A 56,740-nucleotide genomic window follows, 5' to 3' on the forward strand; every position below is an offset into this window, starting at 1 on the left:
CGCTGCCGGCCGGTGAGCTCCAGCAACACGGCCAGGACCACGCCGCAGACCAGGGAGCTGTCGGCGAGGTTGAACACCGGCCAGACCCGGCCGTACGGGTCGAAGAGGCTGACCATGTCGACCACGTGCCCGACGAAGTGGCCGGGGGCCCGGAAGATCCGGTCGGTGAGATTGCCCAGCGCCCCGCCGAGCACCAGGCCGAGCGAGACCGCCCAGGGCAGCGACCGCAGCCGCAGCGCCATGAACAGGATCCAGCCGACCACCCCGATGGTGATCAACGGAAAGATCCAGGTGTGGTCGGCGCCGATGCTCCACGCCGCCCCGCTGTTGCGGGTCAGGTTGAGGTAGACGGCGCCGCCGAGCAGGCGTACCGGCTCCCGGTCCTCCAGGTTCACCAGGGCCAGATGCTTGGTGGCCAGGTCGGCCGCCAGCGAGGCCAGCGCGATGCCGAGAAGGATCGTGACGGCCTTGCGCCGGGGCGTGCGGCCGCCCGGCTCAGCGGGGCCGGCTCCGGCGGGCGGTGCTGCGCTCATCTGCTCCCCATCGACACTCGCGGCGGTGCCCGGGCACCGCCTCCTCAGGCCGCCGGGGAGTGGGCGTCAGCGCCGCTCCTCCAGCTGCTTGCAGGTCACGCAGAGGGTCGCCGACGGGAAGGCGGCGAGCCGCTCCACCGGGATCGGGTTGCCGCACCGCTCGCACCAGCCGTAGCCACCCTCGTCGAGCCGCTCCAGCGCGCGCTCGACCTGCGTGATCCGTTCCAGGATGCTGTTGGCGAGAGAGATCTCCTGCTCCCGCTCGAACGTCTTGGTGCCGGTGTCGGCCTGGTCGTCCCCGGCCGAGTCGGTCAGCCGGTCGCGCTGCAGCTCGGTGATCTCACTCAGCGTCTGATCGTACTCGGCGCGCAACTCGTCGCGCCGCGCCGCCAGGGCCGCCCGGATCTTCTCGGTCTCCGCCGCGCTGCGGGTGGCCTTGGCCACCGGCTTGCGGCCGGCGGTCCTGGTCTCGGCTGGCTTCGCCATCGTCGCTCCCTCGGCCGCGGAACCGCGGTGGTCCGCGGCGCCTGGACAGGGGTCGCCGGCATCGGCGCCCCCAGGTACAAAACGGGCGCGCGGCGACGGGGCCGCGCACTCCGGAGGTTGGCAAGAATACGGAACGTACAGGCGTCCGACAACGTGCCGCACCGTCGCTCCGCTTTTCAGCCCCGAGTCATGCCGTATCGGGACAAAAGGAACGCTAGCAGATCAACCATCGCGATCCTCGCCGTACTCGCCAAACCAGCGGGCCAGCCGGCCCCGCCGGCTGACCGCCCGCAGCCGGCGCTCCGTCTCGTCGCGCACCCCGTGGGTGGCCACGATCAACAGGCTGTCGCCGGTCTTGAGCCGGAAGTCCAGGCCCGGCACGATGCCCACCCCGTCGCGCAGCACCAGGGTCACCGCCGCGCCCAGCGGCAGTCGCAGCTCGTCGATGTGCACCCCGGCCAACCGGGACCCCGGCGGCACCTCCAGCTGGAGCAGGTCGGCGCGCATCCGCTCCAGCGGCGCGGTCTCCACCCGGATCTCGGCCGCCTCGGCCGGCGCGGTCACCCGCAACCGGCGGGCGACCGGAGCGAGCGTCCCGGCCTGCAGCAGCGTGAAGATCACCACCAACACGAAGACGGCGTCGAAGAGCCGGTCGGCGCCCGGCACCCGCGCGGACAGCGGGATGGTGGCGAGCACGATCGGCACCGCGCCGCGCAGCCCGGCCCAGGAGAGGAACGCCTGCTCGCGCAGGCCGAACCGGAACGGCAGCGCGGACACCGCCACCGACAGCGGCCGGGCGAGCAGCACCAGCGCCAGCCCGGCGACCACCGCCGGCAGCACCGCCGCGTCCAGCCGGCTCGGCGTGGCCAGCAGGCCGAGCAGCACGAAGAGCCCGATCTGGGCCAGCCAGGCCAGCCCGTCGGCGAAGCCGAGGATCGCCTGCCGGTGCGGCAGCCGGGCGTTGCCGAGCAGCACCCCGGCGACGTACACGGCGAGGAAGCCGGAGGCGTGCAGCACCGCGCCGGCCGCGTACGCGAGCACGGTCAGCCCGACCGCCGCGATCGGATAGAGCCCCGCCGAGGGCAGCGCGGCCCGGCGCAGCGCCCACCGTCCGCCGAACCCGGCGGCGAAGCCGACCAGCGCGCCGAGGGCCAGCTCGTAGCCGACCAGGCCGACCTCGTACCACCACGGGTGGGCGGCGGCGGCCTCCCGGGAGAGGAGCACCACCAGCAGCACCACCGGGGCGTCGTTCATCCCGGACTCGGCCTCCAGGGTGGCCACCAGCCGGGGCGGCAGCCGCAGCCGGCGCAGGGTGGCGAAGACCGCCGCGGCGTCGGTGGAGGAGAGCACCGCGCCGTAGAGCAGGGCGAGCCGCCAGTCCAGCCCGAGCAGCAGGTGTACGGCGAGCCCCACGACCAGGATGCTCACCACCACGCCCACCGTGGAGAGCGCGGCGGCCAGCCCGAGCACCGGGCGCAGCGTGCTCCACCGGGCGGAGAGACCGCCCTCGGCGATGATCACGATCAGCGCGCAGAACCCGAGGGTGCGGGTCAGCTCGGCGTCGTCGAACCGGATGCCCAGCCCGGCCTCGCCGATGGCCACGCCGAGCGCCAGGTAGACCAGCAGGCTCGGCACCCCGAGCCGGGTGGACAGCCGCACCGCCCCGACCGCGACCAGCAGAACGCCCGCCCCCAGCAGGAGCGCGAGGTCCAGCCCGGGGGTCACGGTCGCCTGGCCCGGGCTTGGTTCACCCGGCGGACCCGTCGCGCAGCCGGCCGAGCCGCTCGGTCAGCCCCGGGTCGGGGCGCTCGATCAGGAAGAGCTTGTCCCGGCTGGCCGCCCCGGCGCGCAGCGAGACCACCGCCGGCCGGACGCCGAGCGCCTCGGCCAGAGCCCGGCGGGCCGCCTCGGTGGCCCGGCCGTCGACCGCCGGCGCGTTCACCGCGATCACCAGCGCGGGCCCGTGCGGCCCGTCGAAGCGGCCGCCGACCCGGGCCCGGGCGGAGCCGGGCTTCACCCGCACGGCGACGGTGAGCGCGTCGTCCATGGTCACCCGGCGCCGGGGTCAGATCCGGTGCGCGTCGGCGAGCAGGGCGGTGGCCGGCGCGCAGTGGGCGCACGGGGAGAAGCCCAGCTCGACGGCCTCGGCGACGGGCAGCGGCTCGTGGACCCGGCCGACCAGGTGTGCGCAGCCGGCCAGGTGGTAGCGGGGACGGCCGTCGACCACCCGCACCTCGGTGGCCAGTGCGCCGAGCCGGGCGACCTGCTCCGGGGTGACGTGCTGGGTGGCCGGCTCGTCGTCGTACGCCTCGACGCCCGGCGTCGCCGTCGGCGGGTCGGCGTCGGCCACCGGCGGCTCGGGTGGTTGCCGCCACCCGGTGCCGCCGGCGTCGACCGTCGGAGGAACGTGCTGGACGGGGATGTCCGGGTCCGCCGGCGGCGGCCCGTACGCGGACTCGGCCGGGGTGGCCGGGCGGGTGCCCGTCCGCACCCGCTGCGCGGACCCGTCCCGGTGCGCCGTCGCCCGGTCGGCGGCCGCCTGGCGGGCGCCGGCGACCAGTGCGACGGCGGCCAGCAGACTGGCCGCGATGGAGATGATCAGGAGCAGACTGGAGCCGCCGGCCAGACCGAGCACCAGCAGCACCACCGCGACGAGGATGAGCAGGAGACTGGCGACTATCACGGCTCACCCCCGCCGCGTCCGTACCGATGAGGCGAGGTCGGCGACCGCCACCGTGGCGACGGCCGCCGACCGGTGATCAGCGACCGGCTTCCAGCGCGCCGGAGCGACCGCCGCCGTAGGAGCCGGCGAGCCCCGCGGTGGCCAGGCCGTTGCCGCCGGCCGCCCGGGTGCCCTCGCCACGGGTCATCTCGGCCTCCAGGCCCTGGCCGCGACCGTCGAGGTCACGCAGCTGGCTCTCCAGGTAGGCCTTCAGGCGGGTGCGGTACTCCCGCTCGAACTGCTTGAGCTCCTCGATGTGCTTCTGCAGCGCGGTGCGCTTGGCGTCGAGGCCACCCATGGCCTCCTGGTGCCGCTGCCGGGCGTCGCGCTCGAGCGCGTCGGCCTTGGCGCGCGCCTCGCGGGTGACCTCCTCGGCCTTGGACCGGGCCTCGGAGAGCAGCTGGTCGGCCTCGCGACGGGCGTCGGAGACGTGGTCGTCGGCCGTCCGCTGGGCCATCATCAGCACCCGCAGCGCCTGCTGCTCGCCGTCGCCGCCGCCGCCGACCGCCGGGCCGCCGGCCGCGCGGACCTGCTCCAGCTCCGCCTGCATCGCGCGCGCGGCCTGCTCGGCCGCCGCCTTGTCGCGCTGCACCCGGTCGAGCTGGGCCTTGACGTCGTTGAGCTCCGCCGCGAGTCGGGCGTCGCCGCCGGGGCCGGCCGGAACGCCGCCGCCACGACCGCCGCGCTCCACCTGGGCGCGCAGCTCGTTGTTCTCCTCGATGAGACGGGCGAGTTCGCGCTCGACCTCGTCCAGGAAGGCGTCGACCTCCTCCTCGTCATAGCCCCGCTTGCCAATCGGCGGCTTCTTGAAGGCGACGTTGTGCACGTCGGCCGGGGTCAGCGGCATCGAAACTCCTCGGGTCAGTTGCGGCCGCGATAGCGCGTCGGTCATCAGGCGGTCCTGATGATCGCCGGCTCTAACACAAACCTCATCAGCACGAACAGGATAACCAGGAGCACAAGGGAGGCCAGGTCGATGCTCACGGTACCAATTCGCAGCGGAGGGATCACACGCCTCAACGCGCTGAGAGGGGGATCAGTGACGCTCCACACGGATTCCAGTCCCGCCGATGCCCCGCGCCCCGGTTGCCACCGGCGGCCGTACTGGAGGACAGCGCTCAGGACAAACCGGGACAGAAGAAGGAGCAGGAAGACATAGAGGATCAGGTACAGGACCTGCAACAGGATCGACAACACGACAGGCGACGTCCCTCGGTCGGCCGGGGTCAACTCAGACTGAAAAAGCCACCCTCAGCGATCTTGGCCTTGTCCTCCGCGGTGACCTGGACGTTGGCCGGTGAGAGCAGGAACACCCGGTTGGTCACGCGCTCGATCGTACCGCGCAGGCCGAAGGCCAACCCGGCGGCGAAGTCCACCAGACGGCGGGCATCGGCCTCGTCCATCTCGGTGAGGTTGATGATCACGGGAACGCCGTCGCGGAAGTGCTCGCCGATGGTGCGCGCCTCGCGGTAGGTGGTCGGGTGCAGCGTGGTGATCTGGTAACGCTGCTCCTCCTCGGCCACCACCGCCCGCTCGCGGGGCTGCGCCTGCGGGGCCAGGGCGAGATTGTCCCGGGTGTGGTAGGTCAGCGCGCCGGAGGTCTCGCCGGCCGTCGACCGGGTGATGGACCGGACGCTGGACCGCTCCGCCCGCTCCGACTCCAGGCGCTCGGACTCGCCGCCGCGCCCGGTGGACCGCTCCGCGAGCCGGCCACGGTCACCCAGCCGGGGCCGGGGCGCCGGCGGCTCCTCGGCGTCGTCCTCCTCGTCGTCGGCGAACTCCTCGGCATACCGGCTCTGCCGGTAGCGCGAGTCGCGGTAGCCACCCTTGTCGTAGCCACCGTCGTCGTAGGCCCGCTCGTCGTCCTCTTCGACCAGACCGAGCCAGACCCCCGCCTTGCGCAGTGCACCCATCCCGCGCCCTTCCGTCCGCCGTGCGGCACACGCCCCCGTGCCGTGTCGCCTTGTCGCGAGTGGACCATTCCTGCCCACTGGACCGGAACGGCAATCCCCTGGCACGCGATTCGCGTCGCGCGCCACAACCCCCGGCAAAGGGACGCCGTTTCCGAAACAACACAGATGTAATTTCTTCTTCCGCGGTCAGGCTACCGCAGCGTGGGGCGCATTCCGAGCAACGCGCTACCCACACGGACATGTGTCGCGCCATATCCGATCGCGACTTCCAGGTCGCCACTCATTCCGGCCGACAGGGCGGTGGCTCCCGGATGGACGGCCCGGAACGCGGCGGCCACCTCGGCCAGCCGGCCGAACGCCCGTTCCGGTTCCCAGCCCAGCGGCGCCACCGCCATCAGCCCGGCCAGCCGCAGCGCGTCCCCGCCGGCCACCGCCTCGGCCACCGGGTCGAGCCCGGCGTCCGGATCGGCCGAACCCGGCAGGGCGCCACCCCGCGCCGCGTCGCCGTCGATGCTGACCTGGACGAGCACGTCCAGCGGCCGGTCCCGGCCGGCCGCCGACGCCGCGTCCAGCGCCCGGGCCAGCCGGACGCTGTCCACCGACTGCACCACGTCGGCGTAGCGGACCACCGAGCGCGCCTTGTTGCGCTGCAACCGGCCGATGAAGTGCCAGCTCGGGGTCACTCCGGCGGCGGCCACCTCGGCGGCCTTGGCGGCCGCCTCCTGGTCGCGGTTCTCCCCCACGTCGGTGACGCCGAGCCCGGCCAGCGCCACCACGTCCCCGGCCGGGTAGGTCTTGGTCACCGCGATCATGGTGACCTCGGCCCGGTCCCGGCCCGCGGCGGCGCAGGCGTCCGCGATCCGGGACCGTACCCGGGCCAGGCCGGCCGCGAGTTCGGCACGCCGGTCGGGGCGTACCGAGGTTGGACTGTCGCTCATGCCGGCACTCCGCTGCGCTGCGTGCCGCCACGAGGCATCCCCGCACTGAGCCTGACGATTCGCTCGCTGCGCTCGCTCATGCCGGCACTCCGCTGCGCTGCGTGCCGCCACGAGGCATCCCCGCACTGAGCCTGACGATTCGCTCGATGGGCTCGGTCATCGGCGCGGCTCAGGATCCGTTCTTGAGGAAATCGGGGACGTCGACGTCGTCGAAGAGCACCCGACGCGGCGACTGCGGCGGCGCCGGCATGGTGGTCGGCGGCGCGACCGGCGCGCTCTGCTGCGCCGGCTGGTTCTGGTTGGTCTTGCGGGCCGGCTCGGCCGCCTTGTAGGCCGGCGCGCCCCCGTCGAAGCCGGCCGCGATGACGGTGACCCGCACCTCGTCGCCGAGCGCGTCGTCGATGACCGCGCCGAAGATGATGTTGGCGTCCGGGTGGGCCGCGTCGGTGACCAGCTGGGCGGCGTCGTTGATCTCGAACAGCCCCAGGTCGGAACCGCCCGCGATGGAGAGCAGCACGCCGCGCGCGCCGTCCATGCTCTGCTCCAGCAGCGGGCTGGAGATGGCCGCCTCGGCCGCCTCGACCGCGCGGTTCTCGCCCCGGGCGCTGCCGATGCCCATCAGCGCGCTGCCCGCTCCGCTCATCACGCTCTTGACGTCGGCGAAGTCCAGGTTGATCAGACCCGGGGTGGTGATCAGGTCGGTGATGCCCTGGACACCGGAGAGGAGCACCTGGTCGGCGGTGCGGAAGGCGTCCATCATGCTGATGTTGCGGTCGCCGAGCGCCAGCAGCCGGTCGTTCGGGATGACGATCAGCGTGTCGCACTGGTTGCGCAGCTCGTCGATCCCGGACTCGGCCTGCACCTGGCGGCGCTTGCCCTCGAAGGAGAACGGCCGGGTCACCACGCCGATGGTCAGCGCGCCGAGCTTGCGGGCGATGTTCGCCACCACGGGCGCCCCGCCGGTGCCGGTGCCGCCGCCCTCGCCGCAGGTGACGAAGACCATGTCGGCGCCCTTGAGCACCTCCTCGATCTCGTCCCGGTGGTCCTCGGCGGCGTTCTTGCCGACGTCCGGGTTGGCGCCGGCGCCCAGGCCACGGGTCAGCTCGCGGCCGACGTCGAGCTTGACGTCGGCGTCGCTCATCAGCAGTGCCTGCGCGTCGGTGTTGATCGCGATGAACTCGACGCCCTTGAGCCCAACCTCGATCATCCGGTTGACGGCGTTGACGCCGCCGCCCCCGATGCCGACGACCTTGATGACCGCCAGGTAGTTGTGCGGAGGTGTCATCTCCGGTCCTTTCCCTTCGAGATTGGCTTCGCCCCGACCCGGTACGGCGTGGCCAGACCAACGGTCGACGACAGCTGTCACCAGCGAGGATCAGGGGTGAACCCTCACCCTCTACTAGAGGCTTACAGTTATGTCAACCACTGATCCTCTTCGGGGCAACGTAAGCGCCCCCACGCGATGAGCCAAGGACCTGCCCGGCGTGTCGCCCCCCGGAGCGGAACGGGTCACGTCGGGCGGACCGGGCCCGGCCGTCGCGCTGACCGGCGGCTCACCGGAAGGTCACCACGTCCGGGGCGCTGACGTCGATGGTGTCGGCTCTGCGACCCAGCAGCGCGGTGGCCACCCGGGCCTTGTCCGTGCCCCGGGTGGCGTCCCCCCAGACCACCGTCCGGTCGTCGCGCAGTCGCAGGCTGATCCGGGCCAGACTCTCCACGGTCACGTCGACCAGCTCGGCGCGCAGCTGCGGGGTGAGCGCGGCGACCACGTCCAGCGCGGCCCGGGTGCCCGGATCCGCCGGCCCGGGATCGGCGACCCGGACCAGGGGCAGCTCCGCCGGGCGCCGCGGCAGCGTCCGGAACACCACGCCGGCCGCGTCGACCACCACGAACTCCTCGCCCCGCGGCACCACCGCCACGCCGGTGCGTTCGGTCACCCGGACCACCAGCGCGTCCGGCCAGTCCCGGGACACGGTCACCCGCTCCACCGGCGGCAGCGCGCCGATCCGCCGCTGCACGCCGGCCAGGTCCACGGTGGCCAGCGGGACGTCGTCGGGCACCCCCGCCGCGTCCCGGACCTGCACCGGGGTCACCAGGTCGGCGCCCTCGACGCGGACCTCGCGCACCCCGAACAGCCCGGTGCCGAGCAGGGTCCAGGCGACCAGCCCGGCCAGCGCGAGCACTCCGGCGGCCACCGCCCAGGGCAGCGCCGCGCGCATCCGCCGTTGCCGGGCCCGGGCCATGAACCGGCGGGTCGACGCGGGCACCGCGTCGCTGCCGGCCCGGACCAGCTGCCAGCGGCGGACCGGGCCGCGCCGGCCCGCACCGCCGTCCGCGCCGCTGGTCCGCCCCCGGGCCGGGCCGGGGCTCATCCGCCGGCGGGCGCCGTGCCGTCCGGGACGACGCCACCGATCGCCGGGCTGTCCACGGCCGGGCCGGTACGCCGGGCCGACAGCGCGTCCAGCAGCTGGTCGCCCATCAGCGAGATCGGCGGGGCGCCCATGGTCACCACCACGTCACCCGGCCGGGCCCGCCGGGCCACCTCCGCCGGCGCCGCCTCCCAGGAGTCGACGAAGACCTTCCGCTCGGCCGGCAGCGGCACCGCCTCGATCAGCGCCGCCGACCCCTCCCCCGGCTGGCGCAGCTCGCCGGGGCCGAAGACCTCCAGCAGCACCAGCTCGTCGGCGATGGCCAGCGCCTCGGCGATCTCCGCCTGCAGGTCGCGGGTGCGGTAGAGCCGGTACGGCTGGAACACCACGATCAGCCGGCCGTCCCCGGCCACCTCGCGCAGCGTCTGCAACGCCAGGGTCATCGAGGTGGGGTGGTAGGCGTACTCGTCGTAGACCAGCACGTCGTCCGCGAGGCCCTTGCGCTCGAAGCGCCGCCGCACGCCGGGGAAGACCGCCAGCGCGGCCTCCGCCGCCTCCAGCGGCAGCTCCAGCAGGTACGCGGCCAGCACCGCCGAGGCGCTGTTGAGCCCCATGTGCCGGCCCGGCACCGGCAGCCGGAACTCGCCCAGCGACCGCCCATCGATGCCGGCCAGGTAGCGCACGCCGCGGGCCGACGAGGTCATGTCGGTCAGCCGCAGGTCGGCGTCGGCCGCCTCGCCGTAGGTGTGCACCCGGCGCCCCTCGGCGCGCAGTGTCTCGGCCAGCCGCCGCCCGCCCGGGTCGTCGGCGCAGGTGATGATGAACCCGTCCGGGTCGGTGAGCCGGGCGAACTCGGCGAAGGTGGCCTCCAGGTTGGCCAGGTCGCCGTAGGTGTTCAGGTGGTCGGCCTCGACGTTGGTGATGATCGAGACGTACGGGCGGTAGATCAGGAACGACCGGTCGCTCTCGTCCGCCTCGACCACGAAGTACTCGCCGGTGCCGTGGTGGGCGCCGGAGCCGACCTCGGAGATCTCGCCGCCGATCACGAAGGACGGATCCTGCCCGGCCTGCTGGAGCACCATGGTGACCATCGAGGTGGTGGTGGTCTTGCCGTGGGTGCCGGCCACCGCCACCGTGCGGCGACCGGTCATCGCCGCGGCGAGCGCCTCGGAGCGGTGCAGCACCCGCAGCCCGCGCCGGCGCGCCTCGACCAGTTCCAGGTGGTCCTGCGGGATGGCCGACGAGTAGACCACGGTGTCCACGCCGTCGAGGTTGTTCGCCTCGTGGCTCATGTGGATGGTGCCGCCGAGCGCGCGCAGGCCGGCCAGCGACGGCCACTCCCGCAGCTCGCTGCCGGAGACCGGGATGCCGCGGGTGAGGAAGAGCCGGGCCAGCCCGCTCATGCCGACGCCGCCCACCCCGATCAGGTGGATGGTGCCCAGGTCCTCCGCGGTGAGCGTGCCGGCCGGGGTGAACTGCGCGGTGTTCATGACAGCTGCCTTCCAGTCGCGGCGCACCCGGTCACCGGGTCGCGGTCGTTCGCGACCGCGGGGCTCGCAAGCTCACTCCTCGCGCTCACCGGGACACCGCCTCGTAGACGAAGTCGAGCAGCGCCTCGTCGCCGTCCCGCCGCCCGTAGCCGGCCGCGGCGGCGCCCATCGCGGCGAGCCGGTGCGGATCGCGGATCAACGGGATCACCGTGCGCTCCAGCCAGTCCGGGGTCAGCTCGGCGTCGTCGACGAGCAGCCCGCCGCCGGCCTCCACCACGGGCAGCGCGTTGCGCTTCTGCTCCTGGTTGCTGTGCGGGTAGGGCACGTAGATGGCGGGCAGGCCGATCGCGGCCACCTCGGCGCAGGTCATCGCCCCGCCCCGGCCCAGCATCAGGTCGGCCGCGGCGTAGCCGAGCTCCATCTCGGACAGGTAGGGCAGGGTGACGTACGGCACCGGCAGGTCGGTGGGGATCGGCACCGGCTCGTTGCGGGCGCCCATCACGTGCAGCACCTGCACCCCGTGCCGGGCCAGTTCCTTGGCTGCGCCGGAGACCGCGAGGTTGATCGACCGGGCGCCCTGCGAGCCGCCGGCGACGAAGAGCACCGGCAGGTCGGGGCGGAGCCCGAAGTGCGCGCGGGCGGCGTCGCGCACCGCGGCCCGGTCCAGCCCGGCGATGCGCTGGCGCAGCGGCACGCCGACCACCCGCGCCTCGCGCAGCGACTCGGCCTGCGCCGGCTGGTGCGGGAAGCCGACCGCGACGTGCTTGGTGAACTTCATCCCGAGCCGGTTGGCCACGCCCGGCGGGACGTTCACCTCGTGGATCACGATCGGTAGCTCGCGGCGCCAGGCGGCCAGGTAGGCCGGCACCGAGACGTACCCGCCGAAGCCCACCACCACGTCGGCGCGCACCTCGTCGATCACCTTGCCCGCGGCGCGGGCCGCGGTCCACATCCGGCCCGGCGTCTTCACCAGGTTCATGTTGACCGACCGGGGCAGCTGGTAGGCGGGAATCTGGCGCAGGTCGTAGCCCTGCGGCGGGATCAGTTCGTTCTCCAGGCCCTTGGGTGTGCCGAGACAGGTGATCCGGACGCCGGGGTCGTGCCGGCGCAGGCAGTCGGCGAAGGCGAGCAGCGGGTAGATGTGACCCCCGGTGCCACCTCCCGCGAGCACCACCGAACGCAGCGGACCCATCACCGTCTCCTCTCGTCCGCCGACCGGCCGCGGCCCCGGGTGGACCGGACACCGCGCGGTTCGGCCTGGTCGTCCTGCCGCCGCTCCCGCGCCCGGGGCACGGACCCTCGGGCGGCCGCCGGCGTCGCCGTCCGGCGGCGCCGCGCGGGAAGCGGTGGCAACGGGGCCCACACTAGTCGGACCCATCGGGCCGGCGGACGGGCATGCAGTGCTCTGGCCGCATCGGGCTCGGCGCGGGCGAAGGAGGCCAGCATCCCGACCGCGGCGAGCGTGACGACCAGGGCGCTGCCGCCGTCGGAGATGAACGGCAGCGGCAGGCCGGTGATCGGCAGCAACCCGACCACCCCGCCCACGTTGATCACCGCCTGGCTGACCAGCCAGGTGGTCACCGCGGTGGCGGCCAGCCGGCGGAACGGGTCGTCGACCCGGCGGGCGATCCGCAGCCCGGTGTACGCCAGCACGGCGAAAAGGGTGAGCACCACCGCGCACCCGACCACGCCGAGTTCCTCGGCGATGATCGCGAAGATGAAGTCGTTGTGCGCCTCGGGGAGCCAGTCCCACTTGAGGCTGCTCTTGCCGAGCCCGACGCCGAACCAGCCGCCGTGCTCGATGGCCAGCCGCCCCTGGAAGATCTGGTAACAGCCCTCGAGCTTGCAGTCCTCCGGGGCGGGCGGGTTGAAGAAGGACATCAGCCGGGCGAACCGGTAGTTCTCCTCGCCCTGCTCACCGGAGCCGGCGCCGAGCGAGGCGACCGCGATCAGCAGGCCGACGCCGATCAGCCCGAACACCGACAGCGCGCCGAAGACCCGCAACCGCACCCCGGCCGCCCAGAGCAGGCCGACCACCAGCGCCAGCAGGCAGAGCATGGTGCCCAGGTCGTTGTAGCCGACCAGCACGAAGAGCAGCCCGACCACCGGGAAGAGCGGGGTGGCCAGCTCGCGCCACCAGCCCAGCGCGGCGCCCTTGCGGGCGATCACGTGCGCGCCCCAGAGCACCAGGGCGAACTTGGCCAGCTCGGAGGGCTGCACCTGGATGCCGCCGATGAACAGCCAGAGCAGCCGGGCCTCGATCGGACCGATCCGGGCGGAGTCCTGGCCGGTCAGCCGGGCGTAGGCGAGCAGCAGGTTGAGCACCAGCAGCAGCCCGACGGCGGTGACGAGCAGCGGCCGGCCCAGCGACCGGTAGGTCGTCGCCGGCAACCGCTGGCAGGCCCAGAACGCGCCGATGCCGATCACCGCGAAGATCGCCTGCTTGGTGAGCGAGGCCGAGGCGTTGCCGTTCTCGGCGTAGTCGCGCACGCTGGTGGCCGAGAAGACCATGGTCAGGCCGATCAGCAGCAGCAGCCCGGCGCTGGAGAGCAACAGGTAGTAGGAGGCCAGCGGGCGGTCCAGCAGGCCGCGCAGCGCGGCCAGCCCGCCCGCGGCGTCGAGGCCGCGCAGCGCCGCCGCACCGCCCGGTTCGTCCGGCCGGCGCGGCGTCCCGGCCGCCTCGGCGGTACGCGTCCCGCCCGGCGACGTGCGTGCCCCCGCCCGGGTCGTGCCCTCGATTCCTCGCGCCTCCCCCACCCCGACATCATCGCGGTTTCCGGGGCCGGCCACCCGCGCAACCGCCCCCTCGGCGTGTCGAACCCGCTCCCTTCCCGGGTCAGGTGACGGCGGCGAGGAATTCGCTGTAGAAGAGGCCGAGGGCGATGGCCACGCCGATGCCGGCGATGATCCAGAACCGCACCACGATGTTGACCTCGCTCCAGCCGGCGAGTTCGAAGTGGTGCTGCAGCGGGGACATCCGGAACACCCGCTTGCCGGTGGTCCGGAAGGAGATGATCTGGATCACCACCGACATCGTGATGATCACGAAGAGGCCGCCGATGATCGGCAGCAGCAGGATCGTCCGGGTGGACATCGCCATCCCGGCGATCAGCCCGCCGAGGCCCAGCGCGCCGGTGTCACCCATGAAGATCCGCGCCGGCGAGGTGTTCCACCACAGGAAGCCCACACAGGCACCGGCCGCGGCGCCGGCGATCAGCGCGATCTCCAGCGGGTCGCGGACGGTGTAGCAGTAGTCCTGGGTGTAGTTCGGGTCGGCGCACCAGTGCCGGTACTGCCAGAACGCGATCAGCGCGTACGCCGCGAGGACCATCACCGAGGCGCCGGTGGCCAGCCCGTCGAGGCCGTCGGTGAGGTTCACCCCGTTGGTCGCGGCCATCACCACGAAGATGAAGATGACCACCGCGCCGATCTTGGTGACGTCCAGCGCCGGGATGTCCCGGATGAAGCTCAGCGTGGTGCTGCCGACGGTCTCGGTGTTGGTCACCGCGCCCGAGGCGTCGGTCATGGTGCTCGGGAAGTAGAGCGCGACCACCCCGAAGACCGCGCCGACCAGGATCTGGCCGAGCAGCTTGCCGCGCTTGTTCAACCCGCCGCTGTGCCGCTTGCGCACCTTGAGGAAGTCGTCGATGAACCCGACCGCGCCGGAGAAGACCATCAGCCCCAGCAGCACCAGGGCGGTGATGGTCGGCTCGACCTGGGCGATCTGCTGGTCCGGCAGGGTGGTCAGGGCGAGGTGGCCGGCGACGTACGCGATGACCGTGGCGAGGATGAACACCACGCCGCCCATCGTCGGCGTGCCCTTCTTGCCCTGGTGCATCGCCGGGCCCTCGGCCCGGATCGGCTGGCCGGCCTTGAGCCGGGTGAAGACCTTGATCGCGATCGGGGTGCAGAAGAGCGAGATCAGGAAGGCGACCCCGACGGCGACGATCACCGCCCTCATGCGGCGGTCTCCCCGGTCGCCTCCGCGGCCTCCGCGCGCAGCGCGTCGGCCACCTCCCAGGTGCGGTACCGGGAGCCCTTCACCAGGACGACGTCGCCCGGTCGTAGCTCGCTCCGCAGCACCTCGACGGCCGCCGCCTGATCGGTGAGCAGCACCGACTCTCCTCCCCAGTCACCTACCGATGTCGCGCCCTCGTGGATCGGCGCCGCCGGCTCGCCCACCACGAGCAGCCGGTCCACGCCCAGTTCGGCCGCGAGCCGGCCCACCTCGGCGTGCCCGTCGTGCTCGAACGGGCCCAGCTCGGCCATGTAGCCGAGCACCGCGAGGGTACGCCGGTCCCGTCCGATGCCGGCCAGCGCACGCAGCGCGACCGCCATCGAGGCCGGATTGGCGTTGTACGAGTCGTCGATCACGGTCACCCCGTCGGGACGCTCGAAGACGTCCATCCGCCGGGTGGAGACCAGCCCCAGCTCGCCCAGGGCGATCGCCAGCTCGGTCAGCGGCATGCCCAGCTCCCGGGCCACCGCGGCCGCGGCGAGGGTGTTCGAGACCTGGTGCCGCCCGGTGAGCCCGAGCCGCACCGGGGCGTCCCCCTCCGGGGTCACCAGGGTGTACGCCGGCCGGCCGCGCTCGTCCAGCGTCACGTCGACGGCGCGCACGTCCGCGTCCGCCGCCTCGCCGTAGCGGACCACCCGGGCGACGGTGCGCGCCGACATCGCGTCCACCAACGGGTCGTCGGCGTTGAGCACCGCCAGCCCGTCCGCCGGCAGCGCCTCGACCAGTTCGCCCTTGGCCAGCGCGATGGTCTCCCGGGAGCCGAACTCGCCGATGTGCGCCACCCCGACGTTGAGCACCACGGAGATCCGCGGCGGCACCACGTCGCACAGGTAGCGCACGTGCCCCACCCCGCGGGCGCCCTTCTCCATCACCAGGTAGCGGGTGTCCGGTCCGGCCTGCAACGCCGTGTACGGGTGCCCCAGCTCGTTGTTGAACGAGCCGGGCGGCGCGACCGTCGGCCCGAGCCGCGCGGCGAGCTGGGCGATCAGGTCCTTGGTGGTGGTCTTGCCGGACGAGCCGGTGAGCCCGATCACGGTCAGCCCGGGCAGCCGGTCCACCACCGCGCGGGCCAGCCGGCCCATCGCGGTGAGCGCGTCGCCGACCAGCACCATCGGCACCCCCGGCACCTCCCGGGTGCCGAGCACCGCGACCGCCCCGGCCCCGAGCGCCGCCGCGGCGTAGTCGTGCCCGTCCACCTTCTCGCCGGGGAAGGCGACGAAGAGCGCACCCGGGGACACCTTGCGCGAGTCGAACTCGACCGGGCCGGTGACCCGCACGGCCGGGTCGGCGGCCACCAGCCGGCCGTCCACCGCCGAGGCGACCTCGGCCAGGCTCAGCGCGATCACCGGTGACCCGCCAGGTCCCCGAACCGGGCACGCAGCGCGTCGGCCAGCTCGGTGCGGTCGTCGAACGGGAGCACCTCGCCGCCGACCTCCTGCCCGCGTTCGTGGCCCTTGCCGAGCAGCGCGACCACGTCGCCGGGCTCGGCCAGCCGGACCGCCTCGTCGATGGCCGCCCGGCGGTCGGCCACCTCCTCGATGCGGGCCGCCGTGCCGGCCCGCCGGGCACCGGCGAGCACCTCGGCGCGGATCGCCGCCGGATCCTCGGTACGCGGGTTGTCGTCGGTCACCAGCACCACGTCGGCTCCCTCCGCCGCGGCGGCGCCCATCACCGGCCGCTTGCCCCGGTCCCGGTCACCGCCGGCGCCGATCACGCAGATCAACCGGCCGGCGCTGAGCTCCCGCAGGGCGGCCAGCGCGGCCACGATCGCGTCCGCCTTGTGCGCGTAGTCGACCACGCCGCGCACCGGGCCGTCGGCCACCAGCTCCAGCCGCCCGGGCACCCCGCCGCAGGCGGCCACCCCGGCGGCGGCGGTGGCCGGGTCCACCCCGGCGGCGACCAGCGCGGCGATGGCCAGCAGCGCGTTGGCGACGTTGTGCCGGCCGGGCAGCGCCACGCCGGTGGGCAGCACCAGACCGTCCGGTCCGTGCGCGGTGAAGTGCTGCGCGTACCCCTCACCGCCGACGCCGTCGGCCCACCAGGTCGCGGCGGGGTCGCCGGCCGCCGAGTAGCTCACCGTGGCCGGCTTGAACAGCGGCCGCAGCGCCGGGTCGTCGTGGTTGAGCACCTCCACCGCGCACCGGCCGTCGAAGAGCTGCGCCTTGGCGGCGAAGTAGTCCGCCGTGTCGGCGTGGAAGTCCAGGTGGTCGGAGCCGAAGTTGGTGTAGCCACCGACGGTGAACCGGACCCCACCGACCCGGCCCATGGCGAGCGCGTGGCTGGACACCTCCATGACCACGGCGGTGACCCCGCGCTCGCGCGCCGCGCCGAGCATGGCGTGCAGGTCGGTGGCCTCCGGCGTGGTGCGCACGCTGTCGATCCGCAGGTCGCCGAGGCGGGTCTCCACGGTGCCGATCAGCCCGGTGGTGTGGCCGGCCGCGCGCAGCCCGGACTCGACCAGGTAGGCGGTGGAGGTCTTGCCGGCGGTGCCGGTCACCCCGATCACGGTCAGCGCCGCGGTGGGGTCGCCGTAGACGGCGGAGGCCAGGGCGCCGAGCACGGCGCGCGGGTCGGGCACCACCAGCGCCGGCAGGCCGGCCTCGGCCGCCGCCGGCGCGCCCGCCGGATCGGTCAGCACGGCCACCGCGCCGGCGGCCGCGGCGCCGGCGGTGAACTCCGCGCCGTGCCGGCGGGCGCCGGGCAGCGCCGCGTACAGGTCGCCGGGGCGGACCTCCTGGCTGGCGTGGGTCACACCGGTCACCACCGGGTCGGCGGCGCCCGCCGGGGCCTGGACGGCGAGCCGGGCGGCGAGGTCGCCGAGCCGGACGCCGGGCACGGTACGGGGACGAGGATTGCCGGGCACGGCGTCAGACCCTACCCGGTCGTCCGGTTCCGGCCGCACAGCCGCCCCGGTGGTTCGTCCGCACTCACCGATGATGTCCCGCCATGCCTGGTCAGCGCGGATAGACCACGAACTTGGGCGCCTTGCCGGGGGCCGACGGGGGCACCCGGTTCTGGTGCAGGGTGAACTGCATCATCTCGCGGAACGCCGGGGCGGCGATGTCCCCGCCCCCGCCGCCCGGGGTGTGCGCGAAGACCGCGATCACGTACCGGGGCTGCTCGGCCGGGGCCATCCCGATGAACGAGGCCACCTCGCCGGGCTGCTTCTGCCCGTCGACCAGCCGCCAGCCGGTGCCGGTCTTGCCGGCGACCCGGTAGCCGGGGATCGCCGCCGCCGTGCCGGTGGCGCCCTCGACCGTGGTCACCGCCTCCAGGACGGTGCGCAGCGCGGCCGCGTTCTCCGGGCTGAGCACCGACCGGGTGACCGGCGCCTTGCCCGGCGTGCGCTTGCCGTCCGGCCCGATCACCCCCTTGACCAGGTGCGGCTGGACGTAGGTGCCGTCGTTGGCGATCGTCGCGTACGCGGCGGCCATCTGCAGCGGGGTGGCGTCCACGCTGTGCCCGATCGGCACCGACCCGTACGACGACAGGCTCCACTCGTCGGCGGGCAGCAGCCGGCCGGTGGCCTCGCCGGGCATGCCCACCCCGGTGGCCTGGCCGAGCCCGAACCGGCGCTGGTAGTCGATGAGCCGGTCCCGGCCGAGCTTGTCGGCGATCTCGATGGTGCCGACGTTGGACGAGTACGCCATCATCCCGGCCAGGCTCATCCGCCGGCCGTTGGCCGGGTGGGTGTCGGAGAACCAGGTGTCGCCCTTGCGGATGCTGTTCGGGATCGGCAGCGTGGTGTCCGGGGCGATCACCCCCTCCTGCAGCGCCGCGCCGAAGGTGATCGCCTTGTGCACCGAGCCCGGGTCCACCACGAAGCTGGTGGCCGCGTCCTCCCGGTCGGCCGGATCGCTCGGCACCGGCTTGGCCGCGTTGTAGGTCGGGTGGCTGGCCTGGGCGAGCACCTCGCCGGTGGCGACCTCGATCACCACGGCAGCGCCGGTGCTCCCCTTGCTCTGCGCCATCGCCTCGCTGAGTATCCGCTGCACCTTGAACTGCAGGTCGCGGTCGATGGTGAGCTGCAGCGAGCTGCCCGGCTTGGGCGGGGTGGTGCGGCTGTAGCCGCCGGGGATCGGGGCGGCCAGGTCGTCCCGCCCGACCTCGTAGACCCGCTTGCCGTCCTCGCCGTGCAGCAGGTCGTCGTAGCGGGCCTCCAGCCCTTCCAGCCCTAGCATGTCCTGGCTGGTGAAGCCGATCAGGTTGGCGGCCAGGTCGCCGCCGGGCACCTCGCGCCGCTCGTCGCGGTGGGTGTTGATGCCGGGCAGCTTCAGCTCCATGATCTGCCGGGCCCGTTCGATCTCCACCCCGCGGGCCAGGTACTCGAACTGCGACCAGACCCCGTCCGGGCGCTTGCGCGGGGCCATCCGCCCGGCCAGTTCCGAGGCGGGGATGCCGAGCAGCGGCGAGAGCGCCTTCGCGGTGGCCTGCGGGTCCTCGATCTGGGTCGGGTCGGCGTAGACGTACCGGGCCTCGACGCTGTGCGCCAGTTCGGCACCGTCCCGGTCGTAGATCGCGCCGCGCGGCGCGGGCAGGGTGACCGTACGGGTCCGGTCGGCGACCCCGCCGCCCGCGTACGCCGGGGTCTCCACGGCCTGCAGGTAGACCAGCCGGATGCCGATGGTGGCGAAGAGCGCCAGGGTCAGCACGGTGCCCAGCCGCAGCCGGCGGCCCGGGTCGGCCAGCTTCGGCGGCCGGCGCGGCTTGCGGACCGGCCGCCGGCCGGGGGTACGGTCCGGCCGGCGCGGGGTGCGCGGCGCGGGGCGGCGGCGCGGGGCCGCGGATGGCTCGTCGTCGACGGGCGTGCGCGGACTGACCGTGCGGACCACGCCGGACCGGCCGCTGGCCGCGTCGCGGCGACCCGCCCGGGTGGCCCCGGTACGGCCGCCGTCGAGCACCTGCAGGGCGGGCCGGAACGGGTCGCCGGACCGGGTGCTGCGCGGCGTGCGCCGCTGCTCGGGCCGGGCGACCCGCTCCTCGCGGTCGGCCCGGGCCGCGCCCTCCCGGATGGTGCGCCCTCGTGGGGTGTACGCCCGGGCGTCGGAGATGCCGCCGACACCCGGCTCGGCCGAGCGCTCGGTGCCCCGGCCACCGGCGGTACGGGACGAGCCGCGCCGGGAGCCCGTGGCGTCCCGGCGCGGTTCGTCCGATCTCGGGGGCACCGTCCTAGCCCCCGGTGCCCTGCTGGCTGGTGACCGACGGCTCGCCGTCGGCCGGCTGCGGCACGCCGATCATCCGGCCGTCCGGCAGCCGGATGTACGCCGGCTCGCCCGCCTCGACCAGACCGAGCCGCCGGGCCTCGGCCTCCAGGTTGCCCGGCGCCTTTGCGTCGGCGATCTGCTTCTTCAGCTGCTGCTGCTCCAGGTCGAGCTGGGCCTGCTGCTGCTGCAACCGCTCCAGCCGGAAGGCGTTCTCGTTGATCTTGGTGTTGACCAGCAGGATGCCGAGCACCCCACCGACCACCAGCACCACGATCAGCGCCGCGAACGGCGCCCGCGGCACCCGCACCGGCGGCGGGGGCGCCACCCGCAGCCGCGGCGGACGCGCCGCGGTGGCGGTGCTGGCCCGCTCCGCCGGCCGGAGCGCGGCGCTGCCCTGGGTCGGGAACTCGCGCGCCCCCCGGGCGCGAGTCTCCGCCAGTCGGCTCACCCGCTCCGCAGTCGGAGCACCGGTCCCGACGCGCGTGGCCCGCTCCGCCGCGGTCCGGCCCCCCGACCGCGGTGCGCGCTGCCCGCCGCCGGTGACGTCCCGGCGGTCGCGCTTGTCTATGTTCATGTCCCTCCCCCTCTACGTCCGTCCCTGTCCCGTCCCCCGGGGTCCACCACGGTTGCCTCCGTGGTCGACCCCGTCCCCGGTTGGTGCATCGCCTTGACCCGGCGGCGGGACCGTTCGCGGTCGGTCCGCGCCTGCTGCTCGGCGTCCGGGTCGATGCGCTCCGCGGCCCGCAACCGCACCGACGCGGCGCGCGGGTTCGCGGCGACCTCCGCCTCCCCCGGCAGTTCGGCGCCCCGGCTGAGCAGCCGGAACGTCGGACCGGACCCGGGGAGTTCGACCGGGAGGTCGATCGGGCCCTTGCTGCGGACCCGGTCGGCGAGCGCCGCCTTGGTGAGCCGGTCCTCCAGCGAGTGGTAGGACAGGACCACCATGCGGCCGCCCACGTTGAGCCGGTCGAGCGCGGCCGGCAGCGCCGTCTCCAGCGCTGCCAGTTCTCTGTTTACCTCGATCCTTAAAGCCTGAAACGTTCTCTTTGCCGGGTGTCCCCCGGTTCGTCGGGCTGGTGCCGGAATGGACTCCCGGACCAGCTCGGCCAGCCGTGCCGACGAGGTGATCCGGGCGCGCTCGCGCTCCCGGATGATCGCCGAGGCGATCCGGCCGGCGAACTTCTCCTCGCCGTAGACCCGCAGCACCCGGGCCAGGTCCGGGTGGGCGTAGGCGTTGACCACCTCCTCGGCGGTCACCCCCCGGGTCTGGTCCATCCGCATGTCCAGCGGCGCGTCCTGCGCGTACGCGAACCCGCGGTCGGGCGCGTCGAGCTGCAGCGAGGAGACCCCAAGGTCGAACAGGATCCCGTCGATGCCCGGATAGCCCAGCCGGTCGAGCACCTCGGGCAGCTCGTCGTAGACGGCGTGCTCCAGGTGGACCCGGTCGGCGAAGCGGGCCAGCCGGACGCGCGCGTGGGCGAGCGCCTCGGTGTCCCGGTCCAGGCCGATCAGCACCGTCTCCGGGTGCGCCTGCAACACCGCCTCGGCGTGGCCGGCCAGCCCCAGCGTCGCGTCGACGTGGACCGTCCGTCCGCCCCGGCCCAGCGCGGGGGCGAGCAACTCGAGACACCGCTCGAGCAGTACCGGCACGTGCGTGCCGCGCAGCTCCCCCATGTCGACCCCCACTGGTTCGTTACCGGTTTGTTCCGTCCGCGTCCTGTCGTCGGACGACGCCGTGCCGTCGTACCGCCAGATCCCCATCCGCTCCCGCCCGTCGGAGGCCGCGGCCCTCCCACTGGATCGTGCGCCTGGCACCGGGGAAGGGGTGCCAGGAACTCGAAAGCGGCTGGAGATCTCGCAGTACGTCGGGCGCCGTCACGCCCTACAGACCGCCGGGCAGCACCCCCTCCTCGATGTCGGCGAAGTCGTCTTCGCTCTCGGCGAGGTAGGCCTCCCAGGCGGACCTGTCCCAGATCTCCACCCGGGTGCTCGCGCCGATGACCACCAGGTCCCGGTCGAGCGCGGCGTAGTCCCGCAGGTGGGCCGGGATGGTCACCCGGCCCTGCTTGTCGGGCACCTCGTCGTGGGCGCTGGCGAAGAAGACCCGGCTGTAGGCCCGGGCCGCCTTGCTCGTCATCGGCTGTGCGCGCAACTGCTCCGCGATCCGCTGGAACTCGGGCATCGGGAAGACGTAGAGGCAGCGCTCCTGCCCTTTGGTGATCACGACACCCCCCGCCAGCTCATCCCGGAACTTCGCCGGAAGGATCAACCGGCCTTTGTCGTCCAGGCGCGGGGTGTGGGTGCCGAGGAACATCGGCCCAACCCCCTCGCCCTTTAGCGGCGTTCGCGGCGCCGCTGACCCCCCGGGCCGGTGGGCCCTCCCGGCCTCACCATTGCGCCCCACTCTACTCCACTTCCCTCCACCTGCAACCAGAAACACCCGCGTGGCGCGCCCATTCCGCGCGCAAAACCGCACGTCAGAAGGGGTGGAGCGGAGTGGAGGGCGGAACCGCCCCGCCGGCCGCGTCCGCTTTCCGACATAGATCGACTCCATCCGGCTGAGTGCGATCCGTCCCACCCGCCGGGTCACCCCGGCCGAACGGTTCGCCCTCGGCGGCGATCTGGCGGGGGCACCGGTCCGGTAACCTCGCTCGGGTGACGGACGCGAAGATGCCCCTGCGGGCGAAGGTGGCCAGCTCCGTGTCCCGGACGGCCGCGGCGTTGTCGCGGGCCGCGGGCCGGGGCGACGGCTCGGTGATCGGCGGCTGGATCGGCCTGAAGATCGACCCGGACCTGCTCGCACACCTCTCGGCCGGGCGCGCCATCGCCCTGATCTCCGGCACCAACGGCAAGACCACCACCACCCGGCTCGCCGCCGCGGCGGTCGGCGTGCTGGGCCGGGTCGCCACCAACTCGTTCGGCGCCAACATGCCCACCGGGCACACCTCGGCGCTGGCCAAGGCCGGCAGCACCCCGTACGCGGTGCTGGAGGTGGACGAGCACTACCTCGCGCAGGTGCTGGAGGCGACCGAGCCGCACGTGGTGGCGCTGCTCAACCTCTCCCGCGACCAGCTCGACCGGGCCAAGGAGGTCGCCATGATGGCGCAGCTCTGGCGGGCCGCCCTGGTCAAGCACTCCGACGTGCGGGTGGTCGCCAACGCCGACGACCCGATGGTGGTGTGGGCCGCGTCCCCGCCGCCCAACCACGACCACCGGATCAACCCGCCGCACGTCACCTGGTTCAGCGCCGGGCAGCGGTGGCACGACGACTCCTGGGTCTGCCCGGAGTGCGGCTCCACCATCCAGCGTTCGGGTGAGCAGTGGTGGTGCAGCGGCTGCCCGCTGCGCCGGCCCGAGCCGCAGTGGACCGTCGAGGACGACGGCGTGGTCGACCCGACCGGCGCCTGGCACAAGGTCAAGCTCCAGCTGCCCGGCAAGGTCAACATCGGCAACGCGGCCACCGCGCTGGCCGTGGCCGCCGAGTTCGGCGTCCGCCCGGTCGACGCGGTGCTGCAACTGGGCACGGTCGCCTCGGTCGCCGGCCGCTACGCGCAGGTGGAGCGGGACGGGCGCAACATCCGGCTGCTGCTGGCCAAGAACCCGGCCAGCTGGCTGGAGGCGTTCGACATGGCCGACGAGGCGCCGACCCTGCTCTCCATCAACGCCCGCGACCCCGACGGGCTGGACACCTCATGGCTGTTCGACGTCGACTTCTCCCCGCTGCGCGGCCGGCAGGTGCTGATCACCGGCGACCGGGCGTACGACCTGGCCGTCCGGCTCGAGGTCAACGGGGTGCCGTTCCAGCACGTGCGGACGTTCGACGAGGCCGTCCGGACGGCGCCCCCGGGGCGGCTGGAGGTCATCGCGAACTACACCGCGTTCCAGGACATCCGAGCGGAGTTGGACCGTGTCAACTGAGAGCCTGCGCATCGTCTGGGTCTACCCCGACCTGCTCTCCACCTACGGCGACCGGGGCAACGCGCTGATCCTCGCCCACCGCGCCCGGCGCCGCGGGATGCCGGTGGAGGTGCTGGAGGTCCGCTCCGACGAGCGGCTGCCCGCCACGGCGGACATCTACCTCATCGGCGGCGGTGAGGACGGCCCGCAGGCGCTCGGTGCCCAGCGGTTGATCGCCGACGGCGGCCTGCACCGGGCGGTCGCCCAGGGGTCGGTGGTGTTCGGCGTCTGCGCCGGCTACCAGCTGCTCGGCACCTCCTTCTTCGCCAAGGGCACCCAGTACCGCGGCCTGGAGCTGCTCGACCTCGCCTCCGACCGGGGGCCGACCCGGGCCGTCGGCGAGCTGGCCGGCGACATCGACCCCCGGCTGGGGCTGCCCGCGCTGAGCGGCTTCGAGAACCACGGCGGCCGGACCCACCTCGGCCCGGAGGTCGCCCCGCTGGCCCGGGTCACCGCCGGGGTCGGCAACGACGGCGGCACCGAGGGCGCCTGGCGGGGCAAGCTGCTCGGCACCTATTCGCACGGGCCTGCACTGGCCCGCAACCCCGCCCTGGCCGACCTGCTGCTGCGCTGGGCCACCGGCGTGCACCAGCTGCCGCCGCTGGACGAAACCTGGTCCGACCGGCTCCGGTCCGAGCGCCGCGCCGCGGTGGCCGCCGCCCGGGCATGATCCGCGCCGTCCGGCGGCTGCTCGGGCAGCCGTCGGCCGTCCGGTTCCTGCTGCTGCTGCTCCTGCTCGCCGGGTTCGGGGTGCTGCTGCTGGTGACGCCCCGCCCCGACGTCGCCCAGCTGCCGCTGCTGGCCGCCCGGCTCGGCGAGCTGGCCCCGGTCGCGGCGATCCTCGGCGGGGCGCTGCTGCTGGTGGCGCTGGTCCCGCGGACCTTCGTCACGCTCGCCTCCGGCGCGATCTTCGGCCCGCTGGAGGGCGCCGGGTACGCGCTGGGCGCCGCGCTGCTGGCCGCCGCGCTCGGCTTCGCCGTCGGCCGGCTGCTCGGCCGGGACTTCGTCGCCGAGCGGGTCCGCGGCCGGCTGGCCCGACTGGACGGCTGGTTCGCCCGGCAGAGCGTGCTCGGCGTGATCACCGTCCGGCTGCTGCCGATCGCCGGCTTCGGGCTGGTCAGCTACGGCTACGGCACCACCGGCGCCCGGGTGCTGCCGTTCCTCGCCGGCAGCCTGCTCGCCTCCGCCCCCACCGCCTTCGGCTACGCCGCCGTGGGTGCGGCGGTCACCTCCCCAGGCGACGTCAACTGGGTCGCCGCCGCCCCCGCCGCGCTCGGCCTGGTCGCCAGCGTGGTGCTGATCCGCGGCTGGTGGCGCGCCGAGCGCCGGCGCCGCCCCGACCTGGCATGACGCGATGCCGCCACCTCAGGTGAACAGCCCGGACCCGGTCACCGAGGAGCGCCTGCCCGGGGGTTTCATCGCCGAGGTGGTCCGGGTGGGCGACACCGTCCGGCGTACGCCCCCGGAGAACGCCGACTTCGTCGCGGCGCTGCTGCGGCACCTGGAGCGGGTGGACGCGGCCCTCGCGCCCCGCCACCTCGGCATCGACGAGCACGGCCGGCAGGTGCTCAGCCACCTCGGCGGCCGGGTGCCCTGGCGGGACCGGGAGGACCGGGACTACTTCGCCGACCCGGCGCTGATCCGGCTGGCCGGCCTGATCCGGCGGCTGCACGACGCGTGCGCGGGCAGCCCGCTGGCCGGCGGCGCCGAGACGGTCTGCCACGGCGACCTGTCCCCGAAGAACACCGTCTACCGGCACACGCCGCAGGGGTTGCTGCCGGTCGCCTTCCTCGACTGGGACCGGGCCGCGCCGGGCCGGCGGATCGCGGACGTGGCCTTCGCCGCCTGGCACTGGGCCGAGCTCGGCAACGGCGCCGACCCGGCCGAGCTGGGCCGCCGGGCCGGCCTGCTCCGCGACGCCTACGCCGGCGCGGACGGCCCGCTGCTGCCCCGCGGTGAGCTGGTCGAGGTCATGCTCGACCAACTCGACGGCACCTGGCGGGGCATCGAGGCCGGCGCCGACCGGGACGAGCCGGGCATGCGCCGGCTGCGGGCGGCCGGCATCGTGCGGCTGGTCCGCGGCTGGCACGACTGGCTGCTGCGGCACCGCCCGGCCGTGCTGGCCGCGCTGGGTGACGACTGACCAGCCGCGCCCCTCGCCCCGGCCGCCGGGGGCGGCGATCGGCGCCCACCGCCGTGGATGCGCGATCGGCGTCCGCCGCCGGGTGAGTTGATCGGCACCGGCCCGCCGCGGCGCATGTCGACCGACACCCGCCCGCCGCGGCGCATGTCGACCGACACCCGCCCGCCGCAGCCCATGCCGACGACACCCGCCGCCGCAGCGGCATGCCGACCGACACCCGGGCAAGGCGCAGGTAGACCGGCGCCTGCCCGCGCCCGACAAGCGTGATGACTCTGCGGCATAAATATGCCGCAGAGTCATCACGCTGATCGGGACAGCACCAGCCCGACCCGCCTCCGCCGCACGTCCGGTCCCGTCGGCCGCGCCGGGTCCGCGGCCCGACCCGCCTCCGCCGCACGTCCGGTCCCGTCGGCCGCGCCGGGTCCGCGACCCGGCCCGCTCCGCCGCATCTCCTGGTCCGAGGCCGCGCCGGGTCCGCGGCCATGGACACCGGGACCTACCGGGCCGGTCACCCCGTCGGGGTGACCAGTCCGGCCTCGTAGGCGGCGATGACCAGGTGCACCCGGTCCCGGGCGCCGAGCTTGGCGAAGAGCCGGGCGACGTGCGCCTTGGCGGTGGCCACGCTGATCACCAGCTCGGCGGCGATCTCCGCGTTGGACAACCCCCGGCCGACGAGGGTGAGCACCTCGCGCTCCCGGTCGGTGACGCCGGCCAGGTCGCGGCGGCGGGTGACCGGCTCCGGCCGGCGGGCGAACTCGGCGATCAGCCGGCGGGTCACGGCCGGGGCGATCAGCGCGTCCCCGGCGGCCACCACCCGGATCGCGGCCAGGATGTCGTCCACCGCCATGTCCTTGACCAGGAACCCGCTGGCGCCGGCGCGCAGCGCCGCGTGCACGTGCTCGTCGTCGTCGAAGGTGGTGAGCACCAGCACCCGGGTCGGCCCGCCGTGCGCGGTGATCGTCCGGGTCGCCTGGATGCCGTCCGTGCCGGGCATCCGCAGGTCCATCAGGACAACGTCCGGCGCCACGTCGCGGGCCAACCGGACCGCCTCGGCGCCGGTGCCGGCCTCGCCGACCACGGCCAGGTCGGGCGACTCGGTGATGAGCACCCGCAGGCCGGCGCGGACCAGGGGCTGGTCGTCGGCGAGCAGCACCCGGACGGTCACCGGTCCGCCTCCACCGGATGCGGCCGGGACGCTGCCGGGTCGACGGCGGGCGGCTCCGGGGGCACCGGCAGCTCGGCGGCGACCCGGAAGCCACCCTCGGGGCGCGGCCCGGCGTGGAACCGGCCACCCAGCAGGGCGACGCGTTCGCGCATGCCGACGATCCCGTGCCCCTCGCCGCCGACCTGCCCGCCCCGGCCGTCGTCGACGATCTCCACGGCCAGCTGCTCCGGACCCTGCGTCACGGTGACCCGGCAGTCGGCGGTGCCGGCGTGCCGGACCACGTTGGTCAGCGCCTCCTGCACGATCCGGTAGGCGGCCAGGTCGAGGTCGGCGGGGAGCGGACCGGGCCGGCCCCGCCGGTGCAGCCGCACCCGGACGCCGGCGTCCGCCGCCGCCGCGACCAGCCGGTCGAGGTCGGCCAGCCCGGTGGTCGGCGCCAGCGCCGCCGACTCCCCGTGCGGGCGGCGCAGCGCGCCGAGCGTACGGCGCAGGCCGGCCAGCGTCTCCCGGCTGGTGGCCTCGATGGTGGCGAGCGCGGCGCGCGCCTGCCCCGGCTGGCTGTCGATCACCCGCGCGCCCATGCCGGCCTGGATGGCGATCACCCCGATGCTGTGCGCCACCAGGTCGTGCAGCTCGCGGGCGATGCGCAGCCGCTCGGCGGTGACCGCCTCGGCGGACTCGTGGGCGCGCAGCGCCTCGGCGTGCCGGCGGCGGGCCCGGACCGAGTCGCCGACCGTCCACGCGGTGACCACCGCCAGCACGGAGAGGGTGGCCCGGCTCAACGGGTCCTCGGCCGGGTTCACGAAGCTGGCCGCGACCTGCACCCCGAGCACGACCACCGCGGTCGGCACCGAGAGCCGCCGGGACCGGTGCGCCGCGACCAGCCCGACCACCAGGTCGATGCCGAGGAACTGGGTGTACCAGATGTCGCGCAGGTAGCCGTTCTCCGGAACGTGGACGGTCACGGTGACCAGGCACGCCGCGACCAGCATCAGCCCCAGGGCGAGCAGCGGGCGGCGGCCCAGCAGGCCGGCGGGCAGGGCCAGGACCAGCAGGGGCACCAGGTAGCGCTCGGCGATCCACCAGTCCCCGAAGCCGATGCCGGCCGGGCTGCTCGCGACGGCCGGGGCGAGCAGCAGGACGACGGGCAGCAGCGCGACGCCGGCCCAGGGCAGCACCGCGCGCGCCACCGTCGAGGCCCGGCGGGGCAGCGGCAGCGTGGCGTCCATGCGCACACGGTAGCCAGCCGGCCCCCGGCCGGGCATCGGCCCACGGGCGTACGCCCCGGGGCGGGTGCGGGCCCGCCGGATGTGGCCGCCGGCGCGACGCCGGCGCGGCCCCGGCCCGGCAGCGTGAATCAGGTGATCGAACTCCACGCCCTGACCAAGAGGTACGGCCGGGCCACGGCCGTCGACGACCTGACCCTCACCGTGCGGCCCGGCCACGTCACCGGGTTCCTCGGCCCGAACGGGGCCGGCAAGTCCACCACCCTGCGGATGATCCTCGGTCTCACCCGGCCGAGCAGCGGCACCGCCACCGTGGCCGGCGTCCGGTTCGCCGACCGGCCGCGCGGGCTGCGGCACGCCGGCGCGTTGCTGGACGCGGGCGACGTGCACGGCGGGCGGGCCGCCGGCGCCCACCTGACCGCGCTGGCCCGCGGTAACGGCATCGGTCGCGCCCGGGTCGACGAGGTGCTGCGGGAGGTCGGGCTGGCCGACGTCGCCCGACGCCGGATCGCCGGGTTCTCCCTGGGCATGCGGCAACGGCTCGGCATCGCCGCCGCGCTGCTCGGCGACCCGCCGGTGCTGCTCTTCGACGAGCCGTTCAACGGCCTCGACCCGGAAGGGGTCCGCTGGGTGCGTGACCTGTTCCGGCGGCTGGCCGACGAGGGGCGCACGGTCTTCGTCTCCAGCCACCTGATGAGCGAGATGGAGAACTGCGCGGACCGGCTGGTGGTGATCGGCCGGGGCCGGTTGATCGCCGAGCAGAGCCTCGCCGAGTTCGCCGCCCGTGGCACCCGGACCAGCGTGGCCGTCCGTACGCCCGAGCCGGCGGCGCTGGCCGCGGTGCTGGCGGCCGAGGGCGGCACCGTGCGCCCGGACGACGCCGGGACGCTGGTGGTGACCGGCCTGACCGCCGAGCGGATCGGCGACCTCGCGTTCGCCCACCGGGTCCCGCTGCACGAGCTGGCCACCCGCGCCGCCTCGCTGGAGGAGGCGTTCATGGAACTCACCGCCGCCAGCGTCGAGTACTCCGGAGGGACGACCCGATGACCACCGTGACGTCACCGCCCACCCGCGCACCGGTCACCGGCGCGCCGGCCCGGTTCCGCGACCTGCTCGCCGCCGAGTGGATCAAGCTGTGGTCGCTCCGCTCGACCCGGTGGACGCTGCCACTGGTCTTCCTGTTCGTCGTCGCGGTCAGCGTCAACGCCAGCCTCGCCGACTACCGGAACTGGCCGTTCTACCCCGACGGGCGGCGGGAGATGTTCCACCTGTACGGCCCGGTGCGGGACGCCTTCCCCGAGGCCGGCTACCTGCTGCTGATGCTCGCCGCCACCACCGTCGGCGCGCTGACCGTGGTCGGCGAGTACCAGAGCGGGCTGATCCGCGCCACGTTCGCCGCCGTACCCGCCCGCCGGTCGGTGGTGGCCGCGAAGGCCGCCGTGCTGACCGCGGTGATGCTCGTTCTCGGCCTGGTCACCGCGGCGACCTCGTTCCGGGTGTCCCAGGCGATCCTGGCCGGACGCGACGCCGGCTGGTCGATCGGCGAGCCGGGCGTGGCCCGGGCCGTCCTGGGCAGCGCCCTGCTGGTGCCGGTCTGCGCGCTGCTCGGGATGGGGCTGGGCGCGGTCATCCGGCACGCCGCCGGGACCGTCGTCGCGGCCACCTCGGTGCTCCTGCTGCTGCCCCTGGTCGTCGACAGCGACAAGCACCGGTGGATCGCCGAGCTCCGCCACGCGCTGCCCGTCGCGGCCTGGCAACGGCTGATCGAGGTGCACCCGGACATCGTCAACCCGGACCCGTTCCCGGCCACCGTCACCGGCTCCTGGCTCGCCTTCGCCGGCTGGTCCGTCGCCGCGCTCGCCGTCGCCGTCCTCGCCATCCACCGGCGCGACCCCTGACCCGCCCCGCCGGGCCCGACTCGGGGCGGGCCCGGCGGGCGGAACGGGTCAGGCGACCACGGAGACCATCCGGCCGGCCACCACGATGACCTTGCGGGGCTCCTTGCCGGCCAGGGTGCCGGCCACCGCCTCCAGCGCGGCGGCGCGGACGGTCTCCTCCGATGCGTCGGCGGGCACCTCGACCCGGCCGCGGACCTTGCCGTTGACCTGCACGGGGTAGGTCACCGTCTCGGCCACCAGCAGGGCCGGGTCGGCCACCGGGAAGTCCGCGTAGGTCAGCGAGAAGTCGTGCCCCAGCCGCCGCCACAGCTCCTCGGCGATGTGCGGGGCGAACGGCGCCAGCATCAGCACCAGCGGCTCGGCCACCTCGCGCGGGGTGGCCGACAGCCGGGTCAGCCCGTTGGTCAGCTCGATCAGCTTGGCGATCGCGGTGTTGAACCGGATCGCGTCCATGTCGCCGCGGACCCCGTCGATCACCTTGTGCAGCAGCCGCCGGGTCGCCTCGTCGGCCGGGTCGTCGGTGACCCGCAGCTCGCCGGTCTGCTCGTCGACGACCGCGCGCCAGACCCGCTGCAGGAACCGGTAGGAGCCGACCACCGCCCGGGTCTCCCACGGCCGGGACACCTCCAGCGGGCCCATCGACATCTCGTAGACCCGGAACGTGTCCGCCCCGTACGCCGCGCACATCTCGTCCGGCGTGACCACGTTCTTCAGCGACTTGCCCATCTTGCCGTACTCGCGCTTGACCTCGGTGTCGCCCAGGTAGAAGCCGCCGTCGCGCTCGGTCACCTCCTCGGCGGGCACGTAGGCGCCCCGGGCGTCGGTGTACGCGTACGCCTGGATGTAGCCCTGGTTGAACAGCTTGCGGAACGGCTCGAACGACGAGACGTGCCCCAGGTCGTACAGCACCTTGTGCCAGAACCGGGCGTACAGCAGGTGCAGCACGGCGTGCTCGGCGCCGCCGACGTACAGGTCGGTGCCCCCGCAGTCGCCGGCGCCGCGCGGGCCCATCCAGTACCGCTCGTTCTCCGCGTCGACGAACCGCTCGGAGTTGGTCGGGTCCAGGTAGCGCAGCTCGTACCAGCACGAGCCGGCCCACTGCGGCATCACGTTGGTCTCCCGGGTGTACCGCTTCGGGCCGTCACCCAGGTCCAGCTCCACCTCGACCCAGTCGCGGCGGCGCGACAGCGGGGTCTCCGGGTTCGAGTCGGCGTCGTCCGGGTCGAACGTCTTCGGCGAGAAGTCGTCCACCTCCGGCAGCTCGACCGGCAGCATCTCCTCCGGCAGGGCGATGGCCGCGCCGGTCTCGTCGTAGACGATCGGGAACGGCTCACCCCAGTAGCGCTGCCGGCTGAACAGCCAGTCCCGCAGCCGGTAGGTGACCGCGCCGCGGCCGTGCCCGGCGGCCTCCAGCCACTCGATGATCCGGGCCTTGGCGTCGGCCACCCCCAGGCCGTTCAGGTCCAGGCCGCGGTCGGGCGCGGCGCTGTTGATCGCCGGCCCGTCCCCGGTGTACGCCTTGCCGGTGAAGCCCTCCGCCGGCTGCACGGTACGCACGATCGGCAGCTCGAAGACCTCGGCGAACTCCCAGTCCCGCTCGTCCTGCGCCGGCACCGCCATGATCGCGCCGGTGCCGTAGCCGGCCAGCACGTAGTCGGCGATGAAGATCGGGATCTGCGCGTCGTTGACCGGGTTGGTGGCGTACGCCCCGACGAAGACGCCGGTCTTCTCCTTCGTCTCCGCCTGCCGCTCGACGTCGGTCTTGGCCGCCGCCGCCTTCCGGTACGCCTCGACGGCCGCCCGCGGGTTGGCGTGCCCGCCGGTCCAGGCCTCCTTCGTCCCCGCCGGCCAGGCCGCCGGCACCAGCGCGTCGACCAGTTCGTGTTCCGGCGCCAGCACCATGTAGGTGGCCCCGAAGACGGTGTCCGGCCGGGTGGTGAAGACAGTGATGCGGCCTTCGCCCGCAGAACCGGAATCACCGGCCGAGGTAGGGAAGAAGATGTGCGCGCCCTGGGAGCGGCCGATCCAGTTGCGCTGCATCATCTTGATCGGCTCGGGCCAGTCCAGGGTGTCCAGGTCGTCCAGCAGCCGGTCCCCGTACGCGGTGATCCGCATCATCCACTGCTTCAGGTTCCGCTTGAAGACCGGGAAGTTGCCGCGCTCGGAGCGGCCGTCCGCGGTGACCTCCTCGTTGGCCAGCACGGTGCCCAGCCCCGGGCACCAGTTGACCGGGGCCTCCGAGACGTACGCCAGCCGGTGGTCGTCGACGATCCGCCGGCGCTCGGCCACGGTCAGCTCGGCCCACGGCCGGCCGTCGGGGGTGGGCCGGGCGCCACCCTCGAACTCACTGATCAGCTCGGCGATCGGCCGGGCCCTGCCGGCCCGCGCGTCGTACCAGGCGTTGAAGATCTGCAGGAAGATCCACTGGGTCCAGCGGTAGAAGTCGACGTCGATGGTGGCCACCGAGCGGCGCTCGTCGTGGGCCAGCCCCAGCCGGCGCAGCTGCGACTTGTAGCGCTCGATGTTCGCCTCGGTGGTGGTCCGCGGGTTGGTGCCGGTCTGCACCGCGTACTGCTCGGCGGGCAGGCCGAACGCGTCGAAGCCCATCGCGTGCAGCACGTTGCGCCCGGCCATCCGCTGGTAGCGGGCGAAGCAGTCGGTGCCGATGTAACCCAGCGGGTGCCCGACGTGCAGGCCGGCGCCGGACGGATAGGGGAACATGTCCAGCACGTACAGCTTCTCGGCGCCCGCCCGGGGGTGACCCGGGTCGGCCAGCGGACCGGTCGGGTTCGGGGCGTGGAAGGTGCCCTCGCGGTCCCAGAAGTCCTGCCAGCGGTGCTCGATCTCGTCGGCCAGGGCCGCGGTGTACCGGAACGGGGGGATGTCGTTGGCCGGTGCGGCTGCCTCACTCATGGCGTCTCCTCGCGTCGCTCGGCGCGTCGTCTCGTGCTTGTCTGGTGGGTGCTGCCGCCCGAGCGCCGGGCGGGCCGGCGACGGGCACAAAAAAGCCCCTCACGCATGAGGGGCCGCCGTGCTGTCGCGCGTGTCAGCGCATCAGCACGGCCCGGTAAGGAGCAGGAAGACTCCGGCCATGTCCGGCAGTGTACCCCGGACGGCGACCAGGAACGTGCCCGAGGCCACCGGCCGGGGCGGGCCGGTCTCATCCGCCGGGCTCCGACCGGTCCCCGCCGGGCACCCGCCCGCCGAGTTCGTCGTACCGGGTGCTCTCGGCCAGCGGGCTGCCCGCCCGGTACGCGGCCCGGGCCAGGGCGTACCCGCCGACCGGCGCGGAGACCAGCTGCAACCCGGCGGCCACCAGGATCACCACGGCCGTCCGGACGCCGGGCATCAGCAGCAGCACCGCGAGCAGGACGCAGATCAGGCCCAGGCTGCCGGCCTTGGCCACGGCGTTCATCCGGTTGTAGACGTCAGGCAGCCGGATCAGGCCGAGGGCGCTGACCGCGATCAGCCCGGTGCCGGTCACCAGCAGCACCGACGCGAGCGCCGTCCGGATCACGGCCGCCGCCGGTGCACGAGCCGGGCCAGCGCGACCGTGGCCAGGAAGCTGACCAGGGTGCCGGTGAGGACCAGGTCCAGCAGGTCCGGCGAGTCCAGCCGGACGGCCAGCACGGCCACCGCCGCCAGGAACACGAAGAACCCGTAGTCGAGCGCGGCCGCCCGGTCGGCGTCGGTCGGGCCGATGATCACCCGCCCGACAACCACGGTCATCGACAGGGCGAGCACGACGAGCACCACGTCGAGCAGAAGCATCCGTCACCTCCGTCCCTCGGTACCGGCCCGGGCGGACCCGACCGGACGGGCCGCCGCCAGCAGCCGGGTCTCCAGTTCGGTGAGCCTGCGGCGGAACGCCGCCGCGTCCGCGGCGTACATGCCGTGCACCCACATCGCCCGCGGGTCGCGGCGCACCGCCAGCGTGAGGGTGCCCGGGGTCAGGGTCACGCAGAGGGCGACCAGGGCCACCTCGTTGTCCGTCCGGGCGCGCAACGGCACGCGGACCACGGCCGGCTGCAGCCCCGAGCCCGGCGTGAGGATCTCCCGGGCCACCACGAGGTTCGCCTCCACCAGCCGGACCGCGAACCAGGCCAGGAACCGGACGATCCGCGCCGCCCGCACCACCGTCCGCCACGGCACTGCCCCGTTCACCGCCCGCGCACCGCCCGCACGTATCCGCTGGGCTCGAGCAACCCCACCGCGGCGGCGTCCGCCACCTGCAGCAGCGGCCCGCCGAGCGGCCCGAGGAGCAGGGCGCACGTGGCGAGCGCCAGCGGCGGGCCGACCAGCGCCGGCCCGGAACGGACGGGGCGCTGCGGGGCCGCCCGCGGGGGCGCCTCGCCCCAGAAGACGGCCCCCCAGATCTTCAGCATCGACAGCAGCGTCACCAGGCTGACCAGCACCGCCACGGTCATCGAGAGCCAGTCACCGACGTCGCCGGCGGACCGCAGCACCAGGAACTTGGCGAGGAAGCCCGCGAACGGCGGCAGGCCGGCCAGGGACAGGGCCGCGGCGCCGAAGGCCAGGGCGAGCATCGGGCGGTCCCGGACCAGCCCGCCCAACTGGCTCAACCGGTCGGTGCCGTGGACGGCCCGGACGGCGGCCGCGCACAGGAACAGCGCCGCCTTCACCAGCACGTACTGGGCCAGATAGAAGATGGCGGCAGCGAGACTGGCGGCGGTGAACAGGGCGAGTCCGAGCAGCACGTACCCCATCTGGCTCACCATGTGGAACGCCAGCACCCGGCGCATCGACCCGGCACCCACCGCACCGAGCACCCCGACCACCATGGACGCCAGCGCCACCGCCACCAGCAGCGGGTGGTACGCCGGGTCACCCCCGTACAGCACGGCGTAGACCCGGATGACCGCGTACAACCCGACCTTGGTGAGCAGGCCGGAGAAGAGCGCGACGACCACCGGCGATGCGACCGGATAGGCACGGGGCAGCCAGTCGTGCAGGGGCACGAGCGCGCTCTTGAGCGCGAACGCCAGCAGGACCACGCCGCCGGCGACCGCCACCGAGGAAACCTCGCGGGCCGCCCCGGCGAGGTCGGCGAGCCCGACCGTCCCGGTGATCCCGTAGATCAGCCCGACGCCGGTCAGCAGGAGCGTGGACCCGAGCAGGTTCGTAGCGACGTACACCCGCCCGGCACCGGCGCGGCCCGGGCCGCCGGACAGGGCCAGCAGGACGTACGACGGGACGAGCATGACCTCGATCAGCACGAACAGGTTGAACAGATCGGTGGTGAGGAACGCACCGTACGCGCCGGCCGACAGCACCAGCGCCAGCGGCAGGAACGCCCGCCGGCGGTCCTCACCTGTCGCCGAGGCCGCCACCAGACAGGCCAGCACCACGGTCGCCGCCACCGTGACCAGCAGCGCACTCAGCGGGTCGGCCGCCAGGGTGATCGCGACGACGGCCGGCCAGTCCCCGACCCGGACCACCGGCACCTCCCCGCCCCGGGTGGCCGCCAGCAGGACACCGCCCACCGCGAGGACCGCCGCCGTGGCGACGAGCGCCACGGCCCGCCGCAGCGCCGGCCGGCCCGGCAGGGCGAGCAGCGCCCCGGCGGCGAGCAGCGGACCCGCCAGCGGAACCACCAGCAGAGCGCTCATCGGGGCTCCCCGCTCCGGTCATCCGGCGGCCGGCTTCCCCGCCGAGGTGCACGGCGCAGCAGGCGGAGCAGGTGGACGGTGATGCCGAACGTGATCACGATCGCGGTCAGCATGAAGGCCTGGGGCAGCGGATCGACGCTCTCCGGTCCGGTGCCGTCGACGGCGTCCTCCCGCCGGCGCAGGCCGCCGGCCGCCAGCAGGAGCACGTTCACGGCGTGGCCGAGCAGGACGAACCCGAGCACCAGCCGCAACTGCCCGGGCCGCAGCAGCAGGAACACACCGGCCGCCACCAGCACGCCGACGATCAACGGCCCGCTCACGGGACGCTCTCCCGGACCGGGCCGGGCGCGGGACCGGCCGGCGCGGCGTCCAACCGGCGGACCGCCGCCACGATTAGGGCCAACACCACCAGGTACACGCCCAGGTCGAACACGAGCGACGACGTCACCGTGGCGGGGCCGGGCACGGTGACCTTGACCGGGGTGAGAAGGGCCCGTCCGGCGGCCATCGGCGCCGCGCCTGCGGCCAGCGCCAGCAGCACACCGGCGGTCAGCAGCGGCACCGTCCGGAGACGGCCGAGCAGCGGCGCCCCGACGGGATGGGCCAGGTGGCCGAGGCCGACGGCCGTGCCGGCGATCAGCGCACCGATGAAGCCACCGCCGGTCTCCTCGTGGCCGCGCAGGAACAGCAGCACGGACACGGCGAGCATGACCGGGGCCAGCACGCGGTACGCCAGACCCAGCACCGGATCGACCGCGTACCGCACGGCCCGACCCGGGAGCCGTAGGGTCTCGTCCCGCCGGGCGCCCACCGGCCCGCCGGGTCCGGCTGCGGTAGGAACGTCGGGCCCCGCTGTGGTGCCGGCGTCCGGCCCGGACCGGGGCGCCTTGTCGCGCCCGGCGCCGTGGGCGAGCCCGACCAGGCCGACGGCGACCACCGCGAGCACGACCGCCTCGCCGAGCGTGTCGAGCGCCCGGAAGTCGACGAGGATCGTGTTGACGACGTTGTCCCCGCCGGTCGCCGGCTCCGCCTCCCGCAGGTACCACCCGCCCGCCGGGGACAACTCGCGGCGGCCGGTCAGCGCCGCCGTCGCCGCCGTCGCCGCCGCCCCGGTGAGCACCGCCAGCACGGCGCCGGCGGCGACCCCCGTCCGTCGCCCGGCCGCGACCAGCCGGCCGGGCCGGCCCCGCAGGGCGAGCATGACCACCACCGCGGTGAGCACCTCGACCAGCATCAGCGTGAGCGCGACGTCCGGCGCACCCGTGGTGAGGAACCAGGCCGAGAGGATCAGACCGACCACCCCGGTCAGCGCGACCGCGCCGAGCGCGGAGCGGGTCGTGAGCAGGCCGGCGAGGGTGACCACCAGCAGCCCGAGCACCAGCCAGTCCCCGCCGCGGGTGGGGTCGCCCCGCGGGGCGGGCAGCGGGCCGAGCAGCACCGCGGCGGCCGCCGCGAGCGCCACCACGGCGAGCAGCGGCCGGGCCAGGTACGGCGCCGGATCCGCGGCCCGGGCGGGCCGGCCCACGACCACCCCCAGGTGCACCAGCGCAGCGCGCCCCCGCTCCAGGTAACCGGCGAACGGCGGTCCCGTCGGGACGACGGCGAGCACCCGGCCGATCCGGCGCCGGAACACGAACAGCAGCGTCCCGAGCACGACGGTGAGTGCGGAGAGGCCGAGCGCCGGCGTGAAGCCGTGCCAGAACGCCAGGTAGGGCGGCTGCCCCTGGGGCCGGGCATCGCTGGCGGCCCGCTCGACCAGCGGGCTCAGGACCGCCACGGTGGGGCCGAGAGCGGTTGCGGCGACGGCGGCTACCGCCGCCGGTGCGAGGAACGACCACGCCGGCTCGTACAACTCGCGCTGCCGGGTCGGTCCGGCGACGATCCCGTGGACCAGGCGCGCCGTGTACGCGAAGGTGAGCACCGAGGCGAGCACGCCGAGACCGGCCGCCGACCAGCCGATCCACGCCACGCCGTGCACCTCGCCCAACGCTTCGAAGATCGCCTCCTTGCCGACGAAGCCGATCGTCGGCGGCAGCCCGGCGATCGACATGGCGGCCAGTCCGGTCAGCGCCACCGTCACCGGCATCTCCCGCCACAGCCCGGACAGCTGCCGCAGGTCCCGGCTGCCGGCCTGGTGGTCGATGATCCCGACCAGCATGAACAGCGTGGCCTTGAACAGCGCGTGGGCGGTGGTGTAGAGGATCGCCGCCGCGTCCGACGCGGGTGTCCCCACGCCGATCACCCCGACCAGCAGGCCGAGCTGACTCACCGTCGAGTACGCGAGCAACGCCTTGAGGTCGTGCTGGCGCAGCGCCAGCAGCGCGCCGATGACCGCGGTGAGCAGCCCGACGGCGATGAGGGTGAGGTCCCACGCCCACCGACCGCCGAACAGCGCCGAGAAGCGCATCAGCAGGTAGATGCCGGCCTTCACCATCGTCGCCGCGTGCAGGTAGGCGCTGACGGGGGTGATCGCCACCATCGCGCCGGGCAGCCAGAAGTGGAACGGCACCTGCGCCGACTTCGTGAAGGCCGCGACGACGATCAGGGCACCCGCCGCCCACGCGGGTCCGACCGCCAAAAGGCCCGGGTCGGCCAGGATCCGGTCGAGGTCGGTGGTGCCGAGGCTCCCGGTGAGCACGACCACCGCCGCCAGCAGTGCCAGGCCACCGGCCGAGGTGACCAGGAGCGCCCGGATCGCCGGCCCGCGCGCCGCCGAGCGGCCGTCCTGCCCGATGAGTACGAACGACAGGACGCTCGTCAACTCCCAGAAGACGAAGAGCACGAGCAGGTCGTCGGCGAGGACCAGGCCCAGCATCGCCCCGGCGAACAGGGTCATCGTGACGTACACCCGGGTGTGCGGGCCGTCGGTGCTCAAATAGCGCGGGCAGTAGGCCATGATGAACCCGCCAACGCCCAGCACCAGCAGGGCGAAGACGAGGCTGAGGGCGTCCATGCGCAGGGCGGCGGACACCCCCAGCGACGGCAGCCACGGCCAGGAGACGGTGACCGACCGGTCGTCGAGGATCACCGGGAGCCGGGTGAGCAGCAGACCGGCCCCGCTCAAATAGCCGACGGCCAGCGGGTAACCGGCGTCCCGGCCGAGCCACCGGGTCAGCGCCGGCGCGGCGGCGGCGAGCAGGAGCTGCCAACTGAGGACGACCGCCAGGATCATGCCGGCCCGCAGAGCACCGGCCCGCGCCCGACGCCCCGGCGCCGCGGCACCGCCACCGTCGTGGGCCGCATCAGTACCCGAGCGCCGCGCCGTCACCGCGCGGGTCGGCGCCCGCCTCCAGCAGCCCCCGCTCGGCGTCGATCCGGATGGCGTGCGCGTGACGGGAGAGGCCACGCCGCAGCGCGTCGAAGGCGCCCGCGGCGGTCCCGATCCGGTACAGCAGCAGCGCCGGCCAGATCACCAGGAGGATGAACACGGCGTCCCAGACGCCCTTGCCGGCCGCGACCCCGACCGTCTCCCACGGCGTACGAAAGAACACCAGCGCCACGGCCGCGGCGAGGAACATGCCGACGGGCCCGGCCTGCGGCGCCTTCCAGCGCAGCACCGCCAGCAGGACGAGCAGCACCACGACCGGGGAGAGGGCGAGTAGCCAATGTCCGATATCGACCGGCAAGGGCGCGTCGTCCATGATCCTCCCTTCGGGTCGAGCAGCGCGGGTACCCGCTCGCAGTACCTCCACACCTCCCCCACCGGGCGAATATTCGGGGCGTAACCGACGGTCCACCTGCGCGGGTCGGCGAAGACGACAAACATGGTTAGCCTGAGAGGCCAGTGAGATTTCTGCGGCAGACGAGGCTCGGCGTCGCGAACCCAACGGCGGGTCCAGGTGCTCTATACAGAGCTGCCGTGATCGGCGACGAGGAGGAGGCCCGTGACACAACAGACCTGGGACGAGGTGGGCGGTCTGCTGCCGCACGACGAGTTCCGCGCCGCCAGCGAAGCCATCGTCTCGAACATCGAGCAGGTCATCGAGGGCAAGACCGCCACCGTGCGGCTCGCGCTGGCCGTGCTGCTGGCCGAGGGTCACCTGCTCATCGAGGACGTCCCGGGCGTCGGCAAGACCAAGCTGGCCAAGGCGATGGCCCGGTCGATCGACTGCTCGGTACGCCGCATCCAGTTCACCCCCGACCTGCTGCCCAGCGACGTGACCGGGGTCAGCGTCTACAACCAGGAGACGCACGACTTCGAGTTCCGGCCGGGCGCCGTCTTCGCCAACCTGGTGGTCGGCGACGAGATCAACCGCGCCTCGCCGAAGACCCAGTCGGCGCTGCTGGAGTGCATGGAGGAGCGGCAGGTCACCGTCGACGGCGTGACCTACCAGCTGCAGACGCCGTTCATGGTGATCGCCACCCAGAACCCGATCGAGATGGAGGGGACCTACCCGCTGCCCGAGGCGCAGCGCGACCGGTTCACCGCCCGGATCGCGATGGGCTACCCGGACCCGGGTGCGGAGCTGGCGATGCTGGACGGGCACGGCGCCACCGACCCGCTGACCGGGCTGCGGCCGGTCTCCGACGCCAACACCGTGCGCCGGCTGATCGGCCACGTCCGGCAGGTGCACGTCGCCGATGCCGTCAAGCAGTACGCGATCGACCTGGTCACCGCCACCCGGGAGGCCCCCGACCTGCGGCTGGGCGCCTCGCCCCGGGCCACCCTGCAACTGCTGCGCACCGCCCGCGCGGTGGCCGCGCTGGAGGGGCGCGACTACGTCCTCCCCGACGACCTGCAGGTGCTCGCCGTGCCGGTGCTGGCGCACCGGATCATCCCCACCGCCGACGCCCAGCTGGCCCGCCGCACCACCGACGCCATCGTCGCCGAGCTGGTGCACCGGCTGCCGCTGCCGCACGACCGCAAGCGCTCCCCCTACGACACCCGGCCGGGCCAGGGCCAGGGTCGGCCGCCGTACGAGCCGCGGAGGCCGTGACGTGCGCGAAGGGCTGCGGGGGCTGACCACCCGGGGCCGCTCGTTCCTGGCGGCCGCGGTCGCCGCCGCGATCTCGTCGGCGATCCTCGGCGAGAAGGACCTGCTCCGGGTCGCCGTGCTGCTCGCCATCCTGCCGCTGCTCGCCGCGGCCTACGTCGGGCGCAGCCGCTACAAGCTGGCCTGCAACCGGTCGCTGGACCCGCACCGGGTGCCGGTCGGGGCCAGCTCGCGGGTGGTGCTGCGGCTGCAGAACCTGTCCCGGCTGCCCACCGGCACCCTGCTGCTGGAGGACCGGCTGCCCTACGCGCTGGGCAGCCGGCCGCGGGTGGTGCTGGAGCGGCTCGGCGCGCACCAGGCCAGCTCGGTGGCGTACACCGTGCGGGCCGACGTGCGCGGCCGGTACGAGGTGGGGCCGCTGGTGGTCCGGATGACCGACCCGTTCGGGTTGTGCGAGCTCAGCCGCGCCTTCCCGAGCACCGACCACCTGACCGTCATCCCGCAGGTCACCCCGCTGCCCTCGGTGCGGCTGCCCGGCGAGTACGCCGGCAGCGGCGACAGCCGGGCCCGCTCGGTGGCGGTGCACGGCGAGGACGACGCCGCCACCCGGGAGTACCGGATGGGCGACGACCTGCGCCGGGTGCACTGGAAGTCGACCGCGCGCACCGGCGAGCTGATGGTCCGGCGGGAGGAGCAGCCCTGGGAGAGCCGCGCCACCGTCGTGCTGGACACCAGGGCGTACGGCCACCGCGGCGACGGCCCGACGGCCAGCTTCGAGTGGGCGGTCTCGGCCGCCGCGAGCATCGCCGTACACCTGCGCCAGGCCGGCTACAAGCTGCGCCTGGTCACCGGCTCCGGTGCGGACGTGGACGCCTCCGAGGCGAGCGGCGACGGCGTGCTCCTGGACCACCTCGCCGAGGTCCGGCTCGACAAGCAGGTCGAGATCACCACGCTGGTGCAGCGGGTCCGGCAGCGCTCGGACGGCGGGCTGATCATCGGCCTGTTCGGCACGCTGAGCACCGCCGAGGCCGAGTTGCTGGCCGGGCTGCGCGGCAACGGCGCCACCTGCGTGGGCTTCCTGCTGCACAGCTCCACCTGGCTCAACCTGCCGGAGAAGGCCCGGGCCGAGGCCGACCAGGCGCACGGCGCCGCCGCGCTGGCCCTGCTGCAGAGCGGGTGGCGGGTGATCGGCGTCGACCACGGCGGCCGGCTGCCGGCGCTGTGGCCGCAGGCGGCCCGGGGTTCGCAGGGCTTCGCGCTGCGGGCGGCGCTGGCCGAGACGGTGGCCGGCGGCGTGCGATGAACGGAAGGCTCCCCTCATGATCGCCCACCGGAACCTGGGCTTCGTCGCCGCCGCGGCGACGCTGCTCGCCGCCGCGCCGCTGTCGGCCATCTTCGAACGCTGGACGTGGCTGATCCAGGCCACCATCGCGGTGGCCGTGGTCGCCGCGGTGGCCGCGCTCGCCCGGTTGGTCCGGGCCCCGCTCTGGGGCCAGGTGCTGGCCATGCTGGCCGGCCTGACGCTCGCCCTGACCTGGCTCTTCCCCGGCGGCACCGAGCTGGTCGCCTTCGTGCCGACGCCGGCCACCTTCGGGCACTTCGCCGACCTGCTCAGCGGCTCCATGCAGGACATGCGCTCGTACGGCGTGAAGGTCCCGGACACCGACCCGCTGCTCTTCCTCACCGTGCTCGGCATCGGCGGGGTGGCCGTGGTGGTCGACGTGCTCGCCGTCGGGCTGCGCCGCCCGGCGCTGGCCGGGCTGCCGATGCTGGCCATCTACTCGGTGCCGGTCGCGATCTACGTGGACAGCGTCCCGCCGGTGCCGTTCGTGGTCGGCGCCGCCGGCTACCTCTGGCTGCTGGTCACCGACAACGTGGACCGGGTGCGCCGGTTCGGCCGCCGGTTCACCGGCGACGGCCGCGACGTGGACGTCTGGGAGTCCTCCCCGCTGGCCGCCGCCGGACGGCGGCTCGCGGTGGTCGGCGTGGCGCTGGCGGTGGTGCTCCCGCTGGCGGTGCCCGGGATGACCGGCGGTCTGCTGGACACTCTCGGCTCCGGCACCGGCAACGGCACCGGCCGGCCAGGGCAGGGCGGCAACCCCGGCCGGATCAACCTCTTCGCCGCGCTGAGCGGGCAGCTGAACCAGTCCGAGGTCGCCGACCTGGTCAAGGTCACCACCAACGAGCCGCAGCCGTTCTACCTGCGCTTCGGGGTCGCCGACGAGCTGCGGCCGGACGGTTTCCGGGTGACCCCGCCGACCGGCCGGCCGGCCAACCGGGACCTGCCGGACCCGGCGGACGGCATCCACCCGGGCGTGGCGCAGAACCGCTACCGGGCCACGGTCGAGGTGACGAAGAACCTCGACATGCCGCTGCTGCCGGTCTACGCCCAACCGGTACGCACCGAGAAGCTGAATGGGAACTGGCTCTACGACGACAACCGGGCCATCCTCTTCTCCAACCGGGAGGACTCCCGCGACAAGCGCTACTCGTTCGAGTACGTCCGCTCGACGTACAGCCCGGACACCCTGCGCCAGGCGCGACCGCTGGGCAGCGACCACGCGGCGCGGCGCCAGTACACCGCGGTGCCGCCGGTGGCCGAGGTGGACGAGCTGGTCAGGGGGCTGGTGCGCGGCAAGCGCACCGAGTACGACAAGGTCCGGGCGATCTACGACCACTTCTCCGCGGACAACGGGTTCAGCTACCAGCTGAGCACCCAGGTCGGCACCAGCGGCCAGGACATCATCGACTTCCTCACCAACAAGGTCGGCTACTGCCAGCAGTACGCCGCCGCGATGGCCTGGCTGGTCCGGGCCGCCGGCATCCCGGCCCGGGTGGCGTTCGGGTTCACCAACGGCAGCAACCGCTCCGGCGACACCTACACGCTGACCAACCGCAACCTGCACGCCTGGACGGAGGTCTACTTCGACCAGATGGGCTGGGTGCCGTTCGACGCCACCCCGGCGTACATGGTGCCGGGGTCGACCCGCTCGGCCTGGGCGCCGGACACCGACGCTCCGGAGGAGACGACGCCCGAGCCGGGCACGACCAGCGCCCCGGGCGAGACCGAGGCGTCGGCCGGCCCGCAGGGCCCGGACTCCCCGGAGGAGGACCCGGACTCCGGCCTGGCGATCGGCGGCAGCGGGCCGACCGAGCAGGCCCCGGTCTGGCCCTGGTGGGCGGCCGGCGCGCTGGCCCTGCTCGCTCTGCTCGCCCTGCCGGCGCTGCGCCGGCTGGCCCTGCGCCGGCGGCGCGGCGGCCGGGTTGCCGCCGTCCCGACGGCGGCGATGCAGGCGGCGGGTGGTGACGGGTCCACCGAGGGGCCGCGGATGGTCGTGCTCGGCGTGGACGCCGACCGGGCCCGCGCGGACGCGCACGCCGCCTGGGACGAACTGCTCGACACCCTGGTCGACTTCCGGGTCCGGGTGGACCGCACGGAGACCCCCCGGGCCACCGCCGACCGCCTGGTCCGGGACACGCTCGGCGCCGACGCCGGTGCCGTCACGGCGGTACGGCTGCTCGGGCGGGCGGAGGAACGCGCCCGCTACGCGCGCGACCCGCTCACCGGCGAGCACCTGCTCCCGGCCCTGCGGTCGGTACGCGGCGCGCTCGCCGCGCAGGCCGGCCGGCGTACCCGACTGCTGGCGGCGGTGCTCCCGCCGTCGGTGCTGCTGCGCTGGCGGCTCGCCGCGGCCGACACCTCGTCCCGCCTGGTGGCGGCGGCGGGACGGGTCCGCTACCGGCTGCTGCGCTGGAGCCCGCGCCGGCTGCTCGCCGGCCGGATGGCCCGCTGACCCGCTCCGGGTGGGCGGTGGCATCCCGCCGTCCACCCGGACACCGCCGGCCCGAGGGCCGGTGGCCGCAGCGGCAGATCACGCCGGCCGCAACGCGAAGGCCACCCTCGCCACTACGGGGAGACCCGGCTGGCCGCCGGCGCGGAGATCACACTCTTTCCTGGAAGTAGTGGCCTCCCTGCGACGCGACACCACTACTTCCGGGAAATAGCACGATCTTGCGCGGCGCGGCGCGGGAGGCGCGGCGCGGCGCGGGGGGCGCGGCCCGGCCCGGCGCGGCGCGGGGCGGGTGGGCGGGTGAGCGGACGGTGGGTCACCCGGCGCGGAGCGGCGTCAGGTCGGCCGACGGCAGAGGTCGGGGCGACCGGCGGCGGGCGGGGCGCGGAGAAACGTCAAAGGTCGCCGGGAGACGTCCCGGCGATCCACCTGGAGGGGTGTGGTGCCCGCCTCAGCGGCGGGTCGGCGTCAGCGGTGCCCCTCCGGGCGCTGCCGCCACCGGTCCTCCAACCGGTCCAGGATCGACGGCCGTCGGCCGGCACGACCGCGGGGACGGCGACGACTCGTCGTACCGCCCACGACGTGCAGGTCGGGTGACTGCGCCCGGCGATGCGACTGCACCGCGAACGCGGCCGAGGCCAGCATGACGACGAAACCCGCCACTGCCAGCGGCGGAGTCTTGATCACCGCGCCGTAGACCAACAGGGCCAGGCCAGCGATGATCACGCCGGCAGCGACGAGCAGGCGACGCCGCGCGTGGAAACGCGGGTCGCTGGCGCGCACGGCCGAGGCGAATTTGGGGTCCTCGGCAAGCGACCGCTCGATCTGCTCGAACAGCCGCTGCTCGTGCTCCGAGAGCGGCACGGCACTCCTCCCCGGTCACGTTGGTCGGCCCGGTCGGACCGACAGACCGTGGCAGCCAACCGGCTGCTTACCCGCAAGTCTACGAGGGGGGTCGCGCGTCGGAAAGCGGGACGACCTATGGCCGGGGTGGATTTTCATTTCGTCGCGGATCCCGGGTGCCGAGCAGACTGGCCGGACCTATGACGGACCGCCCGAAACGGGCAGCCGCGGCGTCGGCGGCAGCTTCCGCCTCCCGCCAGCCGCGCTCGGGCGCGCCCAGGGTGAGCTGCCGCGGGGTCTCCGCCGCCCCGGCGAGCCCTTCCACCCGGACGCCGACCAGCCGGATCCGCTCGCCGGGATCGAGCGCGGTGTAGAGCGCCCAGACCGTGTCGAACATCTCCCGGGCGGTGTCGGTGGGCACGGTGAGGGTGCGGGAGCGGTTCACGGTGCGAAAATCGGCCAGCCGCACCTTCAGCGACACGGTCCGCCCCACCTGACCGGCCCGGCGCAGCCGGGCGCCCACCTTCTCGGCCAGGGCGAGCAGGGCGCGACGGATCTCCAGCGGGTCGGCCACGTCGGCGTCGAAGGTCACCTCGGCGCCGATGGACTTCTCCACGTGCTCCGGGCTCACCCGGCGCGGGTCACGGCCCCAGGCCAGCTCGTGCAGTCCGGTCGCGGACGCCTCGCCGACCGCCCGGCGCAGCATGCCGAACGGCGCCTCGGCGAGATCACCGATGGTGTTCAGGCCGAGCCGGTGCAGCGTCTCCGCCGCTCGTTCCCCCACGCCCCACAGCGCCGACACCGGCAACGGGTGGAGGAAGTCGAGCACCCGCCCGGCCGGAACGACCAGCAATCCGTCGGGCTTGGCCCGGGTGGAGCCGAGCTTGGCCACGAACTTGCTCGGCGCCACCCCGACCGAACAGGTCAGCCCCTGCTCGGCGGCGACCCGCTCGCGGATCAGCCGGGCGATGGCGGCCGGTGGGCCGAAGAGCCGCCGGGCGCCGGCCACGTCGAGGAACGCCTCGTCCAGGGAGAGCGGCTCGACCAGCGGGGTGACGTCCCGGAAGATCTGCATGACCGCCCGGGAGGCGGCCGTGTACTGCTCGAAGTCGGGCGGGAGGTAGACCGCGTGGGGGCAGAGCGCCCGGGCCCGCATGGTGGGCATGGCGCTGCGGACGCCGTAACGCCGGGCCTCGTAGCTGGCCGAACTGACCACCCCGCGCGGGCCGATCCCGCCGACCACCACCGGCCGGCCGCGCAGCTCGGGCCGGCGGCGCACCTCCACCGAGGCGAAGAACGCGTCCATGTCGACGTGCAGGATCGGGCAGCCGGAGTCGTCGGCGTCCGGCCCGAAGCGGGGATCACCGCCCCGCGGCAACGACTGACTGCGACCCATTGCCGCAGGTTAACCCCCGGGTGCGACACCGCCGCCGGCCAGCCGGCCGGCGCCGGCTCCGCCTCTCCGGACGTGACCCGGGCCACCGGGTACGGCCCGCGGGCCGTGGGCCGGCGGCCGACCGGGTCAGCCGCGGACGACCAGCAGCGGGATGGTCATCTCCGCCGCGGTGTCCGCCCCGTGGTACGCCACCAGCCGTGAGGCCAGCGGCTTCTCCGAGCGGGTGGCCATCACCGCGTACGTGTCGTTGCAGACGACCACCACGTCGCCGATGCGGCCCAGGTGCTCCGCCGGCACCGGGCCGAACCAGCCGGCGGCCACCGCCTCCTCCCGGGTGCGCACCCGGGCCGCGTCGCCGAGCACCGCCGACCAGGCGGAAACCACGTCGGCGGTGGCACCGGGGGCCACGTGCAGGTAGCGGACCCGCGGTTCGCCGGCGACCACCCGCACCCCGGCCCGCAGCCGGGGGTCGGTGTCCAGGTCGAAGCGGTGCCCGGCCGGCACGTCGAGCTGCCCGTGGTCGGCGGTGAGCAGCAGCGCGCCCTCCGCCGGCAGCCCGTCCACCAGCCGGGCGAGCAGCCCGTCCACCTCGCCGGCGGCGTGCCGCCAGGGCACCGAGTCGACGCCGGTGAGGTGGCCGTGCCGGTCCAGGTCGGGGTGGTAGCCGGAGACCAGGGTCGGCCCGGCGCCGGCGGCGAGGGCGGCCAGCATCTCCCGGGCCAGCGCGTCCACGCCGGCCGCGCCGCGGTAGTCGCCGCCGCGGTTGGCGGCCACGGTGAGGCCGCTGCCGCCGAACTCGGGGCGGCTCACCACGGTCACCGCGACCCCGGCGGCCCGGGCCCGCTCCAGCTGGGTGCCGACCGGCTGCCAGCGCAGCGGCGCCGGGTCGCCGGCCCACTCGATGTGGTTGAGCACCCGGTCGCTGCCCGGCACCCGGACGGTGAAGCCGAGCACGCCGTGCGCGCCCGGCGCGGCGCCGGTGCCGAGGGTCACCAGGCTGGTCGGCGTGGTGGACGGGAAGCCCGAGGTGAGCGGCCGGCCGACGGTCGCGGCCAGCCCGGCCAGGGTCGGCGCGTACGGGGCGGCGGTCGGGATCTGGTACCAGCCGAGGCCGTCGACCAGCAGCACCGCGATCCGGCGTACCCCGGCCAGCGCCGCGGCGAGCCCGAGCGGGTCGGTGGCGCCGGGCACGCCGAGCACGGCCAACGCGCTGGGCAGCACGTCGGCCAGGCTGCCGGTGCCGTAGCGCGGGGTGACCACCGCCAGCGGGTCGGGCGCGCCGGCCGGTTCGGACGGTCCCGTCATGCCGGCCGGCGGGCGAACACGTGCAGCTGGGCGGCGAGGTCGCGCCACGGCGACCGCCCGGCGAGCGTCCGCTCCAGCTCGACCAGGGCGCCCGGCTGCCCGTCGGCGACGGCGGCGGGGAGCAGGTCGGCGAGCACGCGTACGCCGTGGATCTCCTCGACCACCAGCCCGGCGGCGCCGAGCAGCGCGGCGGCGCCGTCGGCGTCGTAGCGCCGGCGCAGGGTGTCCCGGGGCCCGGCGGTGCCGGCCGGGTCGGCGGCCAGCGTGGCGGCGGTGTCCAGGTGCCCGGTCATCGCCCGGCCGAGCACGGCGGCGGCCCGGCCGGCGACCAGCACGCTCGCGGCGCCGCCGGGGCGCAGCGCGGTGGCCAGCGCGGCCACCACCGGCGCGGGGTCGTCGACCACCTCCAGCACCGCGTGGCAGAGCACCAGGTCGGCGCCGGCCGGCTCGACCAGCCCGGCGAGCGCGTCCCCGTCGCCCTGCACGGCGTGCACCCGCCCGGCGACCCCGGCCTCGGCGGCCCGGCGGGTCAGCGCGGCGAGCGCGTCCGGGCTGGCGTCGACCACGGTGACCCGGTGGCCGGCCCGGGCGAGCGGAACGGCGAAGCCACCGGTGCCGCCGCCCACGTCGAGCACGGTCAGTTCGGCGTCGCCACGGCGGTCCAGCTCGGCGCGCAGCACCGACCAGATCACGGCGGTACGGGGGGTCAGCGGCGGCCCGGCGAACCGGCCTGGGGTCTGCTCCACCCGGTCGAGCCTAGTCACCCGATCCACTCACCCCTTGCGGCCGGTGGTGGCGATGCCCTCGACGAAGTGCCGCTGGGCGAGGAAGAACAGGATGATCATCGGGACGGTGGCGATCACGCTGCCGGCGAGCACCACCTCCCACTGCTGCTCCCCGCCGTAGCCGAACCGGTCCAACACCACCTTGAGCCCGCGCGGCAGGGTGAACAGCTCCTCGTTGCGCAGGTAGATCAGCGGCTTCATCAGGTCCGTCCAGCTGGCCTTGAACTCGAAGACGAAGGCGACCAGTAGGGCCGGGCGGATCAGCGGGAAGGCCAGCCTCCAGAACAGCTGCGGGTAGCTCGCCCCGTCCACCCGGGCCGCCTCGAAGTACTCCCGGGGCAGCGAGAGCAGGAACTGCCGCAGCAGGAAGATGTAGAACGCCGAACCGAACAGGTTGCCCGCCCAGAGCGGCACCTGGGTGTCGGTCAGCCGCAGCTCGGACCAGATCAGGTACGTGGGGATCATGGTCACCGCGAACGGCAGCATCATGGTCGCCAGCACCAGCCCGAAGAGCAGGTCCCGGCCGGGGAAGCGGAAGTAGGCGAAGCCGAACGCCACCCAGGCGCTGGAGATGGTGACCGCCGCGGCGGCGGCCACCCCGACCACCACGCTGTTGGACAGCCAGGTCAGGATCGGCGCCGCCGACCACGCCTGCGAGTAGTTCTCCGGCGCGAAGGGCAGCGGCAGGAAGCCGGGGGCGAAGACGTACTCGCGGGGGCGCAGCGAGGCGCTGACCAGCCAGACGAACGGCAGCATGAAGATCACGGAGGCGCCGGCGAGCGCGGCCACGAAGGCTACCCGCTGCCAGCGCGGCCGCCGGGCGTCCTCGGCGGCCGGCCGGCGGGCCGCCGCCGGCGCCGGCCCGGCTCCGGGCACCGGCGCGGCGGCGGTCCGCTCGACCGCGGTGCTCACGCCTCGGCCCCGTCCTCGGGGTCCTTCTCCACCCGCGAGCGCCGGGCGTTGGCCACCGGTCCGTCGGTGACCGGGTGTTCCCGGGCCTCGCACTGGTGCGGGTGCCAGTCCGCCCCCAGGCGGGTCCGCCGGCTGTTGGCCACCCCGTGGTACGTCTCGCTCATCGGTCCTCCCCCTCGTAGAACACGAACCGGTTGCTGAGCCTCACCTGCACCAGCGTGACCACCATGATGATCACGAAGAGCAGCCAGGCCATGGCCGAGGCGTAGCCCATGTGCAGGAACTGGAACGCTTCCTGGAACAAATGGATCACGTAGAACGATGCCGCGTCGCTGTTGAACCGGTTCTGCGTCTCCCGGTTGCCGAAGTACATGGTGTAGACCTCGGTGAACATCTGCAGCGACGCGATCGTGTTGACGATCAGCGTGAAGAACAGCGCACCGGAGATCATCGGCAGCGTGACGTGGCGGAACCGGGCCCAGGCGCCGGCCCCGTCGATGCTGGCCGCCTCGTAAAGGTCGCGCGGCACGTTCTGCAGCGCGGCGAGATAGATGATCACGGTGGAGCCGAGGCTCCAGAGGCTCATCAGCACGATGCCGGGCATCACCCAGTCCGGGTCGGTGGTCCAGCTCGGCCCCTCGACCCCGACCAGGGCCAGCCCGCGGTTGATCAGGCCGTCCTGGGTGTTGAGCAGGAGCAGGAACAGGATGCCGACGGCCACCGCCGGGGTCATCACCGGCAGGTAGAAGACGGTACGGAAGAAGCCCTGCCACCGCCCCACCCGCTTGAGCAGCAGCGCCAGCCCGAGCGAGACGGCCATCACCAGCGGCACGTGCAGCGCCGTGTAGTAGACCGTGTTGCCGAGGCTGCGGGCGACCTGCGGGTCGGCCACCAGCTCCCGGTAGTTGTCCAGCCCGGTGTACTCGGGCGGGTTGATCACGTCGTACTCGGTGAAGCTCAGCCAGGCGCTGGCGATCATCGGGCCGGCGGTGAAGGCCAGGAACCCGACGATCCACGGCGCCAGGAAGAGGTACGCCCAGCGGGCCTCCCGCCGGGCCAGCGACGTACGGCGGCGCCGGCCCGGGGCGGGAGGAGCGGTGACTGCGGTGGCCATCACCGGCCTACTTCGACGCCTTGTCCAGCGCGGCGGTGGCCTCCTGCTGGGCCCGGGCCAGCGCCTCGGCCGGCTGGGCCTGCCCGGCGAGCACCCGGTTCACCGCGTCGTACCAGGCCTTGTCGAACTCGGCGCCGGCCGGCGAGGCCGGCATGGCGAAGGCGGCGTCCTGCACCGACCGGATGGTCGCCACGGCGTCGTCGAAGCGCTTGTTCCCGGTCGGCTGGTACAACTCGTCGAAGATCTTGTTGTCGGCGGTGAGGTTGCCGGTCCAGACGCCGGTGAACGGCTGACCGGCGGCCTTGCGGGCGTCCGCCCGGGCCTTCGCGGCGGCGACCCAGGTGTCGGTGGCGGTCATCTGCTCGACGAAGGCGCACGCGGCGTCGGGGTTCTTCGCCCCCTTGATGATCACCCAGGCCTGGCCGGAGGACATGGTCAACGGCTTGCCCTGCCGGTCGACGAACGGCTTGACCACCAGTTCGGCCTTCGGGCTGTTCTTGGCGGCCTGGTTGAGGAACCACTCCTCCATCGGCCAGACGGCGATCTGGTTCCTGGCGAGCGGGTTCTCGGCACCGAAGAAGTCGAAGGTGTCCCGGAACGACTTGAACCTGCCGAACCCGCCCTGGTCCTGGATGAGCCGCAGGCCGGTGGTCAGCGCCTCGACCACCTTCGGGTCGGTGAGGTTCGCCCTGGTCCCGTCCGCCGAGATCATCTCGGCCCCGTTGGCCCTGGCCCACATCGGCAGGAACTCCGGGATCTTCGGGTCGATGCCGATCCGGGAGAGCCGTCCGCCGGAGACGGTGGCCAGCTTCGCGTTGAGCGCCGGCAGGGACGCCCAGTCGGCCAGGTCGACGTCGTCGGCGGTCAGCCCGGCCTGGCGCAGCAGCGCCTCGTTGAGGTAGACCACCCGGACGCTGGAGAACTCGGGGATGCCGTAGACGGTGCCGTCCAGGGTGACCTGCTCCTTCGCGGCCGGGCGGTACTGCGCCAGGTCGATGCCCTGCTTCTCGACGCAGTCGGTGAGCGGCTGGATCGAGCCGCGCTTGGCGTACGTGCCGATCAGCTTCCGGTCCATGTACACCAGGTCCGGCGGGTTGCCCGAGGCGACCGCGGAGAGGAACTGCTGCTCGTCGAAGGCACCCTCGGTGATCTTGAGGTCGACGTCCGGGTGGTCGCGCTTGAACGCCTCGACCCGGGTGCTGGCGATCTCGTCGGAGAGGCCGAAGCCCATGGTGCTCAACGTGCCGCTGGTGGCGGTGCCGCCACCGCCGCTGTCGCCGCCGCCGACTCCCCCGCAACCGTTGACGGCCAGGGCGAGCACCCCGGCGAGCGCGGTCGCCCGCAGTATCCGTGACATGGCATCCTCCCGGGACCGCGCGGGCCACCCTGCCCGCGCGGACCAGCAGTTCTCCGGTTCGCGGAAACTTCAAACCCCGCCGACGGCGGATCGGCGTGTGGTGCGGATCTCCGCCGGAGCGGGCCGGCGTTCGGCCCACCGCCGGCCCGGTCAGGCTGGGCGCATGCTCCTGCTGGTCACCGCGTTCGGCATCGTGCTGCTCGGGGCCTTCGCCCAGGCGGTCAGCGGCTTCGGCTACGCGCTGGTGACCGTGCCGCTGCTGGCCGCCGCGATCGATCCGCGCAGCGCGGTGGTGGTCTCGGCGCTGACCGGCATCGGGCTGACCCTGGTGGCGGCCGTCCGGGAACGCGCGTACGCCCGGTGGCGGATCGCGGCGGCGCTGGCCGGGACCGCCCTGCTCGGCCTGCCCCTCGGCCTGCTGGTGCTCGCGCGGGCACCGGAACGGGCGCTCGGCGCGGTGATCGCGGTGGTGGTGCTGGGTTGCGTCGCCCTGGTCTGGTCCGGCGTCCGGATCCGCACCGGCCCGGTCGGGCTCAGCGTCGTCGGGGTGCTCGTCGGGGTGCTCACCGCCGCCACCGGCACCAACGGACCGCCGCTGGTGGCCGCGTTCCACTCCCTCGGCTACGACCCGCGCACCTTCCGGGCCACCCTGGCCGCGACGTTCACCGGCACCGGACTGATGGGGTTGGCCGGGTTCGCCGCGACCGGTCAGGTGCACCTCGACGTGGCGCGGACCGCCCTGGTCGCGCTGCCCGCCGTGCCCCTGGGCTGGTGGCTGGGAAACCGGCTGTTCCACCGGATCGATCCGGTGCTGTTCCGGCGGATCGTGCTGATCGGGCTGCTCGGCAGCGCCGGCACCGCCCTCGCCGGCCTGGCCGGCTGAGGCGGAGGTGACCGCACGGGCGGACGTGGTGCCGCCCGGCCCGGATGCCGCGCCGCCGGCGGGTCAGCGGAAGTCGCGGGAGGCCGGGCTGACCGGCGGCTCGATCGCGTCCAGCCGGTCGGCGTCGAGGTTGAGCACGCCCTCGTGCCGCTGCAACCGGCCCCGCACCACCAGCCCGGCGCTGGTCCGGGCCACCCGCCGGTAGCGCTGCCACAGCCCCGGCGAGCAGGTGACGTTGAGCATGCCGGTCTCGTCCTCCAGGTTGAGGAAGGTGACCCCGCCGGCCGTGGCCGGGCGCTGCCGGTGGGTGACGATCCCGCCGACCCGGATCCGCTGGCCCGGCTCCACCCGGCCGAGCCGGGCGATCGGCACCGCGCCAACGGCGTCGAGCTGGGGGCGGATGAAACGGGCCGGGTGGGTCTCCGGGGAGAGCCCGGTGGCCCAGACGTCGGCAACCAGCCGGTCCACCGCCTCCATGCCGGGCAGGGTCGGCGGGGTCGCCCCGGTGATCGTGCCGGGCAGCCGGCCGGGCCGGTCCTGGGCCGCCGCCCCGGCGGCCCAGAGCGCCTGCCGCCGGGTGAGCCCGAAGCAGGCGAAGGCGTCCGCGGTGGCCAGCGCCTCCAGCTGCGCGGCGGTGAGACCCACCCGCCGGGCCAGGTCCGGCATGTCGCGGTACGGCCCGCGCGCCGTCCGCTCGGCCTCGATCCGCTCGGCCACCTCGTCGCCGAGGGTACGCACGCCGGACAGTCCCAGCCGGACGGCCGGCCCGTCCAGCCCCCAGGCGTGCGGCGGCTCCCCCGGCTCGCTGCCCCACCGGGTCCGCGGGGTGGACTCCAGCACCGCCTTGGCGCCGCTGGCGTTGATGTCCGGCCGGCGTACCTCCACCCCGTGCCGGCGGGCGTCGTCGACCAGGGTCTGCGGCGAGTAGAAGCCCATCGGCTGGGCGTTGAGCAGCGCGGCCAGGAACGGAGCCGGGTGGTAGCGCTTGAGCCAGGAGCTGGCGTAGACCAGGTAGGCGAAGCTCATCGCGTGGCTCTCCGGGAAGCCGTAGCTGGCGAACGCGGAGAGCTTGCGGTAGACGTCGTCGGCCAGCTCGCCGGTGATGCCCCGCTCGGCCATCCCGGCGTAGAGCCGGTCGGCGATCCGGGCCATCCGCTCGGCGGAGCGCTTGGCGCCCATCGCCCGACGCAACTGGTCGGCCTCGGCGGCGTCGAAACCGGCCAGGTCGATGGCGAGCTGCATCAGCTGCTCCTGGAACAGCGGCACGCCGAGGGTCTTCTCCAGCGCGTTGCGCATCAGCGGGTGGGCGTACTCCACCGGCTCCTGGCCGTTCTTGCGCCGGATGTACGGGTGCACCGAGCCGCCCTGGATCGGGCCGGGACGGATCAGCGCCACCTCGACCACCAGGTCGTAGAAGACCCGCGGCTTGAGCCGGGGCAGGGTGGCCATCTGGGCCCGGCTCTCCACCTGGAACACCCCGACCGAGTCGGCCCGGCAGAGCATGTCGTAGACCTCCGGGTCGTCCAGCGTCATGTCACCCAGGTCGAGACTCATCCCGATCATGTCGTAGCCGTAGTGCAGCGCGGAGAGCATGCCGAGCCCGAGCAGGTCGAACTTGACCAGGCCGACCGCGGCGCAGTCGTCCTTGTCCCACTGGAGCACGCTGCGGCCGGGCATCCGCCCCCACTCCACCGGGCAGACCTCGATCACCGGCCGGTCGCAGATCACCATCCCGCCGGAGTGGATGCCCAGGTGCCGGGGGAACGTCTGCAGCTCGTTGGCGTACGCGACGACCTGCTCGGGGATGTCCTCCACGTCGACCGTGGCGACCGTGCCCCAGCGGTCGATCTGCTTGCTCCAGGCGTCCTGCTGGCCGGGAGAGAAACCGAACGCCTTGGCCACGTCCCGCACCGCCGAGCGGGGACGGTAGGAGATGACGTTGGCGACCTGGGCGGTGTGCTCCCGGCCGTAGCGGGCGTAGACGTGCTGGATCACCTCCTCCCGGCGGTCGGACTCGATGTCCACGTCGATGTCCGGCGGGCCGTCCCGCTCCGGGGCGAGGAAGCGCTCGAAGAGCAGCCGGTGCCGGACCGCGTCGACGTTGGTGATCCGCAGCGCGTAGCAGACCGCCGAGTTCGCCGCCGAGCCCCGGCCCTGGCAGTAGATGTCCTGCTTCCGGCAGAACGCGACGATGTCGTAGACGACCAGGAAGTAGCCGGGGAAGCCCAGCTCCTCGATCATGTCCAGCTCGTGCTCGAGCTGCTCGTACGCCCTCGGGTGCGCCGCCCGCGGGCCGTAGCGCTCCCGGGCGCCCTCGTAGGTCAGGTGGCGCAGCCAGCTCATCTCGGTGTGCCCCGGCGGCACCGGGTACGCCGGCAGCCGGGGCGCGACCAGCTGGAGGTCGAAGGCGAGTTCGGCGCCGAACTCGGCGGCCCGGGCCACCGCGCCCGGGTACCCGGCGAACCGGGCCGCCATCTCGGCGCCGCTGCGCAGGTGGGCGGTGGCCGCCGCGGGCAGCCAGCCGTCGATCTCGTCCAGGCTGCGCCGGGCCCGGACAGCGGCCACGGTGGTGGCCAGCCGGCGCCGGGCGGGGGTGGCGTAGTGCACGTTGTTGGTGGCCACCGTGGGCAGGCCGGCCGCCGCGGCCAGGTCGGCGAGCGCGTCGTTGCGGTCGGCGTCGACCGGGTGCCCGTGGTCGGTGAGCTCCACCGCGACCGTCTCCGCGCCGAAGAGCGCGGTCAGCCGGTCCAGCTCACGGGCGGCCGCGTCGACCCCCTCGGTGAGCAGCGCCGCCGGCACGTGGCCCTTGCGGCAGCCGGTGAGCACCAGCACGTGGTCGCGCAGCTCGGCGGCGACCTCCTCCAGCTCGCCGTAGACCGGACGGCCCTTCTCCCCGCCGCGCAGCTGGGCGCGGGCGATGGTGGCGGCCAGCCGGGCGTACCCCTCGTGGCCGTGGGCGAGCACCAGCAGGTGCCGGCCGAGCGGGTCGGGCTCACCGTTCTGCGGGCCGGGCAGGCCGAGCGACAACTCGGCGCCGAAGATCGTCGGCAGGTGCAGCGCGCGGGCCGCCTCGGCGAACCGGACCACCCCGTAGAAGCCGTCGTGGTCGGTGACGGCGAGCGCGGTGAGCCCCAGCCGGGCCGCCTCCTCGGCCAGCTCCTCCGGGTGGCTGGCGCCGTCGAGGAAGCTGAAGTTGGTGTGCGCGTGCAGCTCGGCGTACGGCACCGCGTCGTCCGGGCGGGCCAGCTCGGGCGGCCGGTACTGCTGCCGCTTGCGGGTCCAGGCCGGGGAGTCCCCGCCGTCGGCGTCGACGGCCAACGGGTCCACCACGTGCAGGTGCCGCTCCGGCCGGTCCCCACCGGCCCGGCCGGAGAGCACCCGTTCCAGCTCCGACCAGGGCAGCTTGGGGTTGTGGAAGCTCATCCGGCCGACCTGCGGACCTTCCGCCACGAGGGTGATACCTGTGAGTCATCAATATGACTCTCAGGTATCACCCTTCCAGCCGACAGGCGCCGGAGGACGAGCTGCCGGTCGGGCATCGTCCTGCGCCGCCGGCATCCGGCGGCCGACCCGGCGATGCCCCCGGCCCGCGGGCGTCCGCCGACCGGTGCGTCGGAGCGCTCAGTCATAGATCGCCTCCACCAGCCACTGCCCCGCCTCGACGGCCAGCAGCAGGGCGGCGCCGTCGGCGAGGCAGACCTGGAACCGGGCCCGGCGCCGGGCCTCGG

At 74.3% G+C, this 56,740-nt stretch carries 50 protein-coding genes and 1 pseudogene (2 of these 51 cut by a window edge); 10 read left to right on the plus strand and 41 right to left on the minus strand.

Translation table 11 applies throughout. The features are described 5' to 3' along the window. From lspA to mraZ, 21 genes and pseudogenes are all read right to left on the minus strand, one after another. Positions 1–581, minus strand: the 5' portion of a protein-coding gene (gene lspA / locus AC1WTP_RS17065; protein WP_481650322.1) for a signal peptidase II. 82 nt of this gene lie to the left of the window's left edge; 581 of the gene's 663 nt are visible here — the first part of the coding sequence; it begins with the start codon at positions 579–581; its stop codon lies beyond the left edge, outside the window. An 18-nt stretch (positions 582–599) separates the two neighbouring features. Then, the gene (locus AC1WTP_RS17070; protein WP_088992775.1) at positions 600–1,019 is read right to left on the minus strand and encodes a TraR/DksA family transcriptional regulator; all 420 of its coding nucleotides are present in this window, start codon (positions 1,017–1,019) and stop codon (positions 600–602) included. Between the two features lie 222 nt (positions 1,020–1,241). Continuing rightward, a complete protein-coding gene (locus AC1WTP_RS17075; RefSeq protein WP_481650245.1) occupies positions 1,242–2,744 on the minus strand; it encodes a potassium/proton antiporter in 1,503 nt (500 codons plus the stop codon). Positions 2,745–2,766: 22 nt separating this feature from the next. Beyond that, entirely contained in the window at positions 2,767–3,066 is a 300-nt protein-coding gene (locus tag AC1WTP_RS17080; RefSeq protein ID WP_481650323.1) for a DUF167 domain-containing protein, read from the minus strand. 18 nt (positions 3,067–3,084) lie between these two features. Continuing rightward, positions 3,085–3,702: a hypothetical protein gene (locus AC1WTP_RS17085; RefSeq protein ID WP_481650246.1), complete on the minus strand. Its 618-nt coding sequence runs from the start codon at positions 3,700–3,702 to the stop codon at positions 3,085–3,087. Positions 3,703–3,778: 76 nt separating this feature from the next. Continuing rightward, positions 3,779–4,588: a DivIVA domain-containing protein gene (locus tag AC1WTP_RS17090; protein WP_481650247.1), complete on the minus strand. Its 810-nt coding sequence runs from the start codon at positions 4,586–4,588 to the stop codon at positions 3,779–3,781. A gap of 44 nt (positions 4,589–4,632) precedes the next feature. Beyond that, positions 4,633–4,938, minus strand: coding sequence for a YggT family protein (locus AC1WTP_RS17095; protein WP_447136209.1), 306 nt, complete (start codon positions 4,936–4,938; stop codon positions 4,633–4,635). Positions 4,939–4,967: 29 nt separating this feature from the next. Then, positions 4,968–5,654: a cell division protein SepF gene (locus AC1WTP_RS17100; RefSeq protein WP_481650248.1), complete on the minus strand. Its 687-nt coding sequence runs from the start codon at positions 5,652–5,654 to the stop codon at positions 4,968–4,970. A gap of 191 nt (positions 5,655–5,845) precedes the next feature. Continuing rightward, positions 5,846–6,592 carry a YggS family pyridoxal phosphate-dependent enzyme gene (locus tag AC1WTP_RS17105; protein ID WP_481650249.1) on the minus strand — a complete coding sequence of 249 codons (747 nt, stop codon included), beginning with the start codon at positions 6,590–6,592 and terminating at the stop codon, positions 5,846–5,848. A 169-nt stretch (positions 6,593–6,761) separates the two neighbouring features. Continuing rightward, positions 6,762–7,877, minus strand: coding sequence for a cell division protein FtsZ (ftsZ, locus tag AC1WTP_RS17110; protein ID WP_481650250.1), 1,116 nt, complete (start codon positions 7,875–7,877; stop codon positions 6,762–6,764). A 268-nt stretch (positions 7,878–8,145) separates the two neighbouring features. Beyond that, positions 8,146–8,964, minus strand: a complete 819-nt coding sequence (locus tag AC1WTP_RS17115; RefSeq protein WP_481650251.1) for a cell division protein FtsQ/DivIB — start codon at positions 8,962–8,964, stop codon at positions 8,146–8,148. Then, positions 8,961–10,451 (minus strand): UDP-N-acetylmuramate--L-alanine ligase, encoded by a 1,491-nt coding sequence (gene murC, locus AC1WTP_RS17120; protein WP_481650252.1) that lies wholly within the window; start codon positions 10,449–10,451, stop codon positions 8,961–8,963. Before murC ends, AC1WTP_RS17115 begins: the two co-directional genes overlap by 4 nt. An 85-nt stretch (positions 10,452–10,536) precedes the next feature. After that, positions 10,537–11,643 carry an undecaprenyldiphospho-muramoylpentapeptide beta-N-acetylglucosaminyltransferase gene (murG, locus tag AC1WTP_RS17125; RefSeq protein WP_481650253.1) on the minus strand — a complete coding sequence of 369 codons (1,107 nt, stop codon included), beginning with the start codon at positions 11,641–11,643 and terminating at the stop codon, positions 10,537–10,539. Continuing rightward, positions 11,643–13,055 carry an FtsW/RodA/SpoVE family cell cycle protein gene (locus AC1WTP_RS17130; protein ID WP_481650324.1) on the minus strand — a complete coding sequence of 471 codons (1,413 nt, stop codon included), beginning with the start codon at positions 13,053–13,055 and terminating at the stop codon, positions 11,643–11,645. The genes murG and AC1WTP_RS17130 overlap by 1 nt, the downstream gene beginning before the upstream one ends. 232 nt (positions 13,056–13,287) lie before the next feature. Beyond that, positions 13,288–14,412 (minus strand): phospho-N-acetylmuramoyl-pentapeptide-transferase, encoded by a 1,125-nt coding sequence (gene mraY, locus AC1WTP_RS17135; protein ID WP_481650254.1) that lies wholly within the window; start codon positions 14,410–14,412, stop codon positions 13,288–13,290. Beyond that, positions 14,409–15,815, minus strand: a complete 1,407-nt coding sequence (locus AC1WTP_RS17140; RefSeq protein WP_481650255.1) for a UDP-N-acetylmuramoyl-tripeptide--D-alanyl-D-alanine ligase — start codon at positions 15,813–15,815, stop codon at positions 14,409–14,411. Before AC1WTP_RS17140 ends, mraY begins: the two co-directional genes overlap by 4 nt. Then, positions 15,812–17,371, minus strand: a complete 1,560-nt coding sequence (locus AC1WTP_RS17145) for a UDP-N-acetylmuramoyl-L-alanyl-D-glutamate--2,6-diaminopimelate ligase (RefSeq protein ID WP_481650256.1) — start codon at positions 17,369–17,371, stop codon at positions 15,812–15,814. The genes AC1WTP_RS17140 and AC1WTP_RS17145 overlap by 4 nt, the downstream gene beginning before the upstream one ends. A 52-nt stretch (positions 17,372–17,423) precedes the next feature. Continuing rightward, the gene (locus AC1WTP_RS17150; RefSeq protein ID WP_481650257.1) at positions 17,424–19,634 is read right to left on the minus strand and encodes a peptidoglycan D,D-transpeptidase FtsI family protein; all 2,211 of its coding nucleotides are present in this window, start codon (positions 19,632–19,634) and stop codon (positions 17,424–17,426) included. Positions 19,635–19,638: 4 nt separating this feature from the next. After that, positions 19,639–20,247: a cell division protein FtsL gene (gene ftsL, locus AC1WTP_RS17155; protein ID WP_481650258.1), complete on the minus strand. Its 609-nt coding sequence runs from the start codon at positions 20,245–20,247 to the stop codon at positions 19,639–19,641. Next, positions 20,243–21,347 (minus strand): annotated as a pseudogene (rsmH, locus tag AC1WTP_RS17160) (16S rRNA (cytosine(1402)-N(4))-methyltransferase RsmH); the annotation flags it as partial. The gene ftsL and the pseudogene rsmH, both read right to left, overlap by 5 nt. Positions 21,348–21,555: 208 nt before the next feature. Continuing rightward, positions 21,556–21,987 (minus strand): division/cell wall cluster transcriptional repressor MraZ, encoded by a 432-nt coding sequence (mraZ, locus tag AC1WTP_RS17165; RefSeq protein WP_481650259.1) that lies wholly within the window; start codon positions 21,985–21,987, stop codon positions 21,556–21,558. A gap of 356 nt (positions 21,988–22,343) precedes the next feature. Between mraZ and AC1WTP_RS17170 the strand changes: the two genes are divergently transcribed. Genes AC1WTP_RS17170 through AC1WTP_RS17185 form a run of 4 tightly spaced genes read left to right on the plus strand, consistent with a single transcriptional unit; the run spans position 22,344 to position 25,773 of the window. Further along, positions 22,344–23,591 carry a MurT ligase domain-containing protein gene (locus AC1WTP_RS17170; RefSeq protein ID WP_481650325.1) on the plus strand — a complete coding sequence of 416 codons (1,248 nt, stop codon included), beginning with the start codon at positions 22,344–22,346 and terminating at the stop codon, positions 23,589–23,591. Further along, positions 23,581–24,300 carry a type 1 glutamine amidotransferase gene (locus AC1WTP_RS17175; protein ID WP_481650260.1) on the plus strand — a complete coding sequence of 240 codons (720 nt, stop codon included), beginning with the start codon at positions 23,581–23,583 and terminating at the stop codon, positions 24,298–24,300. The genes AC1WTP_RS17170 and AC1WTP_RS17175 overlap by 11 nt, the downstream gene beginning before the upstream one ends. After that, positions 24,297–24,980, plus strand: coding sequence for a TVP38/TMEM64 family protein (locus AC1WTP_RS17180; RefSeq protein ID WP_481650261.1), 684 nt, complete (start codon positions 24,297–24,299; stop codon positions 24,978–24,980). The genes AC1WTP_RS17175 and AC1WTP_RS17180 overlap by 4 nt, the downstream gene beginning before the upstream one ends. A gap of 4 nt (positions 24,981–24,984) precedes the next feature. Then, positions 24,985–25,773 (plus strand): phosphotransferase family protein, encoded by a 789-nt coding sequence (locus tag AC1WTP_RS17185; protein WP_481650262.1) that lies wholly within the window; start codon positions 24,985–24,987, stop codon positions 25,771–25,773. A gap of 508 nt (positions 25,774–26,281) precedes the next feature. Here the strand turns inward: AC1WTP_RS17185 and AC1WTP_RS17190 are convergent. Beyond that, complete coding sequence (locus AC1WTP_RS17190) at positions 26,282–26,938, minus strand: response regulator (protein WP_481650263.1); 657 nt, start codon at positions 26,936–26,938, stop codon at positions 26,282–26,284. Then, positions 26,935–28,167, minus strand: coding sequence for a sensor histidine kinase (locus AC1WTP_RS17195; RefSeq protein WP_481650264.1), 1,233 nt, complete (start codon positions 28,165–28,167; stop codon positions 26,935–26,937). The genes AC1WTP_RS17190 and AC1WTP_RS17195 overlap by 4 nt, the downstream gene beginning before the upstream one ends. A gap of 132 nt (positions 28,168–28,299) precedes the next feature. Here AC1WTP_RS17195 and AC1WTP_RS17200 point away from each other — a divergent pair, with 132 nt between their 5' ends. Beyond that, a complete protein-coding gene (locus tag AC1WTP_RS17200) occupies positions 28,300–29,211 on the plus strand; it encodes an ABC transporter ATP-binding protein (RefSeq protein ID WP_481650265.1) in 912 nt (303 codons plus the stop codon). Further along, entirely contained in the window at positions 29,208–30,062 is an 855-nt protein-coding gene (locus AC1WTP_RS17205) for a hypothetical protein (protein ID WP_481650266.1), read from the plus strand. The genes AC1WTP_RS17200 and AC1WTP_RS17205 overlap by 4 nt, the downstream gene beginning before the upstream one ends. A 48-nt stretch (positions 30,063–30,110) precedes the next feature. Here the strand turns inward: AC1WTP_RS17205 and leuS are convergent, their stop codons facing one another. From leuS to AC1WTP_RS17245, 8 genes are all read right to left on the minus strand, one after another. After that, entirely contained in the window at positions 30,111–32,975 is a 2,865-nt protein-coding gene (gene leuS, locus AC1WTP_RS17210) for a leucine--tRNA ligase (RefSeq protein WP_481650267.1), read from the minus strand. A 247-nt stretch (positions 32,976–33,222) separates the two neighbouring features. After that, the gene (mnhG, locus tag AC1WTP_RS17215) at positions 33,223–33,579 is read right to left on the minus strand and encodes a monovalent cation/H(+) antiporter subunit G (protein WP_481650268.1); all 357 of its coding nucleotides are present in this window, start codon (positions 33,577–33,579) and stop codon (positions 33,223–33,225) included. Continuing rightward, positions 33,576–33,833 (minus strand): MrpF/PhaF family protein, encoded by a 258-nt coding sequence (locus AC1WTP_RS17220; protein WP_481650269.1) that lies wholly within the window; start codon positions 33,831–33,833, stop codon positions 33,576–33,578. The genes mnhG and AC1WTP_RS17220 overlap by 4 nt, the downstream gene beginning before the upstream one ends. Before the next feature lie 3 nt (positions 33,834–33,836). Next, positions 33,837–34,226, minus strand: a complete 390-nt coding sequence (locus tag AC1WTP_RS17225) for a Na+/H+ antiporter subunit E (RefSeq protein WP_481650270.1) — start codon at positions 34,224–34,226, stop codon at positions 33,837–33,839. After that, positions 34,223–35,692, minus strand: a complete 1,470-nt coding sequence (locus AC1WTP_RS17230; RefSeq protein ID WP_481650271.1) for a proton-conducting transporter transmembrane domain-containing protein — start codon at positions 35,690–35,692, stop codon at positions 34,223–34,225. The genes AC1WTP_RS17225 and AC1WTP_RS17230 overlap by 4 nt, the downstream gene beginning before the upstream one ends. Continuing rightward, positions 35,689–36,012, minus strand: coding sequence for a sodium:proton antiporter (locus AC1WTP_RS17235; protein WP_481650272.1), 324 nt, complete (start codon positions 36,010–36,012; stop codon positions 35,689–35,691). The genes AC1WTP_RS17230 and AC1WTP_RS17235 overlap by 4 nt, the downstream gene beginning before the upstream one ends. Continuing rightward, entirely contained in the window at positions 36,009–38,864 is a 2,856-nt protein-coding gene (mbhE, locus tag AC1WTP_RS17240) for a hydrogen gas-evolving membrane-bound hydrogenase subunit E (RefSeq protein WP_481650273.1), read from the minus strand. The genes AC1WTP_RS17235 and mbhE overlap by 4 nt, the downstream gene beginning before the upstream one ends. Positions 38,865–38,934: 70 nt before the next feature. Beyond that, entirely contained in the window at positions 38,935–39,333 is a 399-nt protein-coding gene (locus AC1WTP_RS17245) for an L-lactate permease (RefSeq protein ID WP_481650274.1), read from the minus strand. 243 nt (positions 39,334–39,576) lie between these two features. On the opposite strand from AC1WTP_RS17245, the gene AC1WTP_RS17250 reads away from it, so the two are divergent. The 3 genes from AC1WTP_RS17250 to AC1WTP_RS17260 are packed head-to-tail and all read left to right on the plus strand — an operon-like array spanning position 39,577 to position 44,420. Then, positions 39,577–40,629 (plus strand): AAA family ATPase, encoded by a 1,053-nt coding sequence (locus AC1WTP_RS17250; protein WP_481650275.1) that lies wholly within the window; start codon positions 39,577–39,579, stop codon positions 40,627–40,629. Position 40,630: 1 nt separating this feature from the next. Next, complete coding sequence (locus AC1WTP_RS17255) at positions 40,631–41,929, plus strand: DUF58 domain-containing protein (protein WP_481650276.1); 1,299 nt, start codon at positions 40,631–40,633, stop codon at positions 41,927–41,929. 16 nt (positions 41,930–41,945) lie between these two features. Next, on the plus strand, positions 41,946–44,420 hold the full coding sequence (locus tag AC1WTP_RS17260; RefSeq protein WP_481650277.1) for a transglutaminase TgpA family protein: 2,475 nt from the start codon (positions 41,946–41,948) through the stop codon (positions 44,418–44,420). 465 nt (positions 44,421–44,885) lie between these two features. Here the strand turns inward: AC1WTP_RS17260 and AC1WTP_RS17265 are convergent, their stop codons facing one another. The 8 genes from AC1WTP_RS17265 to AC1WTP_RS17300 all read right to left on the minus strand — a co-directional run bounded on the left by AC1WTP_RS17265 (position 44,886) and on the right by AC1WTP_RS17300 (position 52,129). Then, complete coding sequence (locus AC1WTP_RS17265) at positions 44,886–45,281, minus strand: DUF3040 domain-containing protein (RefSeq protein ID WP_088992747.1); 396 nt, start codon at positions 45,279–45,281, stop codon at positions 44,886–44,888. Between the two features lie 115 nt (positions 45,282–45,396). Further along, a complete protein-coding gene (locus tag AC1WTP_RS17270; RefSeq protein ID WP_481650278.1) occupies positions 45,397–46,656 on the minus strand; it encodes a DNA polymerase IV in 1,260 nt (419 codons plus the stop codon). A 126-nt stretch (positions 46,657–46,782) separates the two neighbouring features. Next, the gene (locus tag AC1WTP_RS17275; RefSeq protein ID WP_481650279.1) at positions 46,783–47,961 is read right to left on the minus strand and encodes an alkaline phosphatase family protein; all 1,179 of its coding nucleotides are present in this window, start codon (positions 47,959–47,961) and stop codon (positions 46,783–46,785) included. Next, positions 47,958–48,725, minus strand: a complete 768-nt coding sequence (locus AC1WTP_RS17280) for a methyltransferase domain-containing protein (protein ID WP_481650280.1) — start codon at positions 48,723–48,725, stop codon at positions 47,958–47,960. The genes AC1WTP_RS17275 and AC1WTP_RS17280 overlap by 4 nt, the downstream gene beginning before the upstream one ends. Before the next feature lie 9 nt (positions 48,726–48,734). Then, the gene (locus AC1WTP_RS17285) at positions 48,735–49,658 is read right to left on the minus strand and encodes a carbohydrate ABC transporter permease (RefSeq protein ID WP_481650281.1); all 924 of its coding nucleotides are present in this window, start codon (positions 49,656–49,658) and stop codon (positions 48,735–48,737) included. After that, on the minus strand, positions 49,655–49,822 hold the full coding sequence (locus tag AC1WTP_RS17290; protein WP_481650282.1) for a hypothetical protein: 168 nt from the start codon (positions 49,820–49,822) through the stop codon (positions 49,655–49,657). The genes AC1WTP_RS17285 and AC1WTP_RS17290 overlap by 4 nt, the downstream gene beginning before the upstream one ends. Continuing rightward, complete coding sequence (locus AC1WTP_RS17295) at positions 49,819–50,772, minus strand: carbohydrate ABC transporter permease (RefSeq protein WP_481650283.1); 954 nt, start codon at positions 50,770–50,772, stop codon at positions 49,819–49,821. The genes AC1WTP_RS17290 and AC1WTP_RS17295 overlap by 4 nt, the downstream gene beginning before the upstream one ends. Before the next feature lie 7 nt (positions 50,773–50,779). Then, positions 50,780–52,129, minus strand: coding sequence for an extracellular solute-binding protein (locus AC1WTP_RS17300; RefSeq protein WP_481650284.1), 1,350 nt, complete (start codon positions 52,127–52,129; stop codon positions 50,780–50,782). 163 nt (positions 52,130–52,292) lie between these two features. On the opposite strand from AC1WTP_RS17300, the gene AC1WTP_RS17305 reads away from it, so the two are divergent. Beyond that, the gene (locus AC1WTP_RS17305) at positions 52,293–53,012 is read left to right on the plus strand and encodes a sulfite exporter TauE/SafE family protein (protein ID WP_481650285.1); all 720 of its coding nucleotides are present in this window, start codon (positions 52,293–52,295) and stop codon (positions 53,010–53,012) included. Between the two features lie 63 nt (positions 53,013–53,075). Here the strand turns inward: AC1WTP_RS17305 and AC1WTP_RS17310 are convergent, their stop codons facing one another. Continuing rightward, positions 53,076–56,435, minus strand: a complete 3,360-nt coding sequence (locus AC1WTP_RS17310; RefSeq protein WP_481650286.1) for an error-prone DNA polymerase — start codon at positions 56,433–56,435, stop codon at positions 53,076–53,078. Between the two features lie 198 nt (positions 56,436–56,633). Next, positions 56,634–56,740, minus strand: the 3' end of a protein-coding gene (locus AC1WTP_RS17315; protein ID WP_481650287.1) for a DNA polymerase Y family protein. 1,708 nt of this gene lie beyond the right edge of the window; only the last 107 of its 1,815 coding nucleotides appear in the window; its start codon lies beyond the right edge, outside the window — the gene reads right to left on this strand; its stop codon occupies positions 56,634–56,636.

It is taken from the genome of Micromonospora sp. R311 (genome assembly GCF_056780015.1).

Excerpts from the sequence above, each read along its gene's own strand:
- AC1WTP_RS17105 (WP_481650249.1), bottom strand. The coding sequence starts at position 6,592 with ATGAGCGACAGTCCAACCTCGGTACGCCCCGACCGGCGTGCCGAACTC.
- mraZ (WP_481650259.1), bottom strand. The coding sequence starts at position 21,987 with ATGTTCCTCGGCACCCACACCCCGCGCCTGGACGACAAAGGCCGGTTG.
- ftsZ (WP_481650250.1), bottom strand. The coding sequence starts at position 7,877 with ATGACACCTCCGCACAACTACCTGGCGGTCATCAAGGTCGTCGGCATC.
- AC1WTP_RS17275 (WP_481650279.1), bottom strand. The coding sequence starts at position 47,961 with ATGACGGGACCGTCCGAACCGGCCGGCGCGCCCGACCCGCTGGCGGTG.
- AC1WTP_RS17245 (WP_481650274.1), bottom strand. The coding sequence starts at position 39,333 with ATGGACGACGCGCCCTTGCCGGTCGATATCGGACATTGGCTACTCGCC.
- AC1WTP_RS17290 (WP_481650282.1), bottom strand. The coding sequence starts at position 49,822 with ATGAGCGAGACGTACCACGGGGTGGCCAACAGCCGGCGGACCCGCCTG.
- AC1WTP_RS17260 (WP_481650277.1), top strand. The coding sequence starts at position 41,946 with ATGATCGCCCACCGGAACCTGGGCTTCGTCGCCGCCGCGGCGACGCTG.
- AC1WTP_RS17100 (WP_481650248.1), bottom strand. The coding sequence starts at position 5,654 with ATGGGTGCACTGCGCAAGGCGGGGGTCTGGCTCGGTCTGGTCGAAGAG.
- AC1WTP_RS17195 (WP_481650264.1), bottom strand. The coding sequence starts at position 28,167 with ATGGACGCCACGCTGCCGCTGCCCCGCCGGGCCTCGACGGTGGCGCGC.
- ftsL (WP_481650258.1), bottom strand. The coding sequence starts at position 20,247 with ATGAACATAGACAAGCGCGACCGCCGGGACGTCACCGGCGGCGGGCAG.
- AC1WTP_RS17070 (WP_088992775.1), bottom strand. The coding sequence starts at position 1,019 with ATGGCGAAGCCAGCCGAGACCAGGACCGCCGGCCGCAAGCCGGTGGCC.
- AC1WTP_RS17300 (WP_481650284.1), bottom strand. The coding sequence starts at position 52,129 with ATGTCACGGATACTGCGGGCGACCGCGCTCGCCGGGGTGCTCGCCCTG.
- murG (WP_481650253.1), bottom strand. The coding sequence starts at position 11,643 with ATGGGTCCGCTGCGTTCGGTGGTGCTCGCGGGAGGTGGCACCGGGGGT.
- AC1WTP_RS17115 (WP_481650251.1), bottom strand. The coding sequence starts at position 8,964 with ATGAGCCCCGGCCCGGCCCGGGGGCGGACCAGCGGCGCGGACGGCGGT.
- AC1WTP_RS17270 (WP_481650278.1), bottom strand. The coding sequence starts at position 46,656 with ATGGGTCGCAGTCAGTCGTTGCCGCGGGGCGGTGATCCCCGCTTCGGG.
- AC1WTP_RS17295 (WP_481650283.1), bottom strand. The coding sequence starts at position 50,772 with ATGGCCACCGCAGTCACCGCTCCTCCCGCCCCGGGCCGGCGCCGCCGT.
- AC1WTP_RS17080 (WP_481650323.1), bottom strand. The coding sequence starts at position 3,066 with ATGGACGACGCGCTCACCGTCGCCGTGCGGGTGAAGCCCGGCTCCGCC.
- mraY (WP_481650254.1), bottom strand. The coding sequence starts at position 14,412 with ATGAGGGCGGTGATCGTCGCCGTCGGGGTCGCCTTCCTGATCTCGCTC.
- murC (WP_481650252.1), bottom strand. The coding sequence starts at position 10,451 with ATGAACACCGCGCAGTTCACCCCGGCCGGCACGCTCACCGCGGAGGAC.
- AC1WTP_RS17205 (WP_481650266.1), top strand. The coding sequence starts at position 29,208 with ATGACCACCGTGACGTCACCGCCCACCCGCGCACCGGTCACCGGCGCG.
- AC1WTP_RS17220 (WP_481650269.1), bottom strand. The coding sequence starts at position 33,833 with ATGCTTCTGCTCGACGTGGTGCTCGTCGTGCTCGCCCTGTCGATGACC.
- leuS (WP_481650267.1), bottom strand. The coding sequence starts at position 32,975 with ATGAGTGAGGCAGCCGCACCGGCCAACGACATCCCCCCGTTCCGGTAC.
- AC1WTP_RS17230 (WP_481650271.1), bottom strand. The coding sequence starts at position 35,692 with ATGAGCGCTCTGCTGGTGGTTCCGCTGGCGGGTCCGCTGCTCGCCGCC.
- AC1WTP_RS17090 (WP_481650247.1), bottom strand. The coding sequence starts at position 4,588 with ATGCCGCTGACCCCGGCCGACGTGCACAACGTCGCCTTCAAGAAGCCG.
- AC1WTP_RS17305 (WP_481650285.1), top strand. The coding sequence starts at position 52,293 with ATGCTCCTGCTGGTCACCGCGTTCGGCATCGTGCTGCTCGGGGCCTTC.
- AC1WTP_RS17310 (WP_481650286.1), bottom strand. The coding sequence starts at position 56,435 with ATGAGCTTCCACAACCCCAAGCTGCCCTGGTCGGAGCTGGAACGGGTG.
- AC1WTP_RS17170 (WP_481650325.1), top strand. The coding sequence starts at position 22,344 with ATGCCCCTGCGGGCGAAGGTGGCCAGCTCCGTGTCCCGGACGGCCGCG.
- mbhE (WP_481650273.1), bottom strand. The coding sequence starts at position 38,864 with ATGATCCTGGCGGTCGTCCTCAGTTGGCAGCTCCTGCTCGCCGCCGCC.
- AC1WTP_RS17185 (WP_481650262.1), top strand. The coding sequence starts at position 24,985 with ATGCCGCCACCTCAGGTGAACAGCCCGGACCCGGTCACCGAGGAGCGC.
- AC1WTP_RS17180 (WP_481650261.1), top strand. The coding sequence starts at position 24,297 with ATGATCCGCGCCGTCCGGCGGCTGCTCGGGCAGCCGTCGGCCGTCCGG.